At 39.1% G+C, this 57,671-nt stretch carries 44 protein-coding genes (2 of these 44 cut by a window edge); 3 read left to right on the top strand and 41 right to left on the bottom strand.

The features are described from left to right. The 11 genes from P2W72_RS14100 to P2W72_RS14050 form a co-directional block, all read right to left on the bottom strand. Positions 1–732 carry the 5' portion of an FtsX-like permease family protein gene (locus tag P2W72_RS14100; protein ID WP_276363788.1) on the bottom strand. Its footprint begins 486 nt before the window's first position, so the window shows 732 of its 1,218 coding nt (coding positions 1–732); it begins with the start codon at positions 730–732; its stop codon lies off the left edge, out of view. A 6-nt stretch (positions 733–738) separates the two neighbouring features. Further along, positions 739–1,956 carry an FtsX-like permease family protein gene (locus P2W72_RS14095; protein WP_276363785.1) on the bottom strand — a complete coding sequence of 406 codons (1,218 nt, stop codon included), beginning with the start codon at positions 1,954–1,956 and terminating at the stop codon, positions 739–741. Between the two features lies 1 nt (position 1,957). Beyond that, entirely contained in the window at positions 1,958–2,698 is a 741-nt protein-coding gene (locus P2W72_RS14090; RefSeq protein ID WP_276363782.1) for an outer membrane lipoprotein-sorting protein, read from the bottom strand. Between the two features lie 58 nt (positions 2,699–2,756). After that, the gene (locus tag P2W72_RS14085; RefSeq protein ID WP_276363779.1) at positions 2,757–3,743 is read right to left on the bottom strand and encodes an MCE family protein; all 987 of its coding nucleotides are present in this window, start codon (positions 3,741–3,743) and stop codon (positions 2,757–2,759) included. An 8-nt stretch (positions 3,744–3,751) separates the two neighbouring features. Next, the gene (locus P2W72_RS14080) at positions 3,752–4,468 is read right to left on the bottom strand and encodes an ATP-binding cassette domain-containing protein (RefSeq protein ID WP_276363775.1); all 717 of its coding nucleotides are present in this window, start codon (positions 4,466–4,468) and stop codon (positions 3,752–3,754) included. Positions 4,469–4,517: 49 nt separating this feature from the next. After that, positions 4,518–5,285 carry an ABC transporter permease gene (locus P2W72_RS14075; RefSeq protein WP_276363773.1) on the bottom strand — a complete coding sequence of 256 codons (768 nt, stop codon included), beginning with the start codon at positions 5,283–5,285 and terminating at the stop codon, positions 4,518–4,520. A 91-nt stretch (positions 5,286–5,376) separates the two neighbouring features. Then, on the bottom strand, positions 5,377–6,387 hold the full coding sequence (locus tag P2W72_RS14070) for a metal-dependent hydrolase (RefSeq protein WP_276363769.1): 1,011 nt from the start codon (positions 6,385–6,387) through the stop codon (positions 5,377–5,379). Between the two features lie 163 nt (positions 6,388–6,550). Further along, on the bottom strand, positions 6,551–7,900 hold the full coding sequence (locus P2W72_RS14065; protein ID WP_276363766.1) for a DegT/DnrJ/EryC1/StrS family aminotransferase: 1,350 nt from the start codon (positions 7,898–7,900) through the stop codon (positions 6,551–6,553). A gap of 160 nt (positions 7,901–8,060) precedes the next feature. Then, on the bottom strand, positions 8,061–9,440 hold the full coding sequence (locus P2W72_RS14060) for a hypothetical protein (RefSeq protein ID WP_276363763.1): 1,380 nt from the start codon (positions 9,438–9,440) through the stop codon (positions 8,061–8,063). A 69-nt stretch (positions 9,441–9,509) separates the two neighbouring features. After that, a complete protein-coding gene (locus P2W72_RS14055) occupies positions 9,510–10,547 on the bottom strand; it encodes a Gfo/Idh/MocA family oxidoreductase (protein ID WP_276363761.1) in 1,038 nt (345 codons plus the stop codon). A gap of 168 nt (positions 10,548–10,715) precedes the next feature. Next, positions 10,716–11,777, bottom strand: a complete 1,062-nt coding sequence (locus tag P2W72_RS14050; protein ID WP_276363758.1) for a LacI family DNA-binding transcriptional regulator — start codon at positions 11,775–11,777, stop codon at positions 10,716–10,718. 230 nt (positions 11,778–12,007) lie between these two features. Here P2W72_RS14050 and P2W72_RS14045 point away from each other — a divergent pair, with 230 nt between their 5' ends. After that, positions 12,008–13,570: a hypothetical protein gene (locus P2W72_RS14045; RefSeq protein ID WP_276363755.1), complete on the top strand. Its 1,563-nt coding sequence runs from the start codon at positions 12,008–12,010 to the stop codon at positions 13,568–13,570. A gap of 16 nt (positions 13,571–13,586) precedes the next feature. Further along, the gene (locus P2W72_RS14040) at positions 13,587–14,501 is read left to right on the top strand and encodes an isochorismatase family protein (protein ID WP_276363754.1); all 915 of its coding nucleotides are present in this window, start codon (positions 13,587–13,589) and stop codon (positions 14,499–14,501) included. A gap of 41 nt (positions 14,502–14,542) precedes the next feature. Here P2W72_RS14040 and P2W72_RS14035 read toward each other — a convergent pair whose 3' ends face one another. The 3 genes from P2W72_RS14035 to P2W72_RS14025 are packed head-to-tail and all read right to left on the bottom strand — an operon-like array spanning position 14,543 to position 17,310. Beyond that, positions 14,543–15,541 (bottom strand): hypothetical protein, encoded by a 999-nt coding sequence (locus tag P2W72_RS14035; RefSeq protein ID WP_276363751.1) that lies wholly within the window; start codon positions 15,539–15,541, stop codon positions 14,543–14,545. Between the two features lie 28 nt (positions 15,542–15,569). Beyond that, positions 15,570–16,376 (bottom strand): amidohydrolase, encoded by an 807-nt coding sequence (locus tag P2W72_RS14030; protein ID WP_276363749.1) that lies wholly within the window; start codon positions 16,374–16,376, stop codon positions 15,570–15,572. Continuing rightward, the gene (locus tag P2W72_RS14025) at positions 16,366–17,310 is read right to left on the bottom strand and encodes an amidohydrolase family protein (RefSeq protein WP_276363747.1); all 945 of its coding nucleotides are present in this window, start codon (positions 17,308–17,310) and stop codon (positions 16,366–16,368) included. The genes P2W72_RS14030 and P2W72_RS14025 overlap by 11 nt, the downstream gene beginning before the upstream one ends. Before the next feature lie 278 nt (positions 17,311–17,588). Here P2W72_RS14025 and P2W72_RS14020 point away from each other — a divergent pair, with 278 nt between their 5' ends. Continuing rightward, complete coding sequence (locus tag P2W72_RS14020) at positions 17,589–18,398, top strand: N-acetylmuramic acid 6-phosphate etherase (protein ID WP_276363744.1); 810 nt, start codon at positions 17,589–17,591, stop codon at positions 18,396–18,398. A 273-nt stretch (positions 18,399–18,671) separates the two neighbouring features. Here the strand turns inward: P2W72_RS14020 and P2W72_RS14015 are convergent, their stop codons facing one another. The 27 genes from P2W72_RS14015 to P2W72_RS13885 all read right to left on the bottom strand — a co-directional run. After that, positions 18,672–19,424, bottom strand: a complete 753-nt coding sequence (locus P2W72_RS14015; RefSeq protein WP_276363742.1) for a DeoR/GlpR family DNA-binding transcription regulator — start codon at positions 19,422–19,424, stop codon at positions 18,672–18,674. 156 nt (positions 19,425–19,580) lie between these two features. Beyond that, positions 19,581–20,930: an ATP-binding protein gene (locus P2W72_RS14010; RefSeq protein WP_276363740.1), complete on the bottom strand. Its 1,350-nt coding sequence runs from the start codon at positions 20,928–20,930 to the stop codon at positions 19,581–19,583. Between the two features lie 38 nt (positions 20,931–20,968). Next, positions 20,969–22,147, bottom strand: coding sequence for a DUF4157 domain-containing protein (locus P2W72_RS14005; RefSeq protein ID WP_276363737.1), 1,179 nt, complete (start codon positions 22,145–22,147; stop codon positions 20,969–20,971). A gap of 157 nt (positions 22,148–22,304) precedes the next feature. Continuing rightward, complete coding sequence (locus tag P2W72_RS14000) at positions 22,305–27,581, bottom strand: DUF4157 domain-containing protein (protein ID WP_276363734.1); 5,277 nt, start codon at positions 27,579–27,581, stop codon at positions 22,305–22,307. 68 nt (positions 27,582–27,649) lie between these two features. Continuing rightward, a complete protein-coding gene (locus P2W72_RS13995) occupies positions 27,650–29,089 on the bottom strand; it encodes a contractile injection system tape measure protein (RefSeq protein WP_276363731.1) in 1,440 nt (479 codons plus the stop codon). Position 29,090: 1 nt separating this feature from the next. Beyond that, entirely contained in the window at positions 29,091–32,720 is a 3,630-nt protein-coding gene (locus tag P2W72_RS13990) for a PKD domain-containing protein (protein ID WP_276363728.1), read from the bottom strand. A gap of 18 nt (positions 32,721–32,738) precedes the next feature. After that, positions 32,739–35,795: a hypothetical protein gene (locus P2W72_RS13985; protein WP_276363726.1), complete on the bottom strand. Its 3,057-nt coding sequence runs from the start codon at positions 35,793–35,795 to the stop codon at positions 32,739–32,741. Positions 35,796–35,839: 44 nt separating this feature from the next. Further along, positions 35,840–39,499 carry a hypothetical protein gene (locus P2W72_RS13980; RefSeq protein ID WP_276363723.1) on the bottom strand — a complete coding sequence of 1,220 codons (3,660 nt, stop codon included), beginning with the start codon at positions 39,497–39,499 and terminating at the stop codon, positions 35,840–35,842. A gap of 3 nt (positions 39,500–39,502) precedes the next feature. Further along, complete coding sequence (locus P2W72_RS13975) at positions 39,503–39,952, bottom strand: GPW/gp25 family protein (RefSeq protein WP_276363720.1); 450 nt, start codon at positions 39,950–39,952, stop codon at positions 39,503–39,505. Between the two features lie 9 nt (positions 39,953–39,961). Then, positions 39,962–40,252 carry a PAAR domain-containing protein gene (locus P2W72_RS13970; protein WP_276363717.1) on the bottom strand — a complete coding sequence of 97 codons (291 nt, stop codon included), beginning with the start codon at positions 40,250–40,252 and terminating at the stop codon, positions 39,962–39,964. Between the two features lie 6 nt (positions 40,253–40,258). Next, the gene (vgrG, locus tag P2W72_RS13965; RefSeq protein WP_276363714.1) at positions 40,259–42,007 is read right to left on the bottom strand and encodes a type VI secretion system tip protein VgrG; all 1,749 of its coding nucleotides are present in this window, start codon (positions 42,005–42,007) and stop codon (positions 40,259–40,261) included. 1 nt (position 42,008) lies between these two features. Further along, positions 42,009–42,698 carry a LysM peptidoglycan-binding domain-containing protein gene (locus tag P2W72_RS13960; RefSeq protein ID WP_276363713.1) on the bottom strand — a complete coding sequence of 230 codons (690 nt, stop codon included), beginning with the start codon at positions 42,696–42,698 and terminating at the stop codon, positions 42,009–42,011. Continuing rightward, positions 42,695–42,868, bottom strand: a complete 174-nt coding sequence (locus P2W72_RS13955; protein WP_276363712.1) for a DUF5908 family protein — start codon at positions 42,866–42,868, stop codon at positions 42,695–42,697. Before P2W72_RS13955 ends, P2W72_RS13960 begins: the two co-directional genes overlap by 4 nt. Before the next feature lies 1 nt (position 42,869). Beyond that, positions 42,870–43,325: a phage tail protein gene (locus P2W72_RS13950; protein WP_276363711.1), complete on the bottom strand. Its 456-nt coding sequence runs from the start codon at positions 43,323–43,325 to the stop codon at positions 42,870–42,872. Positions 43,326–43,362: 37 nt separating this feature from the next. After that, positions 43,363–43,791, bottom strand: coding sequence for a phage tail protein (locus P2W72_RS13945; protein WP_276363709.1), 429 nt, complete (start codon positions 43,789–43,791; stop codon positions 43,363–43,365). Positions 43,792–43,831: 40 nt separating this feature from the next. After that, complete coding sequence (locus tag P2W72_RS13940) at positions 43,832–45,274, bottom strand: phage tail sheath C-terminal domain-containing protein (RefSeq protein ID WP_276363706.1); 1,443 nt, start codon at positions 45,272–45,274, stop codon at positions 43,832–43,834. Between the two features lie 14 nt (positions 45,275–45,288). Continuing rightward, on the bottom strand, positions 45,289–46,467 hold the full coding sequence (locus tag P2W72_RS13935; RefSeq protein ID WP_276363703.1) for a hypothetical protein: 1,179 nt from the start codon (positions 46,465–46,467) through the stop codon (positions 45,289–45,291). Further along, on the bottom strand, positions 46,464–47,057 hold the full coding sequence (locus tag P2W72_RS13930) for a DUF4255 domain-containing protein (protein WP_276363700.1): 594 nt from the start codon (positions 47,055–47,057) through the stop codon (positions 46,464–46,466). Before P2W72_RS13930 ends, P2W72_RS13935 begins: the two co-directional genes overlap by 4 nt. A 299-nt stretch (positions 47,058–47,356) precedes the next feature. Then, the gene (locus P2W72_RS13925) at positions 47,357–48,724 is read right to left on the bottom strand and encodes an enolase C-terminal domain-like protein (RefSeq protein WP_276363697.1); all 1,368 of its coding nucleotides are present in this window, start codon (positions 48,722–48,724) and stop codon (positions 47,357–47,359) included. 52 nt (positions 48,725–48,776) lie between these two features. After that, positions 48,777–49,838 carry a dihydrodipicolinate synthase family protein gene (locus P2W72_RS13920; RefSeq protein ID WP_276363695.1) on the bottom strand — a complete coding sequence of 354 codons (1,062 nt, stop codon included), beginning with the start codon at positions 49,836–49,838 and terminating at the stop codon, positions 48,777–48,779. Positions 49,839–49,865: 27 nt separating this feature from the next. Beyond that, positions 49,866–50,882 carry an NAD(P)-dependent oxidoreductase gene (locus P2W72_RS13915; RefSeq protein ID WP_276363693.1) on the bottom strand — a complete coding sequence of 339 codons (1,017 nt, stop codon included), beginning with the start codon at positions 50,880–50,882 and terminating at the stop codon, positions 49,866–49,868. Between the two features lie 140 nt (positions 50,883–51,022). Further along, a complete protein-coding gene (locus tag P2W72_RS13910) occupies positions 51,023–52,429 on the bottom strand; it encodes a putative oxidoreductase C-terminal domain-containing protein (RefSeq protein WP_276363690.1) in 1,407 nt (468 codons plus the stop codon). Positions 52,430–52,453: 24 nt separating this feature from the next. Further along, positions 52,454–53,182, bottom strand: a complete 729-nt coding sequence (locus tag P2W72_RS13905) for a DUF1080 domain-containing protein (RefSeq protein WP_276363687.1) — start codon at positions 53,180–53,182, stop codon at positions 52,454–52,456. Between the two features lie 119 nt (positions 53,183–53,301). Beyond that, on the bottom strand, positions 53,302–54,675 hold the full coding sequence (locus tag P2W72_RS13900) for a neutral/alkaline non-lysosomal ceramidase N-terminal domain-containing protein (protein ID WP_276363684.1): 1,374 nt from the start codon (positions 54,673–54,675) through the stop codon (positions 53,302–53,304). Positions 54,676–54,715: 40 nt separating this feature from the next. Next, the gene (locus tag P2W72_RS13895) at positions 54,716–55,699 is read right to left on the bottom strand and encodes an amidohydrolase family protein (protein WP_276363682.1); all 984 of its coding nucleotides are present in this window, start codon (positions 55,697–55,699) and stop codon (positions 54,716–54,718) included. 7 nt (positions 55,700–55,706) lie between these two features. Continuing rightward, entirely contained in the window at positions 55,707–56,792 is a 1,086-nt protein-coding gene (locus tag P2W72_RS13890) for an alpha/beta fold hydrolase (protein ID WP_276363680.1), read from the bottom strand. Between the two features lie 90 nt (positions 56,793–56,882). Beyond that, positions 56,883–57,671, bottom strand: partial view of an alpha/beta fold hydrolase gene (locus P2W72_RS13885; RefSeq protein ID WP_276363678.1) — the 3' portion only. 330 nt of this gene lie beyond the right edge of the window; the window shows 789 of its 1,119 coding nt (coding positions 331–1,119); the start codon falls outside the window, past its right edge — the gene reads right to left on this strand; the stop codon is at positions 56,883–56,885.

Here is a 57,671-nt window from a genome sequence, read left to right as displayed (position 1 = left end):
CGACCTGAGACTACTAAAGATTTTCTTAAGCTTTTGGTTTACAGGTTTAACATCTTCATTATGATGCAACAGTATTACAATTTCGTGAAAATCGGGGTCTATATTCAGTAATCTGTTAAGATCATTTTTCATTATAAAAACATAGCTTTCATCCAACTGGGTATTTTCGCTCTTATAAATGGCCCGTATTTTAAATGCCCCGGCAATGATCTCGCCGGCAGGATCAGTAAAAGTTAATACCACCCTCGAACCTCTTCTTACCTTTAACTTACCTGCAAGTTTTCGACCAATCATTATCTGATTCCGTTTAAGAGTATCGAAATCATCACCTTCCTGAATCTTTGATTTGAGCTGTGAGATATTATTTTCAAGCCCGGGTACAACTCCATTAATCTGAACACCCGCAGTTCCGTTTGCTGTACTTAACATCCCCATACTTATACTTCTTGGGGCGACAAATTTCACCTCCGGAAGTTTTGAAATCTGATTTAAAATATCTTCACCTCTTTTAATTACAAATTCAGGCTCATAATCATTTTTAAACTTAGGATGATGCAGCTGAATATGTCCGACTTCAGATTCAATAACGCTGCGAATACGGCTATTCATCATTCCCTGATAAAGAGAAAGTACCAGAAGACCTGAAAATAGTCCAAGCGCTATAGATAGCATAATAGTAATACTTCTTACTTTATTTCTCCAGATGTTCCGCCACGCTATCGATAGTATCATATTCTTCTATCTTTTCATTGATTTAATCGGATCCAATCTTATTACCTTATAAACCGGATATAATGAAAGAACAAGTCCTATGACTAACACTACCAGAGCCTGATTAAGAAAAATTTCCGGATCTGATGAAGTCGGGAAAACAGGTTCAAAACCAAATCGTTGGTATGCTTCAGCTGCATCACCCGACAATTTAATAGGGTTTAACTTTAAATAGTAAACAAGCGGAATACTTGTCAGCAATCCGAAAATACACCCGGACAGCAGGGTAAATAAAGATTCTAATAACAATAATATAGCCAGTTGCATCTTTTTCATACCGATAGCTACCAGCATCCCCATTTCTATTTTTCTTTCTTCCAACATCATTAAAAGAGTTCCAAAAATTCCAAAGCAAATCAACAGATAAAGTATTCCCTGTATAAATTTCATATTTCGTGAATCAGACTCTATATGCTGTTTAATATCGGGTAGCATTTCCTCCCATGTCATTACTTCATAATTACTGCCAAGAGATTTTTTAACAGCAGCAGAAATAGTATTCAGCTGTTCAGTATCATTAACCAATAAAATATAAGAAGTGATCATTCCATAAGCCTGAAACAGATCCTGGGAAGCCTTTAGAGGCATAAACACCGTCCTGTCGTTCATTGCCGGTGTTCCGAACTTTAAGATACCTTTAACCGGATATTTCCCGGCTGCTGTAGCACCATGATAACCCTGCCCTAATAATACAATGGTGTCTGTAAGCCTGAGATTTAATCGTTCCGCAAGTCCTTCCGACAGTAAAACTGATTGATCATCGGCCTTAATAAAATCTCCTTCGTGTAATTTAGTTTTCAGATTGGTGACTTTACTTTCATTTTCCGGATCGATGCCAACAAGCAGACTCCCTTTAGTCTGATCATTTGAAGAAGCAAGAACAAAAGACTCCAATCGTCCTGTTAGCCCTCCTGTTTCATTCAGGCTAATAATTTTGGCTTCTGTCCGGATGGAAGACTCAAAACTATTATCAAGCACCTGTTCATCCCAATATCCGGTTTTATGCACCTGAACATAGCCGGTATAATAACTAACCATATTTTTGATCAGATTATCAAAAACACCATCCTGCAAACTATCAGCCAGAACCGAAAGGATCACTGCAAAATAAATAGAAGCCATCGTAATCATCGTACGGTTACGATTCCTCCAGATATTTTTCCATGCCATTCTGATCAGAAACATATTATTTCAGTCTTTTCATTTGCTCAATAGTGAACAGATTATCCGTAATTGACTGATTATAAACAATGTTTCGATAGATCATCTCTGTTTTATAACCTTTCTTATCCGCAGGTATCATATCATAGCGTACAGGTATCAAACGGTCGTGCATCATTTTTATATCATAACCATTCATTATACTGATCAGCTCATTATCTTCATCATAAAAACGGCTGTGAAGCTCCAGGTAATCTTTTTTATCAATACATACAATAACTTTGCTCCAAACAACTGCAGCATCCGGTTTAGGAATCATTTGTATAATATGACAGTTTCTTTCCCTGATTATAGTATCACCTATTATGGTATGATTATAATCGTCTACCACAGAAGATTCTTTAACAAGATCATCATTTGTAAAATCTGTCCCCATCCAGCTTTGAGTCATCATTGACGGAGGAAGTTTGATTGTACGTTCCAGAGCCGGAAGCCAGTTCCATACTTCTTTTTTCTTTTTCAGGAAAGAAATTCCCTTGTCTTTTGCCGGGCTTTGGATAAGAATCATAGCCAGATCCTTGCCTTTCATCCAGGTTTTACATTGCATTTCCCTTGACCATCCCGGACGAATAGTTTTTATGGTCATTTCAGCCATCATTGTATTACCGCGCATTTTATCGTTTGCACGTTTAACAATATCCCTGGCATCATTTACCTGTGTAAAAGATGCCAGTAATTGTAAAATGAAATACAAATAGATAGTCATTTATCTGATAATTGATTAAACATTTCCTAATTAATCAACTGCTTTTCTCTGAAAAGCATTAAGGGTTGGATGATGCCCTCTTTTTCTCCTGACGCTTAAAATATCCTCTCAGCAGAAAACTCTTCTTTAATGCCTCCATATTCTGATTAAAGCCATCGGTGCCCCTTTGAATATTATCCAGACTGGTATTCAGTTTATTTACAACAGAAGTATCCTTTAAAATAGTGCTGGCAGCTCCCTTACCTGAGTTCAAATCATTTTGAATACCCGAAATCAGGGTAGTCATCTGCAGACTAAGTTTATCAGCATTGGTACTAAGCTGCCTCATTTTTAAAACTGCCTGATTCAGATTATTTGCAAATGAAGTATCTCTAAGCAAGATTCCAGCAGATCCCTTACCTGATTTCAGGTCAGAAACAATAACATGCAGATCATCAGCCATCAAACCTGCCCTTGAAGTTGCTTTACGTATATTTGCAGCCGATTGACGCAGATCTTCAGGTAAGGATTCTTCAGACAGGATTGACCAAAGTGCAGTGCTGTTGTTAATTCGTTCTACAGTAACCTTTAAGCCTGATACTATTTCAGCCACATCATTATTAGTTTTTGACAAGGTTTTCAAAATAGATTCGGTATCAATAGGATTTTTTGAAACCAGTACATCACCCTCTTTTGCCAGATCATCATGAATCTCGCCCGGAATAATATTGACAACCTTATTGCCTACCAGACCGTCTGAACCAATTGATACTATGGCATCCTTTCTTATAATATCCTCCATTTTGGTATCGATCAGCATTGAAACCTCTATGCTTGTATCATTAACAATTTCAATAGTTTTCACGGTACCAGACTGTATGCCGGAATATCTGACATTATTACCCGGCACCAAACCCTGAACATTCTCAAACCTTGCTTTAAGTATATAATTCGAGCCAAAAAGGCTTCTGTTCCTTCCTATCATGTACAGGAGCAGAACTAAAAACAGTAAGCCGGCCATTACAAATGCTCCAAGTCTTACATTATTTACTAATCGTTTTGCCATAAACAGTTTTACTCAAAAAACATTTTAATCTTCGGATCTTCTGATTTAATCAGATTTTCATAGGTATCATTTGCATAACACCTGCCATCCATTAACATAACAACCCTGTCACTTGCCATACGAACACAATTCATATCGTGAGAAATGATTAAAGAGCTGGTATTATACTTCTCCTGAATCTCGATCATGAGTTCGATAATCTCTTTACTGGTAATAGTGTCAAGTCCGGTAGTAGGCTCATCATAAAGGATGATCTCTGGCTTTAGAATAAGTGTCCGGGCAAGAGCAACACGTTTTCTCATACCACCCGATAATTCAACCGGCATCATATCAATCGTATGCCTTAAGCCCACATCCTCCAATGCATCTTCAACCATTTTGTCAACTTCCTCCTGTGATACTTCGATCCAGTGACGTCTTAATGGAAATTCCAGATTTTCTCTGACAGTCATTGAATCATACAGGGCATTACTCTGAAAAAGAAATCCAATCTTAGCTCTAACCTGGTCAAGTTCATCATGATTAAGATCAGGAATGTTTTTCCCAAATATTTTGATACTGCCCTTGTCGGGTCTCAATAAACCAATAACACACTTGATAAGGACAGATTTACCAGAACCAGATTTTCCTAAAACTACTACGCTTTCACCTCTGATAAGTTCAAGATTAAAATTGATGAGTATATGCCGGTCACCAAATGATTTACATAAGTTATTAATTAACATAACTTTATCTAAACTACTATTAAGTACTTGTTTATCTGAAGTCATAGCCTTAATAATCAAAAATATTAGTAACCTGAACGGCTAGAAGATCAATAATAAATATCATCACCGAAGAAACAACAACAGCGGAATTAGCCGACAAACCTACCCCTTCAGTACCTCTGCTGCTGTTATAACCTTTGTAACATCCTATAATTCCTACAGCAAATCCAAAAAAGAAACTCTTTATAAAAGCAGGTAATACATCCCCAAATACAAGATTATCAAAAACCTGAGTCCAGAATAGATTGAAACTGGTATTTGTATGAATATTAACCCCCAGATAAGCCCCATAAAGGGATATTGCATCACCAAGCATTACGAGTACAGGCAGCATCAATGTACATGCCAACACTCTGGTAACCACAAGATATTTAAAAGGATTGGTTCCACTGACTTCCATAGCATCGATCTGCTCTGTAACCTTCATGGATCCAAGCTCGGCTCCAATGCTGCTGCCAATTTTACCTGCAAATATCAAGGCAGTAATTACCGGTCCAACCTCTCTGACCACTGCAATAGCTACAATTGCCGGCAATTGAGACTCGACACCATAATCGGCCATCGAAGGTCTTAATTGCATGGTCAACACAATTCCCATAATAAAGGCCGTCAGTCCGATCAGCGGCAAAGATTTATAACCAATAACATAACATTGCTTAATAAATTCAGCAAATTCAAAAGGAGGATTCAATCCATGCCTGAAAAAACGAAGGCTGAAACTGAATAATTCCCCATTTCCGTTTAAGAATGCGGTAAAGTCTGACCTTAAGGACATATTATTTATTGATTTTGCTTTAAAATACAAAACTAATTTATGTTCTGTACAAAAAGTCTGATCTCAGTCACTTATAAATTGATTTAGACCCTTAATTCCCTTTAATCCTGTCTATCAGGGCCCATGCTGTTTCCTTATTCCATCCGGCAAATCTCCCGCGTTGTACCACCAGATCATTATCGTCAGGATGTTGAATATAATAATGAAAAACAAACTTCCCTTTAGGATTATGCCAACCGATCATTTGTCCGAAACGAAGATCATTAAATACCAAAGTATCTCCATAATGTTCAACCGTATAGAAATCCTGCGAAAAACGAATCAGATCCTGAATATCACGATGATCCTTTACAGGAACAAGTAATGAATCATTTCGCGGGAAATAAGTTAGATCCATCGATCTATTACTGTCAAACAATGAACGAAAGCCAACATAATATCCTTTATCATCACCGGCTACTACATACCAGAGCCAGTTTTGCAATGGTGCCGGAGTTGTGAAATGCCGCGAATAAGATATCTTTCGTTCAGCCAGAATAGTCATAAAATCTCTTTCTATAATTGCCTTATTAACAAGGCAATACATCAGATACAGGGTACTTAAACCCAGTCCGGATAAATACCATTTCCTTTTCCTGTTATCCCTTCTTTTCATGATTAAAATTGCAGCAAATGCAATTACAGGCCAGATGGTAAAGAATGGATCAGCTACATAAATAGCATTAAAGGAAATTCGTTTATTACTAAAGGGCTCAAACCAGGCAACTCCATAATTATTAAAGGCATCAATAAAAATATGAATGAAAATCATTGCTCCGAAAAACATACACCATTTTAAAAGACTGATATTATGAGGTCTATGCCATTTCTCTGCAATAAGTCCAAGTATGAATGCTGCGATTACGCAAAAAAGAAAAGAATGAGTAAAGCCACGGTGGGCGAGTAAATTTTCAGCTGTATCCATCCAAAAAGATGTTACAAAGTCAATATCAGGAAGACTCTGAGACATTGCACCCCACAGCCATGCTTTTTTCCCGAGCTTTTTACCGGCAAAGGCTTCCCCCATACATGCACCTAAAGCAATATGAGTTAATGAATCCATAACCTGACTGAACTAATTATTAAACAGATCAAATATGTGTTGAGCCTGTTTAAATATAAGCATAGTTCGCCATATCTTAAGATGCAACTCTGTTTATAAAAAAAGGGAAACAGAATTGAATTTCTGTTTCCCTTTAAAAAACCTGATTATATACATTTATCAATCAAAGCCTGGCTCTGTTTTCGTATACTTTCATGATCGCATTTACTACATCATCCATGTCCTGTGTTGTACCTAACAAAGAAGCCACACCTTCAAGCACGACCATCTCTTCATTACAAACCAGATCACAATTAGGCATTTTCATTTCTTCTTTATAACGTTTTAGTCTCGAAGCTGAATACATAGCCTGATATTCCCTTAAACTGATGATCTCATCTACCCATGGCTCTACATGAAAACCTCTTGCAATATAAGGGCTCAAATTAATTCCTTCTGCTGCTACAGCTTTCAGAAATTTGCTTCTGTCAGCATTATTAAAATGCTCCTTCCTGTAACTCATAGCATATTTATAATATCCTGAACTTTCTGTTCCCGGATATTTTTTCTGAGGCATTAATCCCGGAAAATCTTTCAGCTTTGAATCCAGATATGCAGCATTTGCATTACGCCGTTCAAAACGTTCTTTAGCACCTGCAATCTGTCCCATTAGTACAGCACCCTCAAACTCATTCATCCTATATTTCGGACCGATAGTTACGTTGAAACCTTTACGGTTCGTACCATGATTCTGAACTGTAAAACATCTGTCCATCAATTCAGGGTCGTTTCCAATGATTGCACCACCTTCACCACATGAGATTTGCTTACTTGCCTGAAAACTGAAACATCCGAGATCGCCAATAGTGCCCAGCTGCTTGCCCTGATATCTTGCAAAATTTGCCTGACATGCATCCTCAATTACCTTAAGATTGTGTTTTTTGGCAATTGCCATAATACGCTCCATATTACATGGCATACCCATGATATGAACAGGTATAATTGCTTTAGTATTCTTATTAATTTTTTTCTCGACCTCATCAGGATCAAGCTGAAATGAATCTCTGTCAAGATCGGCAAGTACCGGAAGAGCACGACTGGTCAGAATTGCCGAAACAGTTCCAAAATCGCTGTATGGGGAGGTAATAACCTCATCACCGGGACCAAAATCCATTGCTTCCACAGAAGTGGCAAGTGCCTGGGTTCCTGATCCGGTTCCAATGCATAGCTGAGTACCCATTAAACGGGCATATTCTTTCTCAAAAGTAGCTACAGTACCGGTAGGCGACTGAATACGGCTCCATATACCACTCTTGGTGGTTTTGATGACCGATTCCATTAATTTTTCATCAGCAATCATTGCGGGCCATTTAGGCCATGCTTTTGTACGAACCGGTGTGCCTCCCAATATTGCCAGCTCCCCCGCATTACCTGTTTTGCCAATTGCCGGCATCACACTTGAAAATGCGGTGGCCACCGTAGTGGTTGTTACCGCAGAAATAAAACCTCTTCTGCTTAAGTCTTTGAATTTCATAGAATTTGTTTTTACCTAAATCAGGGTCTTTGTCATTATGAATAATCAACCATGTTAAAGCATTTCCGACTATTCCTGTAAAACTTTAACTAATATAAAAATATGCGTGTACGTAACCGAATTTATTTGAAAATCATTCTTAACTGAACAAGCTAAGTTCTTACCTATTGAGGATCAGCAGTTTTTTGATTGCATTCATCATTGTTGTTTCAGCATCTGCAGTAACACCTGATGCCTGTCCGGTTTCGTAACCACCCTGAGTGTATCCTATTGCAGTGCCGATATACCCAACAGCATAATCACCATAACCGGCAACAGCTACAAAAAGATCAGGGCGCTGAGCTTTTGCTGCCAGCTGATATTCAACAAATGGCTCCCCGGGTAAATGAACAATTCTGGCATTCCCGATATTTAAACAAGACATATCAATTGTTTTTCCGGCCTGTAACCTCTTTAACCAAACAAGTTTTGATAGATTATTGGAAATAAAAACCTGGTTGTCATTTTTCATTCTGGCTTCCAGATTTTCAATTCCCGCTGCTGGTTTAAAAACCATTGGCTCAACGTTCCATTGTACTGAGGAGGCATTTACAGGTTCAAGTTTCGTATTTTCCCAGGCACGCTTCATCCCATCAGCGAGCCTCGTGGCAAGTATCATTCTGTTCTCTTTTGCACCATCGTTGTATTTCCCGGCTGTAATATTACCTCCTGCCCCGTTGAAATGAATATGTAAGGCATCCGGAACAGCCAGTTGGCGCATAAAACGTGCAATACCCGGAAAATCAGGATTAGGCACCCCTGTTCTGTAATAACTCTGAGGATGCGAAGCGTAATAACTGAGCACAGCTACCGGCTTCTTATTATTCCAGAAGCTGATTAGAGACACCATTGGGTCAATTAAGCCTAATGGTTCAGCCCTTATCAAGGAATCTTTGGTAGCAGAACTTCGGGTATACTTAACTTTACCATCAGGCCCAAGAACCCTGCGATTTGAAGCCACTTCATAAACCTCTGCTTTACCGGTGCCAATATGTGTGAACGGAACAGCTTTAGGAATGGCCAGGGAGATAGCCGTGCCCAGCCTTTTTATCAGATCTCTTGCATAGGTGCCCTCAAAAGCCATCGGGCTTAAACCTTTGGATATTAATAGCTTTTCAGCACCAAAATCAGATGCAGGTGCGTCGTGCTGATGTATAGCATGAACCACAACTCTGGATGGAATAGTACCGGCGGCGGCAGCCATTACCTTTTTGAATTCATCCTGACTATCGTTTGCAATTCCGATCCAGTCTACTGAACAAATCACTATTGGCTGACCCGCTCCCAGAATAACTATACCTTTTGCCCTCAGACCTAAATCCCAGTCATTAATCATAGGATCATAAGTCAGTGTACTTCCAACCGGAGGTGTTGCATCCAGATCGAATGTGGCAAGCTTAAGTATATTTGCAGCGTTCTGCGCAGAACTTCCGATAGAAATACAAACAAAAACACCGGTAAATAACAGCAGTTTTATACTTTTTGAAATACTTTTTTTCATATGAAATTGATTAATGCAAATGAATATCTGTTTCTAATATATTCATACTGTTCAAAACAAGTTAAAGCCTTATTTTAATTTGGCTGATGCGCGCTGAAATATCGAGGCAATACTGACCGGCTTTCCGCCATTTTTTATACTTTCATCAGCCGCTTCCATGAATGCACAGATTTCCAGCGTCTCTTCCTTACTAACCGGCACTTTTCCGCTTTCAAAAAATTCTATAATTTTTACTAAAAGCGGATCATATCCACCATATGCACCAATTACTGCAGCTCCCTTCTCACCAAATGCTGTACCTCCATAATCCTGTCTTCCATTATAATGACCTCTGAAAGTACCAATTTTACCATCTTCCCAAATTCCGGTAGAAACATCACTGATCTCAGTCCTGATACGGCTTACCGTCTTACAACCTGTACCCAAAACTGTAAATAAGGTCTCTACCCCATGAATTCCATACCAGAACAGATCCGGATGAGTTTTTTCAATTTTAATAGGACTAAAGGTATCAGCACCCAAAACACGTCCGACTTTTCCATTTGCAATTTCCTGAGCACCAACAGTATATCTTAATGATGACGATGAGAAAACGGGTACATTTTTCTTTTCGGCAGCCTTAAAAATAGCAATTGCATCTGCAAGGGATGCGGCAATAGGTTTATCAATAAAGAATGGCTTTCCGGCTTTAATTACCTCTAATGCCTGTTCAAGATGCAGACGCCCGTCATTGGTTTCAAGCAATACGAAATCAACCCTGTTTAGCAATTCCTTTACAGAATCAACAATCTCCACTCCCAGTTTTTTAACATCTTCTATATATCCGGGAATCCTTTCCACACTGCTTGGAATATCATTACTGCCTTTAGGGTATGCAGCTACCACTTTATATCCTGCAAAATGAGCAGCTGCAGATGGATTATTAAGACTTTTCGTAAATGCAACACTATGTGAAGTATCCAGACCAATAATTCCAATACGTTTACTATTAAATTTCGTACTCATTGCATTTGCACTCAATGGATTAATTAAATCAGACAGACTAAATCCGATTCCGGCAATACCTGCCGCTTTTATAAACCTGCGACGGTTAAGGGAGTTTTTCATGATTATTATATGTAGCTTTTTATATACGTTAACGTACCCGAATATAGTAATCAATTATTTAAGTATGAACTTAACCCGGGGAATTATTGTAACAAGTCTATTCCATCAGAACGACATGCAAACTTTAAACAGAATCTTTAAAGAAAGGCAAGCAAAACCCTGAATATTTTAATTCCTGTAGAAAGAAGAATTCTCTTTCGTTAAAATATCAATAGGCATGAAATAGATCTTCTCTACAGGAGATGAAAAGGCCAGATGCTGATATAAAGACATGAGTCCTCTGTAAGCCTGTTGTTTAGGTTTCTGGCAAACCAGAAAATCAATTACTCCTTTATCCATGTACCCGATATTCTCTTTCAGAAAGTCATATCCGATCAGAATCAGATCTTTTCCCAGAGATTCTATAAAATGAGCAACAGTGGAGACTCTGGAATTGGTGACAAATACAACTTTTATATCATTATTCTCTTCAAAAACTTTAGACAATTGATGTTCTATTGATTTAAGATCGGTTTCTCTGATATCTATTTTGATGATATTATCAGGTTTGTGATGATCTTTAAAATAGGCTCTGAACCCTTCCTCTTTCTTTAAAAGGTGGTGATGATTATCAATTTCACGCGAAATATTTACAATCAGGGTTTTATCTTCAGGCCCGGTAAGATAACTTACCAAATGTGCTCCCAGATAGCCGCTGTGATAGAGATTGGGGCCAATATAACTTAAACTTCCCTGATTGGGTAAATCAGAATCTATTAAAACATAGGGTATTTTCAGTTCCCTGCATTTCTCAGTAAATACTACAGATTCTTCGATGAATGAGGGGGCGAGCAGTATTCCATCCGGTTTACTTTCAAGAATAATACGGGTTTGATCGACAAATGAATCAATAAGATTTTGATCGTAGAAATATTTATCAACTATAATACCCAATTGCTTAATCTCTGCATCAGCCTGTTCAATGCCCTGCAAAGGAGCCTCCCAGAAACTGGTTTCATTTGAACTTTCCGGAATAAGTGTTGCAATACGCAATGTTTTCCTTGAAGCTAAACGCTGAGCCAGCAGATTAGGTTTATAATTAAGCTCTTCTATGATCTTGCTGATCTTTTCCTTAGTTTGTTCAGATACACCCTTTCTGTTATGAAGTACTCTGTCGACGGTTGCAATAGAAACATTGGCTCTTCTGGCAATTTCCTTTACTCCCGTAAGCTCAGTAATTTGTTTTTTCATTCTTAAAACTTCTGATATTGATGGTGTGTATCTTATACACAATTATAGCTCATATCTCCCGCTTTTCATAATCAAAGTATTGGCCAAATAATTTATATGATTTGGTCAGAATTGATAAACCGGGTGTATTAATGGCATTATTTAATCAAATAAATGTTATTTAAATATATTCAATTAAATTCGTTTACGTACCCGTAATTATATTAATTTTAATTAAACTCATTTATACTATGAAAACCTATCAATATCTGCCATTATTTCTGCTGATACCTTTGGCACCCGGCACTTATGATACCGGTACAATTACAGGCCCGGCAAACAATAAAGAACAATCAAAAGCAGACCCTATTGATATTTCAAGATCACGTGCCGATTTTCTGATATCAAAACTTCCTCAAACTGATCCCTGGATTGAAAAACCTGATGGAAGTTCGCTGGCATGGGGTGAAGCCGCCACTCTCGAAACATTAGTAGATATGTATGAAGCTACTGATGATATAAAATATTTATTGGAAGTTGCCAGACGCGGAGACAGACTCTTAACACATCGTGACGACAGAAGAGGTGTTAGTGACGGATCAGGAAAAAGCAGACCGGCATGGAGTATGGGGCTGAAATATGTGGTAGCAAAAGGAGAATTGCAGGATGTCTCGGGCAAAGTGGCAATCACTATACGCTCCACTCCTTCTTCGAATAATAACCTGACATTGGTAGAGATTATTCCAGCATCAGGGAGCAATCGTTTCGATCTGAAAACCAGCAATACTTTTTTCAGGCGAAGTGAGATTTTCAAAGATCTGAGTACTGACCCAGCTGATGATCGGTTTATTGAAAAAATCGTAAATGATCCATTATCACCCTATGTTACACGCCCGGGAAATTTTTCGAATGAAAAATCAAATCTGATCAGAGTAAAAGTTACCGGTAAATCGGCACCGATTGCTCAAAATATTACTTTAAACTCTATTCCCTTAGCCTATACAGGGTATCTTGGCATTATTTACAATCCATTACTCCGGCTAGCTGAATATGCCAAAGAAAAATCTGAATTAAAGGAGCTTCGTCCTGCTGCTAACCGTTTTATAAAAGCTGCTGAAGAATCTTATAAAGACGCAAATGCCCGTTTATGGCGTAACGGCCCAAATAATGGTGAAGGATATTACCTTACCTGTGAGCGCGGAGAATCTTTCCCTGCCGACAATGTTGGCCAGCCAATCAATTTTCTGGGTATGCATACCAGTACCCAACTGGCTCTTTACAGATTAACCGGTAAAAAAGATTATCTGGAACGTTCGGAAAAAATGTCGGGACTACTGAAAAACCGTTTACAATATAATCAGGAGAATGAGGCCTATGTATGGACATACTGGTATGAGCCAATGACCACTATTGGCTGGAAGCCGGAAGACAAGCTTTCTTCAAATGTAATGATCTATAAAGGTTCACCCAATGTTGAAGACAGCTCACATGGTGTTTTAGACATTGCCATGGTTGTTTCTGCCTATCGTGCAGGAATTGTATTCAACAGGGAAGATCTTTTAAGATTTTCAAATACTCTCTTAAAGCATGTTGTTCTGCCTGACCGCAGCGGTATCAGAAGGGCTGTAGATGGAAAAGGTGGAGATCATGCTGCTTACTTTCCAATATTGCACGGATGGCTTATGCTTGCTGATACTAATCCCGAAGTTTATCATACTATCAGACAAACCTATTTGAATCGCGGAGAAGAGAATCTTGCATTTACGGCAGAATTACTGAGATGGGAGAAAAAACTGAAAGAAAAAAAGCAATAATATAGAGATCATTGATATGAAAAATAAAAGCAATTCAAGACGTGAATTTCTAAAAAAAACTAGTTTGGGAAGCTTAGGGACAGCATTGGGGATATCTGCTGCTTCAGTTCCTGCTTTTGCTGATCAGACTTTTGACACCTCAGCGCATTCAGTAAGTGCTGAAACACTTCATCTAAAACCGCGTTATCACAGGTGGCATGTGAATGCAGGTGATGAATGGCTGGAGAAAAATACCGGATATAATCAGCTCGACTGGAATATTCCGGTTTCTCAGTGTGCACTGGTGCTGCTTGATGTATGGAGCAGACATTACCTGAAAGAACCTAATGACAGAGCTGAGAAGATTATCAATGAGAAATATGCCCCTCTCCTGAAAAAATGCAGGGAATCAGGTATGGCTATTATCCACGCTCCCTCTCCTCAGGTAGCTGTTAAGCATCCAAACTGGATAAAACTTATCTCTGAGGAGGAATTATACCCCCGTCAGGATGTGTGGCCACCAAAAGAGTTCAGAGGATTAAGCGGCCCTTATAAAAACTACAGAAGACCTTTTGAGCCAAGGGAGATAGAAATTCAACAAATGGTAAACCCCCATCTCATCCATCCCGCTGCTATGCCCAAAGAAGGAGAAGCTGTAATAGCCACTGGAGAGGAAATGCATCGTTATTGTAAACAAAAAGGTATTCTCTTCTTATTTATGGCCGGTTTTAATACCAATGCCTGCATGATTACCAGAGATTATGGTGCCTTACAAATGAATTACAGGGGCTATCAGGTAAGCGTAATACGCGATTGTACTACGGGTATGGAAAACAAGCAAACTCAGGCTGAACTGCGGCAAACCAATGGTGCTTTATTGTTTTTTGAAATGTTCGGACAATACACCGTTACATCTGATGAAATTGTGAGCGGTTTTTCCGGTAAAGTCTGATAAAAACAAATCTCCGAACATATCCGGAGATTTGTTTTTTGTTATCTCCAGTCTTTTGGAAGCTTTAAAGACCATACATCATTCACCAATGGCGGGGTCATCCCTCCTGCAATCCATATCTTATCTTTAAAAACAAAAGCAGAGGCTTCATGGCGACCTTTCCAAACAGTTTTTGACTGGAATTTTTCCCAATTCTTACCGTCTTTAGAACTCCATACATCGTCATGATTTTTATAGGGATTGTTAGACCATCCTCCCATAACCCATATACGATCGCGATAAACAACAGAATTAAACCACAGACGCTGATGCCATGGAGCATTTGATGTTTCTTTAAGCCAGTGAACACCATCCTCAGAACTCCAGACATCATTTAGCGCCAAATACCCGGGGACATAATTTCCACCACCAAAAACATACATCCTGCCATTTAATACAGCTGCCTGATGATAAGCACGAGGCTGCCATCCGGCATCAGCTGTTGCCAATTGCCAGTCTTTTCCATTTGAAGAATACCAGACATCATTTTTAAGACTGTTTTTATCTCCGAAATAATAATTCTCCGTTCCTCCCAGCAGCCATATTTTACCTTTAAATTCCACAACGGCACTGGCAATGCGAGGGGTCCATGCTGCATTTTCTGTTTCAGATTCCCAATTTATGCCATCTTTTGATGACCATACTCTATTACTGGCCGAATGTCCCTTCAATCGGCCATTATACCAACCACCCATCATCCACATTCTGTTTCTGAAAACAACAGACATCGAAAGATCACTGTGGATCCATGGTGCTGAAGGATTGATAAGCTCCCAGTTTTTACCATCATCAGAGCTCCATACATCACGGGGTGGTGCTTCATTCGAATTAAACCATCCGCCAAAGATCCATAATCGGTTCTTATAAACTAATTCAGCCTGTGAATCGCGAGGTTGCCATGCAGCTGCAGGAGCTTCCATCATCCAGCTTATATTCTGCTGTGCATTTCCGCTGAGTACGGAAAACGCAGCCATTAAGGCCAGAGCAAGGTACTTTTTCATAATCAAACCTTTAAACTTTGAATATAGTTTATAAACGAAGCATCTTTCTTGCATTACCCGATCTCAGTAATTCTCTGGTCGTTTGATCAGCTTCATTGTCATAGAGCGACTCGATACGAAGTAAACCGGTTAGATAATCCAGTATCGGAGCGTGTGTGCCAAAAGCAAACTTATCAGCTCCGAAACGTTTCAGAAAAACAGGCATATTCACAATCATTCTTCCTGAAGTATCAATCAAAAGATCGGCCCTTTTTATCAGATCAGTTTCTTCTGAGCTAAGCTTAACCTCGTTGGCATAATTGAGAATCATATATTTCGCATCAGGTACTTCTTTAATAATGGGCAGAATATTTTTAAAATTCCATTCCCTGATCACATTATTTTTAACATAGGCAATATCCATCCATGACCGCTGTCTGCCATCAACCATTCTGTAATTAAATGAAACAGGTAGACCACAATCTCTGACTCTTTTAACCAATTCAATACACGCAGGATCAAGAATATCGTAATCGTGGTAGTTGGGGTATAGTCTGACGCCTTTAAAACCAAGTTTATTGATGCAAACATCAAGATCCGCTTTCCAGCCTGCATATATTGGATTAATTACTGCAAAAGGGATAAAACGATCAGAAAAATAACGTTTTGAACTAATTTCAGCTATAAGTTCCTCATTGGCTGATTGGGTATTTTTATAAAAAATACCATTCAGGTTACTGATCACAGAAACATCCACACCAAAGTCTTTCATTCTTCGGAGCAGAGCATCACAGGTATTATATTGTAACTGCTGGAATGGCCATTGCCCGACATAGGCATTAATATCAATCAACATGTCTTCCTGATTTTCTTAAAATATTATTATAATTATCAAAAAAGATCTTTCTTTTCTGGGTTTCTGTAAGTTTAGATGCCAGAATTTTTCCGACACTCTGATAATAGCAATTATCCGTTCCGAAAAAGATCCGGTCCTCCCCTAATTGACTAACAGCAAAGTCAATCATATGTTCAGCATTATTGCTGCCCGATGAATCAACATAAATATTGGAATAAGGAGCAAACATCTTACAGGCATATTCCCAGTCGCTCCCCATACCTATATGTGCATACTGAAACATAGCTTCAGGATAGCGCCGGGCAATCTCAACAAAATCCTCAGGAATGGAAGTCTGAGGCCTGATACCCGTATCATATTTCTTACGGTAACCACCCACACCCAGCTGGCAGTTTGCATGCATATGAATAATCATTTTAAGGTCGGTCATCTTTTCAATAATGGGATAAAACAAGGGATCGTTAATTTTAACCTGAGTATAAACTTTCAAACCAACCATCCCCAGATCAATACAACGTTTAATTTCCTCCAGAGATTCTTTCTGATGAATAACGTTAACCGTAAGCTGACCAATAAGCCTGTCGGGATATTGCTTCATGCAATCATACATCAGATCATTATAAGACCTGAAATCTTTAGGCATCCCCTCTCCATCATAAACCGGACGGGAGATATACATTTTATCTATTCCCAAACGATCTGCAAAGGCAATATTTCCATCCGGTCCGCCATCAAATAAATGAGCATGAACATGCGAGTCGAGCTTTCGGTATTTCTTTACTTCCTTCATCAGGTCATAACCTGCTGAAGGTATATCAAATTCTGACTGCAAATCAGGTGCAGGCATTGCCCCAACTTGGTCAGAAAGTAACAGTCCGGCAGCTGAAAAAGCTGTACCGGCAAGGAATTTTCTGCGATTAATAAAACTGCTCATAGAAATCTGATCAAAATATCTTTATGTAAGCAAGTTAATATTTTACGGTTACGTACACGAAAGAATAAAACAAAATTCTGATTTTTTATTTGCCCCGGCATATCAAAACCAGGAATCCGGCTCTGGTCTTCACTTTAAATGAATAAGCAGCTCTGAGATTATTAAGAAATTTTGGATTAAAATACTAAATACATGTTTATTATTTGCGTATTATTGATTAATTAAAACCGCATAAAATACGCAAAATAAAATATAAATACTTCAATAATAAATTGACTATGACCAGGATAACAGAGCAATCCTCAAAATACAGGCATTTAGAAAAAATGTCAACTGCAGAGCTAACTGCAAATTTGAATAATGAAGACAAGACAGTACCGTTAGCCATTGAAAAAGCATTGCCTCAGCTAAATCTTCTGATAGATACTATTGTATCCAAAATTGAAAACAAAGGAAGATTATTTTACCTGGGTGCCGGTAGTGGCGGACGTTTATCTGTTTTGGATGTGATTGAACTCCCAACAACTTTTGGAGTAGAACCAGGCATTTTCAATGTTATGCTTGCAGGTGGCAAAGAACATCTGATTGAGGCTCTGGAAGAGAAGGAAGACGATATAAATGCCGGCTGGGAAATGCTTCAAAAGAACAATGTATCTGTTAATGATATTGTTATAGGTATTTCTGCAAGTGGAACCACCCCTTTCGTTCTTTCTGCACTGAAAGAATGCAGAAAGAACAATATTAAAACTGCATGTATTGTAAGTAATCCCAAATCTCCTATTGCTGAACAGGCAGATCTGCCCGTTGAAGTAATTACCGGTCCTGAATTCGTAACCGGAAGTACACGTATGAAATGCGGAACTGCTCAAAAAATGATATTTGACATGATCAGTACCACAACCATGATTAAACTGGGACGTGTTTATGATAACCAAATGGTCAATGTAAAACTGATCAACGATAAGATTACTGACCGTGCAGTTAAAATGTTAATGCAAAATTCGAGTATCAACGATTATGATAAAGCAAGAGAACTATTGCTAAAGCATGGCAGTGTGAAGCTTACTATGGATTATTTATCTAAATAATTTAGTTTATATAAACCCGGTTATACAATGATAACCAATTAATTAAGATATTCATGTTCCTAAGTTTATCCAAAATTCTTACAAAGCCCATTACGATCATAGGAATTTTATTTTTTGTATTCGGCTTTGTAATCTGGTTAGGTTAAAGCAACTCCGGCTAAGGTTGAATATATGATCCTTCCTGGTGCAGATTATCACAGGCATTGATCAGAAAATAAATTGTTTATCTAACAAACAGGCCTCATGCTGATTGCATGGCCTTGTTTGTTTTTATCATATAAGCTTTAAACTTTCCACAGTCCGAAATGGACTTAACAATTCACTATCAGGAGATAATTCAGTAATCAGATAATCAACCTTATCGATCCCACATATTTTTATGGTCTGATTCGTATTCAGTTTTTCAGAAATGGCAAGTACTGCCACCTTTTTTGCTGAACGAATCAGGGCTTTCTTAGCCTGAACAACCTCCCAGTCTACATCACTTAAACCTTCATCCACAGAAAAGGCATTAGCTCCTAATAAACAAAGGTCGGCCCTTATATCAGCGAGTTGATTGATCGTACCCGAACCTACATGCAGGTTAGCATTTTTGTACAGGTTCCCCCCTATACTGATTACATTCAGATTTTCATGCCCGGAAAGGGTAATAGCCACCTGAGGACTAATTGTGAAAACAGTTGATTTAAGATAATCAGGAATCATTTTCGCAAGTTCAAGAATGGTAGTTCCACCCTCTGTTAAAATGATCATATTGCTTTTCAAGAGTTTTAATGTCTTTTCAGCTATCTTTTTCTTGGCCTCTAAAGCATAAACCTCATTCTGAACATTAAAAGGGGCCACAAAAGATAAACTGGCGGCACCGCCATGAACCTTTAGAATCCTTCCTTCATCTGCAAGTTCTTTCAGATCACGTCTGACAGTATCATCCGAAACATCCATTAAAATGCTCAGATCGGTTGAAAGAACTTTATTATGGAGATTCACCTCCCTCATGATCATTTTTTTTCGTTCTTCCTTCCTCATAAATATATTCCTATTTTAAAATCAATAAAAATTAAATGTAAACGTATAAACCCGGATCAATCTTTTATAGCTGATCAGCTCTTTAGGAAAATTAATATTTCAAGATTAAACTGACGGAGTATATAATAATCGATTCAGAAAAATATATTATTCCGATTAAATTGATTTTTCTTCCTTCAAAAATTCTTTTCGGACACCTTCAACCAGATCTTTATGATAAAGTGTATTATCATTTCTGGAATAACATTGAAGGACTGCAAAGTGTACTGCATTTAAAATTGAGGCCCCGCTAAGTTCGTATTTACCGGATAATTCTGACAAGTCAATTGAAGAATGCTTTTTTAATCCTGAAGGCATTGATTTTTGCCATAAAATATGCCGTTCAGTGGTATTCGGCATCGGAAAGTGTACCACAGAATGAAAACGGCGAATAAAGGCATCATCAAGATTATTCTTAAAATTTGATGCAAGGATCAACAGGCCGGTATAATCTTCCACACGCTGAAGCAAATAGCTGACTTCCTGGTTTGCATATTTATCATGCGCACTCTGCACATTTGTACGTTTACCAAAAAGCGCATCAGCCTCATCAAAAAACAATATCCAGTTTTTAGTTTCCGCCTTTTTGAAAACTCCTTCAAGATTTTTTTCGGTTTCGCCTATAAACTTACTTACAATTTGAGAAAGGTCTATCCTGTAAACATCCTTCTTAAACTGCTTGCCAAGTAAAGCGGCAGTTAAAGTTTTACCTGTTCCGGAGGGACCGTAAAATAAAACACGGTACCCCGGTTTTATCTTTCTTTTAAGGTTTTCATCATCATCCAGTTTATGATGATGTTCCAGCCAGTTACTGATATCATTAACCTGCTGTACTGTACGCGGATGCAGTACAACATCATCCCAAAGCATACTTGTGGTAATATGTTTGGCAGGAAAATCGAGTCCGAAACGTGGTGCACTTTCCCTGCCAAAAATCAATTTCTCTATCCAATCCTGCGCAAGGATTATACGGCCGCTCATTACAGGTTCGCCTTCTTTGACAGGTTCAAGCCACAAAATTCCTTCTTTAAAGAAAATATGCTGCTCACGGAACATATCCTGTACCTGCAAGCGCTTTTCGATATCAGTGCCCGAAAGTATAAACTGGATAGTCTCACCCGTAGGAAGCATGCCGCGATGGTTACTGGCTTTTACTCCGCCAAACTCCGGAAAGTCGCCCCCTGAAGGAAGATGCCCGAGGATGACAGATTCAAAAAAATTAGTTTGAATATGAGGAATAAGAGAAAGCATAATAACTATCCATTCTTCGTTATTAAGAGCAGGAAGGTTTACTTTAAGATCAGCAGGAATAAGTTCATTACCATTTTTTTCCAACCACTTATCCAGATCTGCAGGACTCTCATTAAAATGCGATTGGATTCGCCAGGCAAGCAGATCCCTGATATTGGTCAATGCATTCTCAACCGAAGATTGAGCCGGTCTGTTTTTATGAACTGGATATAGCACCGTTTTTATTTCTAAGTTAAAAAAAAAAATCTGCACAATCACTTTTTAGGCTTGTCTGTACAGCATAAATCTACAGGTACAGTAAATGGGTCGAGGGCTGCGCTTTTAGCCTCTGCAGAAGATTTCCTTCTCTGAAATTCCTGTTCTGCCAGATTCTCCTGATAAGATGTATAATCACTTTCACAACCAATGAAATTGATAGCAAGTGATGCGGTACCATCAAAAGTTTCGAAGGCTTTTACATGCTGTTTTTCATGTTTAAGTAAAGGACCATTTATTGCGGCATGTACTCTGTCCTGCTGACATGGACTAAGATTTCCGGGTACTGCCGGTAAACTAATTTTAGTACTTGCTTTAAACGGAACCTTTAAAGTACCGGTAATGTTTACACATTCATCCTCACAATCTGTGCATCCCTTGCTTTTCCTGGTTTTTTCGTTCACAACGCTTCCTGCCTTCTTTGCAAAACCGGCAGTTGTTTCAGCTTCCAGATCAACGGATCCGGCTGTACATGGTGCCCCGGATTCATCTTTCTCTTTCTTTGAGATGGATGCATTGCCCTGTTGTATGGTATGTACCAGTTCATGAGCCAGTAACCACTTTCCTTCCCGCGTAGCCGGGTTGTATTCACCCTTATTGAATACAATATGATTTTCAAAAGCATAGGCCTTCGCATTTACTTCTTTTGCAGAGGCTTCGGCTTCAGTACCGGTATGTATTTTCACTGCTGAGAAGTCGTGCCCGATACGACTCTGAAAGAAATGCTGAGTTTTTTTGGGCAGAACACTGCCCTTACTATTGAGAGTATTCAGATAAGCTGGTGTATTTGTTGCGGCAGCTTTACCATTCGCTTCTTTTAGTTGCAATTTTTCCTCTTCCTTCTCCTTTTCTTTCTTCTGAAGTTTCTTTTCCTCTTCTTCTTTTTTATCCCCGGATTTCAATTGGACTTTTTTCTTCTCTTCTTCCTCTTTTTTATCCGGGATGCGTTGAAGTTTCTTTTCTTCCTCTTCTTTCAGTGGCTTGCGCTGAAGAGATTTTTCTTCTTCTTCGCAAGTATCACATTTTCGTTGAACTGTTACCGGAACCTGTTGAAAGAAGGGTTCATGAGCCGGATCGCTAAAAAAGCTTTGGTCGGCTTTGTTTTCTTTTCTGAAAAAAACACCATCGGCAGAAGATCTTCTGCGGCGATAGATGATGCGGGTTGGTGAAGCTTTCATGATCTTTTATTAATTATATCATTCTGTTTAAACCATTTATATTTCTACAATAGATTTAGGATTATGTTTGATTTTTTATTAGAAATGTTTTTTACGATATATCCAAAGTCTATCAATTATCAATAATGTCATTATTTTCAGGTTGCACGGGGATTAACTAAACTTCTACATTGGGATCATTTTTAATGCTATTTACTGCTGTTTCGCCTATACCCGGAACTTTTAATAAATCATCAATCTGAGTGAATAAATTGGTTGAACGGTAAGCTAGTATGGCGTTAACTTTAGATTGCCCTATTGCAGGTAATCTTTCCAGGTCTCTTCTGCTACCGGTATTTAAGTTTATTTTCATTGAGGCAACAGATCCGCCAAAACCAGGTATACCAGATGTATCATGCTGAATATTACCACTGGCTGCAATGGCCCATCCAGGTTGTGTTGCCATTGGTACCCAGGCATTATTTTTAAACTCGAGTTCCTGTACAGTCATATCAATACTATCCGCAATTTGACCCTCTGGATAGGTAGAAGCTGATGGATCAAGATCAGCTTTATAATTTACCCTGACCCTGTAGGAAATCACTTTACCCTGAGATAAAACATTAGATTTGGCCTGATTTTCTGCTTTCAACTTCATTGCATTATTAGTTGCATGGGATATTGGAGTAAGGTTCCAGCGCTGATTACCTGGTCCATGGAGATTGTGATTTAACAGATGGCCTTCAACTAATTTTCCCGGATATCGTCTCAGCAATTCAGCACCCATATCAGAGTCCATAGTGGGCTGCGTACCAACCAATCCACCCGGATTTAAACTCAATGGATTAATGAACACGTGTCGCCCCATTAAAGCTGTGCCACTTCCTCTCGTCTCCTGTACAGCAGCTAAAGTAGAGGGAACAGGATTACCTGTAATGGTATTTAAAACAGCTATAATTCTATCAAATGCCGCTTTTATTTCTGTGCCGGCTGTAACCGTCTGATTCGCCCTTCGTGCATCAATATAAGTAGCCTCCGCTTGAATTTGAGCAACTTTCGGATCAGGTATGCTCTTTCCTAACCATGATTTCGAAGCGATAACAGACTGCAGGGTTTTTGGATCTTTACTGGCAAGAGTGATAGCAGCCGTTGGCGATTCCCCTTCAAAATACAGCTCATGCTCTTCTCCATCAGCAAGATGAAAGGTCTTCTTGAAGCCTAACCAACCCAGAACAGTATTCGCAGCAGATCTTCCCATTTCAAGTAATCTTCCTCCAACATCTACGGCTTTATTCACCAGCCAGGTTAATGCCTGATCCACCAAATTACGGGCGGTTTCAATCATCTCTCCTATTCTTCTTCCAATACCACTTAGTCCAACCTGGTTAGCTAAGAATCCAATAATAACCGGTATGCTTCTGGCTAATGTTCCTTCCAGATAATCGGCTGCACGTTTGGTATTTCCACTGGCTATTTCCACCACTCCTTCCACAAATGAATTGACGATCTCAAGCATCTCACGAAGGTATTTCATGAATGATTGTATCGCGCTGTATAAAGCGATCGCACTGTTTACTACAGCCATAATACCTGTCGGATCGAGCATTGATAACAGCTTGGTCACCATCTTGGTAACAATCTGTTCCATGATCCAGTTTTTGACTGCACCCAGAACAGTATCCCACAAATTGGTAAGCTGTTCTTTTATCTTATCCCAGATAGCAGCCATTCCTCTTTCCTGCACATCTTTGATGAATGTCCAGATCCCCTCAAGCGTATTGATCATACTCCGGATCCGGGCTACTCTTTCAGGACCTATACGCGGATGGGCAGCCAGTTTTTCCCATATTTTCTCCATCGTAATGTTGAGAACTTCAAGCACCCAGCCGATAATTCCGCGTAAACTAAAATCTTCAGGTGCTTTTACTCCTGAATCCTTTAATTCGCTGGTTAGCCAGCCCACCAGACCAGCCATCAGATGTTTTAAAATATTATCAAAGAACTGCATAAAGCCCTGCTTGATGGCTTTCAGCAAATTCTTAAGGAAGCCCACCGGATCTGCCTTGATCATATCAAATGCCTGCATGGCTTTGGTGATGATGTTACCTATCAGGGCAATAGGGAAGTTCATCACCTGCAGAATTACTTCAATGACAATCCTGACAATCTCGACTACAAAAGCAATCAGCCTGCCGATTGGCTCTCCAAACCGGGCTATAATCCGTTCAAAAGCTTGTATAGGTTGAGCAAGATCGTTTAAACTAAAGGAGTTCCACAAACTGGTAAAGAGCTGCACGATATAAACCGGAGTCATATTCAGTCGGGCAACTGCCGCTTCTATGCGTGCAGTGGTACGTTCTATCGCGCCGGATTCTTTGAGCTGATTGAACTGTTCCTCCCCACCCTCCATCAGACTCATAAATCCTCTGATGAGGTTTTCCATGGTACGCGGAACAATTTCATCAGTGAAAGGATCTTTTCCGATGATCACTGTAACAAGGGCAAAACCTCTGACTGTTCTTGCCCAGGTGGATAATCTTCGCATTAAGACCTCCTTGATAAAGCGGAGGATGACTATAGCAGTATCCCTTACAAAATCCCAAACCCTTTGTACCGGTGCAGCAAACTGATCATAAATCATATTGAAGGTATCAACAGGATGCATCAGGCTCTCTATTGAAACTCTGCTCCAAATAGTAGTAAATCCGGTTTTTATCTGATCGTAAGCATCACTGAATACACCTATACCCCGATCTATCCAGTCGGCTACCTTCTGGAAGGTTCCGGTTTCCTGCATTTGGGTACGCTGGGCAATTCCCTCTTCACCACCCAGTTCAAGCAATGCACTCAGGATAGTAGTACCATTTCGTTCTACGGGCTCGTCGGTTATCGGATCCTGACCAAGGACAACCCTTAAGAGCGGATAAGCTGTAGTATGATTTCTGACGAATTCTACAATTTGAGTTAGAAGGAATCGCTTAACGGTTTCAAGCAATTCGGTAGCGGCGGTAATAGCAAAATCAATAATACTCTGAATGGTTGAGTATATAATATTTCCGGCCTCTTCAAACAACTGGCGCGGAGATGCCAGTCTTTCTAAACTTAAACTCTCAATGAACTGACTAACACGGTTAATTACTCCCTGCACCAATCCATGGACGGTTGCAATCTGCTGATCAACCCATAAGGCCGCATCATTTAATGCACCAAGTTCATTCAGTTTCTGATGCAGCAATCTGCCGCCAGGCATAATATCGAATGCGGCTTCAATAAAGGTGTGACCATTCTGTTCGATCTCTTCACCGGTAATCGGATCTTCGCCTAAAATTACCCTGAGCGCACGATAACCGGGTATAGCCATAACAAAATCTCTGGCCTCGTTAAGGAACAAACGTTTCCCGGCTTCCAGAGTTTCGGCAACAAAAGATGTTACGGCAGAAAATGCATCATCAAACCATGAACATTGAACAGAGTCACTGCTTGTTCTTTGCAAAACCGGCGGGCCACGGTTATTTTCTGAGATTTCTTCCTGTTTTTGTACAAAAGATGTGCTATTTGAGGCGTTGTTTGCTAAAATAGAATACGCCGGGGTCGCAGATTCCTTAGACTGGATTGAACCCCCTGGCTTATTAAAAGGTAATTGATGTATTACAGAGGTCGTTTTTCTTTGCAAACTATGCTCAATCAGCCCTCCTGATATTTCATCCTCCTGTTCTCCTTCCTCTTTGGGCTGAATTTCATTTTCCCGGTTAAGATTGGCATTCTGCAATTGAACAAGATCGCCTTTGCCACTAACATTCCAATTGCTTAACTCAGGTTTGGTTTGAATAGCTGTATGATCGCCTGAAACTGTTATTTCATCCCGATCAGTATCTTCTTTTCTGTCGATATTGAACAACTCTTTCCTTAATTCTTTTATAGTTTTTGGTTTTTCTTCAACCTGGGTTCCTTCACCATCACCAAGAGCACCGGTTTTTAATTTTAAAGGATCGAAAAAGGCGGTCCAGCCGGACAAAGGATGATCACGGGTTTGTACCTGTGCCCCAAGGTTGTCCTCACCGGATGTATTTCCATTGACCGTTGTAACTGTACTGCCGGTTACTTTCTCAACAATTGCAAAATGAGAAAACTCATTTCGATAGGCAATATCACCGGTTTGAGGCATTTCTCCCGGTGTCCGGGATGCATCAGGTGTAACCATCCGGCCACCAAGCTCCCATTTCTTCATTGGGATTCCACCTTTGTTTAAGGCCCAGAATACGAATATGCCGCACCAGCTTGGCATGGCATCGCGCATCACTCTGTCATCTGTGCTTGGCCTTGGCTGATTAGGACGCATACCCATCGCCTGCCGCTTTTTCTTGATATCCATCTCACTCACTGCACCGCTTACAGCAGTTCCGCCGCTTCCACTTATAATCTTATCCTCACCAAAAGTTGTTTTGAAATATTCTAATAATCGTTCCCATCCTTCACGATAGCCATCAGGTCCTTCCCTGTTGGCATTGACCTTACCTTCTTCTCCCTTAGCTTTTGCAAGGGCATTATTTAATTGAGGAACAGAAGAACCTGTATTGGGACTTCGCTGGATAATTGCTTTCCTTGCGACTACGGCCGATGTTTGATTCGTTTTACTGGCACCCTGCTGGATGGTATGAGTAAGCTCGTGGGCAAGCAATAACCCACCCTCAGCGGTACTCGGAGAATATTTACCGCTGTTAAAATAGATATCATTGCCATGCGTAAAAGCATGGGCATGGATACTGCTGCTCAGCATTTCTGCCCTGCTGCCTGTATGTATACGAACATCATCAAAATTGGCATTGAAGCGACTCCCCATAAAACTTCTTGTTTCAGGTGACATTGCGCTTCCGTCTCCATTGGAGCTGCTTAATGTATGTTCAAAGGATGATGAAGTTTGCGGGGGACCTCTCCCGCTGCACTGTATTACATTTGACTGAAATAAGGAAATAGATTTTCTATTAATCGAATATTGTTCTCCGGATCCCTCGTTAGTGGTATCATTAAACTCAAAATTCTCGTCATAACTCTTTCTGTAAATACTGTTATAGAATTTTGCCTGAAGATTTTCTTCCTCCTCTTTGCACTGGACTGCACTTATTTGAGGGATCTGCAGTTTGGGATGGATTACTTCCTCTTGCTCATCATCTTCCTTTAGCTGTAATTTTTCTTCCCCTGTGTCCCCGGCAATCTGAGTGGCTGGTTCCGGCATCCGCATGACGGTATCGGCTACCTGATCGGCCTCTTTTTCGTAGGGATCATCAGGCTGACTGATATTTAATTTAGCCTGTACAGACGGCCCAAAAAACGCATCCGATTTTTTTTCTCCAAAAAAACTTGCTTCATCAGCCTTCCGAAAAAAAGTGGTACTGGTATCTGCCTGTTTCCGGGCAATACTTGTGCTTTTTGTCGTACTTTCTGGGGCTGCGAACACCTTGCTGATCTGTTTTAATTATGCCTTAATTATATTCTATAAAACCCTTATTTATTATCCCAATATTTCTATGTCCATTCTACATTTAGCATGCACTTCATCCAGGGCAGTTTTATCAGACTGATATTCCATGGAATATGGGGTATCAGCATATCATAAGCTTCCTGCTTAACCTTCAGGTTCCAGTTATTATTTTTAAAATTCAATTTGCCTTCCCTTTGTAAAAATGAAGCCCTTAATCCATCTGCAGAAGTGCTTTTTAATGCCGCCCAATGTTCCACAACTGATTCCAGCAGGTCTTTTACTTTACGCTTTTCCTTTCTGCTTAACCTATATTTTGAAATCGGATCACTTATTTCTATTCCGCATAGTATTTTAGCTAACACTGCTTCAAATTCTTCATATTCATCCCGGCCATTGACAATATATTGCATCACTGCGATTGCCTTATTACTGTCTAAAACTCCTGCTTTTGAAATTAGTCGGATATCATTAAAAAACATAGGTAAAAAGGCCGAAACAATGACTAAACCGGCATTATTAATATAAATTTCATCCTTTTCTGTTGGGCTATCTTGTTTGAAGCCGCGTTCGGCAGGCTGATTTTTTTCAAGTTTTGTATTATCAGCTGATCTTGTTTCTTTTGTGCGAATCTCCAAAGGATTATTCACAGATTTTCGCATTGCCTTAACCATAAAACCTCTTAATGCAGGCGTATTAATCTTATCAATAATAATTAAGGAAAGCAGCTCAGGGTATTTTAATTCAATATCATTCGTCAGGATACCTGAAAACAAATCAATAAGAGTTTTGCCATTTCCGGCTTCGGAAATTGAGTATAATAAAAGGTTTTTATAAAGCTGTCCCAAAATGTGCTTTTCTTTGGCGTCCTTAAAAGTGCTCAGGATAATTTCATAATCAGCCCTGAGACTGCCCGTGTTAACTTCTGTTAAACTCTTAATCAATTTCCAAAACTGCTCCTGGTTAAGAATCTCCAATAACCGCGTTCTGACCCCACTTTCTTTAAGTGGCGGGTAAAGTATCGTCCAGTTAGCGGGTCCATTTCCCTCAGAAATAAGCTTATTTAATTGTGCCTGCCAATCAGATGATGTTTTAACAGTGCTCCACCAGGGTAAAAATCCTTTGCGGAGATAAAAAATCAATAAATTAAGCAATCTGTCTGCTTTTGACCAATTTAAATCAGTATTTGATGCATCCGAATAACTTATTTTTTCATCCAGTTGCTTTTCAATTTCAGCTAATATCTTCTCCGCAAACAAATTTTGAAAATCCTCCATACTATTATATTCAACCTCCGCAAACAACAGATCAATGCAGATTACATCCTCCATTGAACCATATTTAAGCATTAAGTTTTCCAGTCCGGTCTTCAATTTAAGCCGGCAAAGGCTTTCAACTTCGTTTTGAAACTCAAAACCATTAACAGGTGCATTGACAATTACATCAATGATCTGCTTCCGGATAATATTTCCATTAGTTGAAGTCACTTTACAAATTGATTGATTTTATCAGCTCAAGTAATTTTTGAATTATTTCAAAATAAACAGGCTTACTGCTCTCTTCTTTATTGTCTTTGATCCTTGTCAACTCAGCAGACAGGTCTTCTGTAAGAGTCTTTATCAGCTCTTTCAAAGGATCAGAAAGGTCAGGAAGTGATTTGATCATTTCGATCTGACTGATGATTAAATCAAATGTACCTGCCATGGAAACCTTAGCTGAATTCACATCTTCTTTCTGAATACAGGAAATATACATGGTAAGGTTTTCGAGGATCCTGTATAAGTTTGCAGCAATTAACTGCAAATCACTGTTCAGTACCAGTTCAATCAGTTTTTCCAGCCATTCGTTAATTCTGGCATTTATTTCCTGAACAGCTAAAAATTCAATCTGTTTATCGGTTTCTTCGGTAGAAATCTGTTCAAATTCTTTAAAAAATGCAGCAATATCCTGATAAGAAGGATAAGCATTAACAAAAACTCTAAAAAGCTGAAGATCAAGGGACTCTAATTTCTTAAATGCTTCAATTATCTGGCTCACAGTTAAGCAGGTTTTAACTACCGGAACTTTTATGTCTATCGGTTTGCTAACCGTATTTGAACATATTCCATTGCTTACTTTCAATTTAACAGTGAAGGTTCCATTAGTAGTATAAGTGTGCTTCGGACTGTTCTCATCAGATGTTCCACCATCCCCAAAATCCCATTCAAACTTGTCGGCAAATTGAGATTTATTGATAAAGCTTATCTCATTTACATTAATGCCTCCTTTAAAGTCAAATGCAGCAATTGGTTTCTTAAAAACTAAAACATCAACTGAAACGGTTTCTCCATCTTTTGTATAAATAATTTTTATACTTTTCTGAGTACCGGTCTGAAGATCAACGATTGATGGCTGAAAAGTAACCGTATTATCGGCGGCTGTAACTATACCCTCTCCGCTTAAGTTTCCACCTTCAGGCGAAACAAACACTGCATAGGCCTGTTTATCATCAGAACAGAATTCTTTAATTTTTATATCAATGCTAGGCTTCTCTGCTGGCGGTTTACTTTCATTTATAATAAAGTTAATTGGCTGACAATCAGAATAACACAGGTAAGGCAGATAAAAATCAGCTATTACAGTTCCATGATCTATTTCGCCAATTAAGTTCTCTAAGTTCTGGTTAATATCCTTTTCGTTAAACAATTCACGAAGCACTTCTACATCGTTTTTGGAAAATAGATCGTCATCATCTTCGGGGTCAATTGCTGTATACCTGTTCGAAGCTTCTTCACCCGACTTTGAATTGGTTGAATCTGACGACTCTACGTACCTCTTTTCCATTGAATTGGTGATTTCTTTTTTCTCCGGTTCAATTACCTCTTCATGATAAACTAATATAAAAGTGCCCCCTACGCTTACACCGGCTTTATGCTGTATTCCAGGATGCTTTCTGATAAAAAATGCAAATTTCTGCTGTAAAAGGACAGAGAACAAGCGGATTAAATAATCACGGTATAATGATAAAAACTGAACTTGTTTACAGTTGTAAATCAGTACATCCAGATGGTCAATTATATCTTCAGTTAAGATGCCGATATTTGTTGCCTTAGCTTTGCTAATTAAATTTTTCAAATATTCAGCAACCCTGATGAGGTCCGTCTGCCGTCTGATAAAAATCCTTATATCAAAATTACCAAGATTCGAAGAAATACTTTCTGAAAGCTTTTCGATATAGTACAATAAGGCATAAGCGGCAGTATTTTGTTCGCCATCTTTAAGGTCAGTTTGATTATTCAGCAAAACATTTGAGCCGATGTAATCATCATCTTTAATTTCGTTATAATATATTTCAAACTCATGCCCAAGCGAATTTGCTTTAAATCTGAACCTCCTATCGCATTTTTTTAACAGAGGTACCTGAGGTATAACAGATGAAGGGGCAGGTAAAGTTGTATTTCCCCCAGGCATATTATAAAAGTATTTCATTTCACCGCACAAGGTGCAGGTAAAGCCTGTAGCCAGTGTATCATATATGGATTCGAGATCTTTAAACTGGCATTTTATTTTTTCAGAACCCAAATCGTTTAATAAATCACCTTTTGCCCCGGCCGATAATTCTTTGATCTGTGTGCGTAAGGATTTAACATCTCCGCTTAAGGCGATAACCTCAAATGGCAAACGTTTTTCATTTTTAATGGAAATAATACTTCTCAGGGCTTCCTTATAATTCATGCCTACATGTCCCTCTATTCTGAGAAAATTATTAGGTTCTAAATCATAATTAAGAGGATTCATAATATCATCATCGCTGGTATTATAATCCTGAACATTGTATGATAAAATTCGTTTTTCCCTGCCCAGACTTGTTTTTTCATAATTCCAAAAGCGGAATAATTTAAGATCACCAACAACCGGATTGTAATAAAAAGGTATTGATTTTTCAGAAAGAGGTATAGCACCAAATTTAGTGGGGGTAATCCTGACCCGTTTTGCATTCTGATATTTCTCCTTAAAATCACCCGCTGTAACCGGTGGAAGAGAGAACTTTTCTATCAGCAATGCCATACGTGTAAATAAGGACCTTAATTCCCTTGTCAGGTATAAATTTGAATTCAAAACAGGTGATGGAATAAAATAATCTCTATACTCACCTGTAGATTTTAAAGTATCCACACTGGCTAATCCAAGCATTAGATGTCTGGGAAACAAATTGCTATCAGGGCAACACATGCTGATGGCCCGGGTTGCAACATGACGAAACTCTTCATAGGCCAGCAAAAGGTCTGAGAAAAGGTCATAATAATATTGAATATTAATTAGCTGTTTGCCGCTTATGCTTTTATCATTAATAAAATTAAAGCTGCCCGACAGATTATTAAAGGGATTAGCCGGATAAATATCCAGCACCAAAGGCGCAATTGTGTTGTAGGCTTCTGTTAAAACCGATTCTGTTTTGGTAAGAAAGGTAGTATTTAAAACCTTTTGGTACACTTCAAATATTGCTGATGTATCAGCCAGTAAAGTCGCCGGCACATCAAACCTTGGCATTCTCAGTTCATCAAGATTCCGGATTTTGTTATTTGAAGTTCCATTATTACCACTCTGCAGGGACTTGGCATCGTTTATATCAATCAGCAGAGGCTTGAAACTTACTGTTACATTAATACCTTTATCATCACAGGAATTAGGATTACAATTCTTGGCACCTTCTTCAAGAATTTCGACGAATAGCAGAACAATTTTATTTTTCAGGAAATCAGCGTCAAGACTAGTCGCATCCTCTACTGAGTCCTGTTTCAGTTCATCAATATGAAAACGGGGCTGTCTTCCGCTATCAACAAACCTGTTGTAAAGTCTGTCCTGCACAGCATTAAAATCCTTATATTTTGTATAATTAATCCCCTCAACAGAAATTAAATACCCTTCGGATGTTACACCGCAACCTTTGGTGATGTATATTGACTTCCCGTCGGCAGAAGGCTGAAGCTCCAAACCACATACTATACCAATACCAATCAAGTTGGTTCTGCTAAGCCTGCCCTGCTCCTCAAGATATTCGAACAGCTGGTTCAAATGTTCCGAGCTAAGCAGCTGATCTGGAACAAATTCCGGGTAATTGAGTTTTGAAGCTAACATAACAAAGGTTTTAAATTTCTATATTATTGTTTGATCCAGATACACCCTGTTTTCGTCGTTGCCATCTGCACAATCATGCAAAGAAGCTTTAGGGTAAACTGATTTAAGCTTTATAAATTCATTCAGGAGAAGAGTCAGTTTGGTATGTAAGGCTAATGTATCCTGTTCATTCTTTGCAAGTTCATTTAACCAGGCACAATACAATTGTTCAAATTTTTCCAGCTGCAGGTTACTTACCCAGCAAATTTTAAGTGCCAGATGTGCGGGAATTTCCATCCGGATTGTATCTTCAGCAAAGCGGCGGAATGCGATACCCGAATTTGCCAGACCAGCTTCCCCGTTCATAACGATAGTCATCCTGAATGAGTATGGATCCTCCTGACCGCATAAATCACAGTTCCCCGGGATACAGATACCCAAAAAAGGATCACCATTCACAACTTCAGTGCCGGGCATATTTCGGGGACGTAATAGAAGATGTTCTACAATAAATATTTTATTGGAAAGCTGTAACTGCTTAACATATTTTATTATTTCATCACGGGCCTCTTTTGCCGCTGCCTCTGTGAGAAAACTTTGTTTACGTGTGGCTATGGTCTCTCCGGTCCCGTCTTTTAAATTAAGAATCCATTTCTTCTCCTTCTTTATCTCAAAGCTGCCTTCATTTGTGATATACTTCAGTACCTCATCTATTTCTTTTTGTGCTTTTGCTTCAGCAAGAGTTAAATCGGGGTCTGTATATCTGGTACTGCTGCTGATATAAATATTCCCGTCATCATCAACCAAACGCCACCTTTGTTCGAATGAAACATTGTCTATATCCTTTTCTTCATACAACTCGAAATAGTCTCTGGCCTTTTTAAGACCTAAGAGGCGCTCAATCCGCATTTTTAAACCGGCAATATTTTCATTATCACATACGTGTCCGGCATCTTTATAGTTAAATGCCCTGGCCCTGTTAGCACTCATGAAAGGCAGATCTTTGAGAAAGCTGATCTTGTTGTTTATAAGAATTTCATCTGCCAGTTTTTTATTCCCTTCATAAGAATAAAGCATTAATGCATAATCGGTAAAACGCTCGGCAAAACGGGCCATCAGACTATCCAGAAAGCGATTTCTGCGGTCGAGAAAAACTGTTTTAGACTCTGTTAAATCATCCAGAGTTGTTTGATCTAATATTGCACCATTCACCAGAGCATACAAATCGCTAATACCATTGATATCATCATTGTCAAGAAGCCGGCTGAAATATGTTTTTAAAACAGTTTTATCCAGTGAAAATAAGTCCTTTACATGACTTAATTGTTCCAGGTAATTAACCAGAACCTGTTCGAATACAAGCAGAAAGGCCTTCAGTTGCTTTGCCTGTGCACGTCTTTTATCCGGGGCATTCAAAGGCAAACCCTCATCGCCCAGTCCGTAGGTTAAAGGCAAACCATATTGTACCGGCTGATAGCTATTCAGCTGGTAATATGTTCCTTCAGGAACAGGCAGATCATTATCAGTTACTGAGAACTGAAGATGTACATTCATCCCTCTGATAACCTGAAGTGAATCAGATAGTTCCAGTTTGTCGGGAAGAAAAGGAAGACCATTTTTAAATAACAAAAATTTGGAGCCTTCAATATACAAGCGGGGCTGATGATTCAATGTAACCGGCATCGTCCAGGATTCGCTCTGAATACGATTGCCTTCTTTATCATACTTTACAATAACCAGGTTCCTGATAGCGATTACTCCCGGGATATCAGCTAACAGATTGATTATATCTGAGGTATATAGTTCCTCTTTAAGCCGGGTCTGGTCCAGCTCATTATTATTAATAAATCCGCTGTTTAATTTCGGCCCTTCAAATATTTCCTCAACAGCTATGCCTGTCTGAAGCAGTTCTTTCAGGGAGTAAAAGCGGATATCAGGACTAAAATATTGACTTATCAGGTAATAGGCCCGGGCCATCACCTGTTCGATATCTGCATCAGAACTTAGATCCATGTCAGCGCAGATTGCCATGTCTTCAACTTCTATACCTTTTACAGAACAAAAATCTTCACAGAGATTACGATGCTGATGCAGTAATGACCTTGTTTCCGCTATGACTTCATCAGCCTTCTTAATTTTTTCAAGGTATTTGGGTATAATTCCTGATGCCGAAGAATCTTCAATAGCTAATTCAAGATCGCTCAATTGTATAATTTTTCTATCGGATTCGCTGCCGAACGAAACTGTAAATGGAGTATCCGGAAGGGTTAATGTTTCTGTGACTGTTAAATCAGCCTTATCGGCAGCATAAATGATATCAATTGTCGCATAAAGCGGTTTACGCAAGGCTCTGGCCAGCTCATTTTGAGGAATATTGGAGTTATCGCCTTTATTGCCAGAAATAAACTTGACTATAATGCCTGTAATTACAGTATCAGTGTTCCTGAATGATTTGTAAACGGACTTATTTGCCTCTAAATCATGCCAGGCCGGCAAACGCATTTCGATTGCAGCAGTTGAATATTCCAGGTTAAGCGAATCAGTAATAAAACTGAAATTATACTTTATCTTACCACTGTTAAGATCTCCCACACCTTCTTCTTCCTCAAATTCAATCAGAACATCATAAAAGCCATTAATTATTATCTGATGTTCAGTTGGAGGCGAATATTGCAATATACTTTTGGCACAATTGGCGTAAATCAGGAGATCATCACAAGAGATCTCCTTACAGAAGAGCCATGCATTTTTTATCCCGTCGATATCAATCAGTAACTTGCGATAATCCTGAATTGTCCAGGGATTGACCGTAAGAATTTCCCTGGCGGTAAAAAAGGCCTGCTTATTATGATCAGCTTTTACACCTGGTGCCTCAGCAAGAATATCTTTAATATCAAAAGATGTCCGATAGCCAAGGTCGGTAATTGCATAACAAAGTAACTCGAGAAGAGTGATACCCGGATCGTGTATATTGTAATCAGTCCATAAGCTGCTGCTCAAAGCTTCAATATATTCCATTCCTTTTGAACGCAGGAAGTTAAAGTCTTCACTGTTGTTAAGAACCGGATTTTTCAATATGGTAATATTTTCAGCCATAGTTTCTTTTCGGTATTTCGTATATCATTAAATTCCCCCGGCACTTACATTAATACACAAGCTACTCCTACCTCACAAATAGTATGTTTTGATGATGGTGCCGATACTAAAACAGATTTGGCAGTTGAGGCCTCAATAGTATCAGTATCAGAACTCTCGGTAAGACTTTCATCAGTCCGATGATACATCTTCACATCAGTTATAAAATCTACATAGCTGCGCTCCTCTATGAAATTTATGAGAACAGATTTATGTACCTTACCTCCCAAGACAATATCTGTTGCCTTACCATACGCCCAGGGTGTAAGAAACTCAGTTATTTCTTTCTGCAATAATTCGCGGTAATAATTAAACTCGAGCCCGCTGATCAACTTTAATTTGAATTCCAGTCTCACTTCTTCAAACTGAGGATGTCTGACATCCAGTTTTATGTGGCAGGAAATCTTCTTTTTTAAAAATGCTTCTATTTGTTCCAGAACATTCTGATTTGTATAAGGGCGCAGCGGATTTGCATCATTGCGGTTTATTAAATCAGGAATCGTAATTATTGTTACATGCCCGGGTGCAAGTTCATTATAATCATTGCCTGAATATTTAGTATGATTCAGGCACTTAACCTTATGTATCGAAGGGAAAGCTTCAAGTATCAGGTGTTCATAGTCCCAAATCGTTATGGCTCTGGACTTATGACGCAAACGCTCACTTACCCTGATAAAATACTGTTCAGAGGTTTCGGCAGAACGACCTCCAAAAGAAGGATATGGCTGTTTAATTTTTTTAATTGCTGAGGAAGCCTCTTTCAATTTTGAAATACTGCCGGCCGGCAAAGCAGTCTGCTGAAAGTCAGAAGCATTATTATTTGATACAAAAGTAACCACTGCCGCCTGTGCATCTACAGATAGTATCTTACAAACTGCTTCTGCCTGCTCTTCTACAGCCGCCCGCAGCCAGATATAACCTGGTTCCAACAGGGTATTGTCTGTACCAGCGTCAGCAGGAATAACAAAAGAGATGATACCTGATTGAACGATTTGACCAGTATTATCTGTTACCGATTGATCATCGAATTTTTTCCAGGTATTATTGCTTAAATAGCTCCAGGTAATATGTTTCTCGGGCTTGTCGAGCAAAGGATTACTGGTTCCTTCCAATACCTGAAACAATAGAGCTGCACTCTGTCCTGCCTGTAAATTTTCTATCCCGATGTACAGTTCTCCGGCATTTTCATTACTGCCTTTAAAATCCGGCAATAAAGAAACTTCAGCACCATCATTCAGAACGGCGTGCTGTTCCGCTTCCCCAAAAGGATACAGATGAAAGAATTGTAATTGACGATCAGCATAATCATCCGCATCACTGATATCGGTAGTAACAAGCGCCTTATAATGAAGTGATATTCTTTCAAGCATAGGGGTATAAGGTTCTGTTGGTTCAGTAAGACCGGCAGGAGTTGGCTTGGCCTTATCAATCAGATAGAGAGTCAATTGCTTTTGATAAGCTGCATGACCAAACCCTTCCTTCAACTTAAGTTTCAGAAAACCCTTATTCGAAGCGATATTATACCGGTTGTAATTTTCAGAATATTCTGCAATAACATTATCTGACAACTGGTAAAAGGAAGATGGGAAGCTTATGTTTGGGCTTGGTGATGATAAATTCGAGTCGCTAAGTATGCTTAGTTCTATATCAGGATCCTTCCAGATTCCTTTTTCAAGAGAAAATAAACTTACCCTGGGGCTGTTATCTGTTGCAGCAGCAGCCGTCTCATAATCAATAGCTCTGGTAGTTGAAGGCAGATCTTTCCAGCCTACACTAAAATAAAGTTTTGCTTTTTTCTTAAACAGTTCATTGTTCCCAATAATGAGGGAAGCTCCTGCCTTTGGAGCCGGGCCAAAAGGAAGAAAAGGTTTTGAAGGATCCAGCTCACCAAAATCATTTGATAAAAGCAGATCTTTTAATCCGCCATTTATAATTAAATCATTATCATCAAGCCCAACCTTAACCTCAATTTCAATATTGCTGACATTAATATCTTTAAGCAGATCGTACTTATAAATCACATCAGCTGAATTAGTCAGGTAAACCTTTAGCATCGGAACATTACAGTTAAACAAGCCCCCGTGAACAGATGCATTATAATTTGTTATCGCGGCAACATCTCCCGGAATTTTAAGTGTTAAAATACTTGCATTTATGGGCCCGGTGATTGTACCTGCGCTCCAGGTATGAGCGCTTACTTTATACCATCCTTTTTCTGTTGTTAAAAAGCATTCAACAGATCCTAAAGCAGTGAGCTGACCTGCCGTAAATGCCGGTGCAAATTTGATGTTAACTATCCGCTCCCCCTCAGTTAAATATAAGTTTGAGGATGCAACAGAGAATCCAATCTGTGCCATGGGCATCCTGATATTTGTTACTATACCCTCAACAGCATCCTTATTTATATAGGGATGCCACTCCTTAAATTCAGTTTCGATTTCAGCGCCAAGGCCATCAGCAGAATTGATAACCGGCGAAGCGAATATTCTGCCGGCATTATTAATTGAAGAATAATTATCGGTAGCATTAGCCCTGTAAACAGACATAAGTTTAACAACCTTCGATTTGTTAAATACTACATCATTTTCCATTGCATAAAACACCTCTTTACCCAGACTATCTTTCCCTGCTTTTAATAAAGTGCCTTTCTTTAGCAAATGGGTATCTGCCTGTTTAGCAAGCTCTAACAGAATATGTGCTTTATTAGGGGTTTCAGGCTGTGATTTAAGCCTTAAAACATCTTTATAGTAAAAGTCTAAATGAGACTGAGTTAATGTATTTATATGTTCTTTTGAATATCGGAAAAGTTGTAAAAAACTCAGGAATAGTGTATAATCAGGGGTATGATTATTTACTGTAGTTAAACTTTGCATCAATGCAGTTTCAGACTCTTTAATGATCCTGGCATAGGACATTAGAAATTGGTCGAATATTCCTCTGAATAAATTATGATTGGCTGCATGACCTATCTTTCTGATTGGATCTGAGGCCGGATCACCATAAATGCTTTTATCCTCCGGAATACCGGTATAAAAATCTGTCCAGTTAGCCTCATTTTTAAACCACATAGAGGATAATCCTTCTGCCAGAATTGCAGAAATCTTTTCAACCGGAATACCAATGACCTTCCAGCCGGGCTGATCTTTATCCTTAACCAAGTTCAATTTTTTTCCGCCTTTATAATATGCAAGCAGCTTTTGCAGTGCTGGTTGTAATTTGACATGAACCAGGTTCCGGATATTAATTTTCAGTTGATTATCATCGGCCAGTTTTGAAGTATAGAAATCTAATGCTTTAGATAAAGTAAGTACACCCGCAATTAAAGCGCTTAAGTTTTCTTTTTTAGGGTTTACCTGCTGTTCATTAGTTTTTAAAATATCAAACCTGGTTTTTATTTCGAGCTTATACTCCTCAATGTCTTGTATAGCTATTGAACCTAATACTGCAGATACATCACTTTCGAAAAATGGCTGCCAATTATTAGTAACCTTATTTTCCAGATTATAATAATTAAGGTAGGCAGAGAACCTGCTGGCAAAGACAATCCAATCGGCATAGTCGCGCTCATCAATACTCACATATCCCCTTTTCATCTCGTTGAGCAGACGCTGCTCCTGGCTTGTTCCGCCATGATTTAAAGGGTTTTTGTTAGTTATACAAGCCATGACTTAAAATGCTACAGGATTATTGGTACTAATAAATTGTAATTCAGTTCCTTCGTTACGGTAATAAGGGTATACAAAATTGAACCGCGAATTTGTTGCCCTTACCACATATTCAATTTCCAAAACAATAATTCCCTCAGATTCATTATCGGTATTCAGTTCTATCTTCTTAGCATCAATACGAGGTTCAAAATAGAGTATAGCAGTTTTGATTTTATCTATGATGATAGTTTTTGTGGCAGTATCCAATGATTCAAAGATCAGTTCATCCATATTACAACCATACTTGGGCTGCATTATGCGTTCACCAACCTTCGTGGTAAGTAATATTTCAAGGCTCTTATAAATATCATCTACCTTTTCTGTCATTTCCACTGACTGAGATGTAATATTAAATTCCGGCGGAAAACTCCAGCCCCGCCCCAGGAAATCATTTGTTTTTACCTCTGCCATAACAAAAATTTAACCACCAATTATTACCGTTGGACAGCCTGCTACTATTGAACCGCCATGTGTTGCCGAATCTCCCATCCTTGCTGCAGGCTTTCCACAAATCATAACTGTAGATGAACCGGCAGCTATAGTATCCGGCGGACCGGTACAGGTAAGCATATCACCCACACAAGCGGCAGGCATACCACCAATCAAAACTGTTGCCGCACCCGGTGGTAATACCGGCCCTCCTACATGAGGAACCGTTCCGGTCACCATCGGACAAACATGCATATCACCAACTCTTGCTGCTGCGGGCATTTATTCTTAATTAATTTTCACAATCGATCCTTTAACCGTTGTATTTCCTCCTGAAGATATTTCTGCTGTTGAACTACCTTCAGCTTTAACTCCTCCGCTTCCTTTTAAATTTATGTTTACCCCTTCTGCTTTTATATCTGTTGCCGCTTTCAGCACAATATCTTTGATACTTTCTATTTTAAACCCATCCTGATCCATGCTGAATTTATTTCCATGCTGATCTTCCATTTTTATGGCTTTATCTTCTTCGGAAAGAAGAAATTTATTCCCTGAAGGAGTTTCAATGCAGACCGTCTTTTTTTCATCATTAAATATTACTTTCATACCACTTCGGGATACATAACCTTTCTCATGATTATCATCACTGGTCTCTAATGGTGCGGCATTTTTACTGCTGTTGCACATACCCAATATCACAGCATGCCGCGGGTCGTTATTTATAAACCCAACAATAACTTCATCTCCTATTTCAGGCCTGAAGAAAGTTCCTCTGTTACTACCTGCATCCAGAGTGCTTATTCTGCTCCAAATCCCCTCATCCTCTGAATTAATATGAGGCAGACGAACCATAATGCGATCCTCAGCATCGGGATCGCCCTCCAGTTTTGTTACTATACCAATCTGCAAACCCTGAATGGCAGGCAACAGCGCACCGGCTAATGGCTGTTGTACCGGATAAGTTTGTACAAACCATTCGGGATTGATGCCAAATTGCAGGGTAGTTTGCCAATTGCCCTTAGCTACCTGATGCCGAACCCCCGTTACAAACAATTTTCCCTCGAAACGCTCACCAACCCCCTTTAACTCAAACATCTTTCCAGGTTTAACTGCTGCGGTTCCGTCGGTAGTAACACGACCCCTTATTTTTGCCAGCTTATGTTTGAGCATTTTAGCATTGGCCCATTGCTGAAGTTCCTGTTCGCTCAATTTACCACTGTGCTGTAATTGAAAACTTTCCTCCCCCGATATATCCGCAAGTGTATCAGCTGTAATATTTCCGGTATCCGGCACACCGGGATCCTCTGCTTCAACACCGGTAAGCATTTCCTGATCTGTTGAATTCCACGCACTTGCCTTTACTGATTTAAACTGAAGTCTGGCATCAATTTCAGCATCAAGATCATGCACTGTTGCTCCATATTGCACTGTCAAAACCGGTTCAGATGAAAAATCAGGTTTAGCAATACTTAACTTACCATCGTCAGCAATACACAATAATCCATTTGCATCAATTCTGCATAACATCATGTCCCAATCTGTTGTATTGTACTGCACAATTTCTTTGTGTGAAATGAGTGTTGTTTCTACATCCTTTTCTATTCCATGTAAGTTTATCAGCTCCTCTATAACTTCGCTATCTTTTACATCTTTGAAATACTTACTTTTAGCGGCTATGGTCATTTTAACAGCCTCATCTTTACATTCAACCATTAATACCGAAGCTGTTTTTCTGAGTTTAATACCGTGTTTAATAACAATACCCTTAAAAATTGTTTCTTCATCACTCCGGTAACCTGCTTTTATCTCTAACCTTTTACCAGGTTCAAAATCATCTTTATTACTAATATCAAACGATCCCCTGGAGGGTTCGCCATCCAGTATTATGAGGGTGGCAGAGGGAATCCGGTTAATCTCTTTGCTCACTATTATGGATAATACATGATAGGTTTTTGACACTTCAGTCCCTTCTGAAAGTATTGTGTATGTACAAACACTTTTAGGCTCATCAGAAGCGATCGTTCTTTCATTAGGCATATTAATTCTGAGTTTTTACCATTGGGGGAAAAAACAATTCTGTACCCTGTATCAAATGCCTGAAATTGTAAAGCTTATTAACACAGGCTACCTGCAGATAGTATTTCGAATCCCCATAAATATTATAACACATCAATGGTAAAGTATCGCCCATTTTTACTGTACGATAATGTGTCAAATCAGCTGATTGAGGATTTTCTGTTGCCACCCGCAAGGTCTCCTCAACACTACCTTTAAAACCGGCTTTGCAAATAGCCCTGATGGGACTGCCATCCGGATTAAATAACTTATAGGTAATGCTTAAGGAATTACAGCGCCCTTTGAAAATAAAATTTCCCCAAACCAGTTTGAAATGCTTCGGCTCATGCGACGCGCTATCATATTCAAGCAGCATTTGCTTAAATGCCTCTACCTCCTCATGTATGCTTGCTTTTTTTTCTCCGTTGATAATACCTGTACAATCAAATAGAAACTCGAAGGCCATTTCTTCAGGCTTTTTTACATTAAACCGCTGTGTTGCTGCACTTGTCCCTGTTCCCTGGCCTTCTGTAAACTCAACTTTATAATCCAGCACGTAGGTTTCCGGATTTACCATGGCAGTAAACGTATCGCCTATCTTATGGCTATCAGCATAATCAGGATTATTATAAGCCAGTATTTTTATTTTTTCGAGCTTTCCCTGTGCCATCATCTTTCATTTTTGTTGTTAAAAATTTCGATTACCTGCTCAATGCATTGCTGAATTAAAGCCTCATTATCCGGCTTGTCAGCCTGGCTCAGGGCAACAGCGGCCGAATCACTTTCTGGCTGCGGCTGGTTAACAGTAACCCGTATGTTCAGTTCTTTTATCTCAAGTGACATATCAGTTCAGTGTGAAATAGTTATAACTCAGATCAAGCGTTTCAATTACTATCGAATTATCCTGCGAATTAAAATCGGAAACCGACCATTTCTTTGGCCATGCATTATATACATTCCATGTTTTTAAGGGCTGATGCTCTTCATTAAGCAAACTGATATTAATTTGTACAGGTTTAAAATCCCTGTTTTGCAGAGCATCCAAACACCATTTAATTACTTTAGAATCTGTAAGCATACCACGCTTTAAAGAAAGATCCGGATACTTGGTTCTTAAAGGCAACTTATGTTCAAACCTGTTCTCTCCTCCCTCTTTATAAGATTCGGTATCATATTCTAAACTAAGGCCTGCAACAGATTGAAAGCGCACGTCGTTATCGTTGCCTATACCTACAAATTCTACCTTAAAATGAAAACCCACCGGAGGATAATATCCGCCGGCTGTTGGTACTTTAGCCATGGTGAATGAGTATGTTATTAAAAACCAAAAACTTGCACTAATTCATGATATCAAGGCCTTCATGAGCCAGCTCAATGGTCTCAATAGCTACTTCATTACCATCTGCTTTCAAATCGCTGGCTTGTACCTTAATCGGAAAAGCATTCATTACTTTCCAGCTGATAACGGGTTCATGATTTTCATTTAAAAGAGAAATGGTTAAGTCCCTGCGTTCTATGGTATTCAGATTTACCGTTTTTATCCAGGTATAAAACTCTTTATCACCAGCAACGGTTCCGCGTTTGAGCGTAATGTTACTTGATTTTTGCATTCCGGGCATTTTTATTTTTGAATACTGAGGACTGGACCCCTCCCGGTATTCTATGGGTTCAATTTGTATATCTAATCCTGTTACTTCAGAAAAACCGATACGTTTACCACCCCATTGAACAAGGAAGTGGAACTTGGGAAGAGGATATGTTGCCATAATGTGCTTTTTAAACAGATTAAATTATTTATAATTAAAATCAACTTTCTGCCATTTTATGACTGAAACGCAGAATTATAAATTCTGCTGGTCTTACAACTGCCAAACCTATTTCAACAATCATTCTGCCTTCCAGAATATCTAAAGCAGACATTGTTTTGTTTAGGCCAACAGAAACATAAAATGCATGTTCAGGTTTGGCACCCTGCAATGCACCTTGTCTCCATAATGTAACCAGGAAGTTCTCCAGCATACCCTGAACTTTAACCCAGGTATTCGAGTCATTGGGCTCGAAAACAAAACCTCCGGAAGCATTTTTACAGCTCTCTTCGACCATGTTAAAGAAGCGACGAACCGGAATATATCTCCACTCATTATCGTTACCGGCTAAGGTTCTGGCCCCCCATATTAAAATTCCCCTTCCGGTAAAGGCCCGTATTACATTTATTGATTTACCTGCAACTGAATCAATGTTTAAACTTCCCTGCGCCTCCTCAGTAATCTGCTTTGTTAGGCCTGAAACCATATTAAGGCTAACATTAGCGGGAGCTTTCCAAACACCTCTGGTGCTGTCAACCAAGGCGTAAACACCCACCACTGTACTGCATGGTGATAAAACAACCCTCTGTTTATCCATTTCGAGTTTTACGAGAGATTGTAATTCTGTTGGCAAGGTATTATACGGAGCTGCAGGGAGATTTTTATCATCTGCATCAGTTAAATCACCATCGTCATTTTTATCGCTTTTCCATATAACTGTTAGTGTATCAAGACTATACAGATAATTTAGGGAAGTACGCAAAAATGGATGATATGCTGCACCATATTTGAGATCAGTAGTTCCTATTCCGGAAACAGCACGCAAAGTTTCCGGATCATCTCCATGACAATCCATGACAACAAAACGATCCTGCAATTTACCAGCCTCCATCAATGCGGAATCATACACATCATAGGCATCACTGGCTCCTGAAATATTTACGGCCTGAGGAAATACGATCAGTGTAGGCTCATCATACCGACTGGACATTTTAAGCCCGGCAATTAAATTTGTTTTCGAAATTGTAGCTGCAGTGGTATTTCCAACACTGATAATGTAACATGGCCCTCCGCCATTAGCAAAATACATTTGCATCTGGTAATACATCGTATGTATGGATGGCGCTGGTACTGATGCTGTAACTACACGCTTTTTTAAAACCGGTGGAGTCCCTGCTGTATAGGATTCTTCAATCTTTACACTGAATGTTTCATTAACACCTGTACCAAAGTAAGTTTCATACTCCAGCAATGATGTGATTCGCTTTGCTTCCGACACTGTTATTGCATCAATAACAGCTGTGGAAAGTGGCGTTCCCTCTATGCCACTTCGGACTGTGTAGCCTATGAAAACAGGAATAGCTGTTTCTACCTGCGCCACAGATGGTGGGAGCTTCGGTATTTCCTCAATATAAACACCGGGTGATCTGTAAGATGTTGCCATGTTCTTATTTTTAGTTAATAATTTAAATGCACTTCTGCACTGTAATAAGCATCTCCATCGATTTCAATTGTTCCAAGCCGATCCGTGCCCGGATTAGCTATCGCTGATATGTTACCAAGTGCAGTAGATTCCAGAGATAATGTTTTCAGGGGCTTTTGACTAATAGGTACCGGCTTTGCAGATACAAATTCATTACCCGCCTGAGGAATGAATGATAATTTATGTGGCGGGGGGCGACTGTCGCTAACTGATACAACATCATTGCTTCGTGCAATATATTTCCAGATAAGCAACCTGTTAGGAAAACGGATAGTAAACAAGGAGCCATTAGCCGTACCTGATCCGTTAAATAAAGCGAAGGCATTGGAAGCAGGCAGAAAATTAAAGATTTCTATGATGCCAAATATATTATTGTAAACGGCATCACTGTCTGTATATACATACCGGCTTTCGCCATTAATTTCTATTCTATAATAACCCTTTGGCAGCTTCTCAAGGCGAACAGGTACCGAGGTTTGAAAACTTGAAAAACTAAGATTTACAGTATTGGTCACCTGAATATCATAGGCCCCGGTGTTAGGGTTCAGCCCGTATATATTAACTGTAAAATCGGTATCACTAATGGTATTAAATAAATATACGAATGGGGTAACTTCAACAAGATCATTAGAATTTACATATTGTATTTTCCCTCTGTTCATCCAGTAATCCTTATTAGTCAATGGACGCTTGGAGGAATTACTGCTGGGTTTTATCGCTTCAAAAACAGTATCAGACACGTTAGAGGCAAGTGTCCCTATCGGATAATCGTTTGTGTTATTATAAACCGGAATTTTTGAATTGAGATAAAGGTCGGATCCAACCTTTGACTGATTTGCATTACTGAAATAATATTTCCGGGGTTCAGAGGGATGATAATCCAGGTTAGTAAAATTATTGAAATACGGATTGGTCAGCTTCATAAAAAAAGTCAATTTCCCGCTTTTACTGAAATCACTCAGTGGTTTATCACTTTCATCTACTCTAAGCAGTACAATCAGCTTATTACCGACCATTTTAAATAACATTCCCTGCCCTTTTAAAACAGAAGCAGTTTCTCCTGAGGGGCTTATCTCAAAATCATTACACCGGGTATCGGTATAATAGTCATGCCTGACCTCAATGCTAAAAAGTATTTTATACCGCAGGTTCATGATACCACGAGTTTAGATTTAGCCTGATTATTAATTTCAGTAATCAGTCCGCCACCCGAAACCACAGCATCTTCATTAATGGTAATTTGCCTTACTTTATATAAAACTGAAGGAATATACTTCCCGCCCATCGTGCTCCACAGATGGTTAATCTGTTCGAAATTGAGCGTATACAGATCCACAATAAGCTTTTCTATTTTTTCATCTAATGCCGGATGACTGATTGGGGTAAATACATTCTGATATTGAAAAAACTGGATAATGTAAGCCAGCCATTTTAAAGAATCGGTGTATTCGGTACGATTTACTGCAAATAAGATGTAGAGGTTAATGTAAGTCGGCGGATTTTTATACGTTATTCCTGAATCCGTTTTAACATAATTTTCTTGTTGCCTGGCAACACGGTCTTCCTCAACATTGACTAAAGAAAGGATAGCTCTGTTTGCAAGTGAATTAACACCCGGGACATCATTATCCATTGCTCTGGATATATTACCCAGAATAAGTCTTGGATCGGTATTTATACCAAGCTTTAAAGAGAGGTAGGAATTCACCTCATCTGAAATGAACTTTAACGTTTCGTTTATCATGCCAATTAGTTAAGCCTTAGATAAACGGTACAGTTCTTAATATCTCTATCCCTGAAAGAAAGATCTACTTACATTCACTTATTAAGGTGCACCTGTTTAGATAAATTGAGAGAGAAAATTTAATTATCGTTGAGAGCGATAATCCAGCTAATTGTTGAGAGAGTAAATTCAGCTAACCGTTGAGAGAGTATAATTCAGATTCTTATACCAATTTAGAATTTTTTATTTAAAATCAAAAGAAATATTATTTTTCATTTCTTATTTTTAAAATGATGACTGTTTTAATAAATGTGTTTTTATCACATAAATAACCCATCATAATGAGCAGATGACTCATAAATCCCTCCGCTTCTCTTATAAAAGTCATCAGAAAGCTCAAATACACCATTCTTTCGATCAGTCCATGATGCACCGGCCGCAGGATTATAACTCAACATATTAGTCCAGTTAACATAATTCATGTCGCCATTCGTTTCCATTAATCCCATATTGATAACAGGGAATGGTACAAGATGAGCTGCTAAATTCTTATGCCAATCAACCAGGATAGGATTCACTGTGAGGTCTGCACACATACATGGCACATTACGCTCAGCTGCCAATGAAGCAATTTTAACTGAGAGGCTCAGGGTTTTAGCTATGCCCTTTAGTACCATTACATTATAGCCCTGATCCAGCCTCCTGATGGCAGATTCTTCATCATGAACACTCTCATCCGCTCCAATTCTTATCCCTACATCACCAAGGTATTCTTCATTTTGCTCCTCAAGAGGCTCTTCAATGAGCAGGATCTGATCATATGCTCCTATCTTACGGGCATGATCAAGGTATCTGAGCAATGTTTCTTTCTTCTGATACCTCGCATTGGAGTCCATCGTATAAATCAATTTACCATCACCGGTCTGATCTGTACGAAGATCTTTTAAGGTCTGATGGATGAGGCTTAAACGAGTCATATCAGCCTCAAGCATCTCTGATTGAGTACCGGGTGCACCGGTTTTTATTTTAAAAACAAAATAACCTTGTTTTGCCGCATGAATCATCTCCTGAACAGGCATACCGTATGGAATCTGAAACATAATGGCAATCTTATCATTACGGTGAGATAAAGCCTTCTGATATTCCTTTGGAATCATGCTTTCAAAACTGTTCACTTTGTTTTCGGCAGCATAAACCAGCCAGGCAGCATTATCAATACTGACCAAAGCATTATATATAAAATTAATGTTCAGATCGCGTTTACCGGTTATTTGCTTCCCCTGCACAATAAGCTCAGGGAGTATATTATCAACCAGATCGACCGGGTTCTGAAAAGGAGTCTGCCTGACAATGTCTGATATTCTGTTTACCAGAGAGTACATAATTGCATTCCCTTCTGCTTCAGAATGACTGGCAAAAAGATCTGCATCACCATAAAGTACACTTTGAGTGGATATGCCGGTTTTACTGATACCTGAAGAAGACTGTAATCTTGATACTACCTGCCAAAGTTCAGTAAGATATCCTCCTTTGAAACCAAATGGACGAATCAGTTTTTCACGTTCAAATGCAGAATCAGTCTTAACAATTCTAATCATTTTAGACATGCCGGATGAAGCCGCACGTAAACCAACTGAGCTGTATGCAGCCATCAAGCCTGCTGCTTTCACAAATTTTCTTCTGTCCATAAAATAAAATTCCCGGATAATCAGATTAACCGGGAATATCTTAGTTTGATTTTTATGCCTGCAGTAACTGCTTTACAAAATCGTCATCAATTAAATGAGGATAAGCTTTGCATACTCTATCGATCTCCTCCATCTGTCCTTGTGAAAGTTCTTCATGAGGATTTAAACACCAGCGCCCCTCAAGTAGTCCCTGCCTGCGTAATACTTCATGAATTCCGGGAATACAACCGTGGAAATTATGTGCCGGATCAAAGATCGCAGCATTCATATCAGTAACCTCTATACCTTTGGTTAATAAATCGGCTATATCTTTATTGCCATTAACCTTACATTCCTTAATCTCTTCCAATAGCTCTACCGCTTTTCTGGTCCAAACAGCCCAATGCCCCAGCAAACCACCTACAAACTCCTTTTCGACCTTTTTACCATTAATATCAAAGCTATATTTGGTCAAAAGATCAGGAATGATATTATCGTCATTTCCTGTATAAAGATCGATCTCGTTACATCTTGAAGATGCACAAACCGCCCTTACCACATCGAGAGTTTGATACCGATTAAAAGCAGCAACTTTAATTGCCTCAATATTTTTTATTTCTGCAAATTCCTGCCAGAAATCATATGTAAAAATTCTGCCTCCGACAGAAGGTTGAAGATAAAATCCAATAACAGGCATTACCGCTGCTACATCCCTAACTCTTTGCAGGATATCCTTTTCAGTCCATCCCTGCAATCCACCCATGCTTAATAAGCCAAGATCATATCCATATTTTAAGGCGGTTTCAGCTTCCTTCACAGCCTGAGCAGTTGGGCCGCAGAGACCGGAAACCTTAATAAAGGGACGTCCTCCGGCATTTGCTGTATCCAGCTCTTCAGAAACAACTCTTAAAACAGTTTCAAATAAATTTACTTCAGGATCCCTGATTTCGAACTGTGTTGAATGCACTGCCACTGCAAGTCCTCCTGCACCTGTAGCCAGATAATATCTCGCCAAACCTCTCTGACGGGCCTCGTCAAACTGTCTGGAAGAGTTTAATGCTAATGGAATTGCAGGAATAACTGTTCCACTATGCAGTATATTCTTAAGAACCGGATCCAATGTTTTTGATGACATATATTAATCGATTAAGCTTCAATAAAATTAGAACTGACCTTTTCTCTCCTGAAAATGTGTTGGTTTATTAATCGTTTTTCCGCCACCCTGTAGCCATGAATTAGTCATTTCAATCATCTCACGGACACTTACCCGCGGATATCCAAACAATTTATGTGCCTTTGAAGCATTGTTCAAAAGAGCATTAGGTTGAGCTTCATTAACGAATAAGGGTTCTTTATTCATTAGAATTCCGAATTGTTCTGCCAGCCACTTCACCGATAAAGTTTCAGGTCCGGTAACATTCAGAATGTTAGCAGGAACCTGGCAATGAAGTAATGAGCGGATTGCTATTTCATTGGCATCACCCTGCCAGATTACATTCACATTTCCGGTAGTCAGATCAATTGGTCTACCCTCATTCACAGATTTTGCAATTTCAAGAAGCACTCCATAACGAAGATCTATGGCATAGTTTAAACGATAGATCAGAGTCGGAATTTGATACCTCTCTGAGAAGTACTGAAAAATACGTTCTCTTCCCAAACATGATTGTCCGTATTCACCTACCGGCGCAGGAGTATGTTCTTCAGAAAGGCCACCCGAACCAATTGGAGTAAATGGATAAACATTACCGGTAGAAAATGCTACAATTCGTGAATTCTTATACCTTTCAGCTACACGTCCGGGTAAATATGAATTCATAGCCCAGGTAAAAGATTCTTTACCTGTTGTACCAAATTTGGTTCCGGCCAGATATAAAATATTCGGTGCATCAGGCAATGCTGCAAGATCTTTTTCGTTCAGCAAATCTGCTGAAATAGTTTCAATACCATCTGCTTCAAGCTCTTCGCGTGTTCCGGCTTCAGAGAAACGTGAAACTCCGATAATTCTTTTATTGATTCCAGCACGTTCTATCGCTCTGCGGGCAAGTTTAGCCATACCCGGCCCCATTTTACCACCTACACCCAATAGAATTATATCTCCTTCGATCCTGGTGATATCATTTATCAATGCATCCGTTGGCTTCAATAACTCTTGTTCTAGTGCTTCTAATTCAGTCATTTTTGTATATTATTAAAAAAATCATTAAAAATCGTTGCCGGAATTAATTAAACAACCTGCACCGAAAGTTGAAAATTACAAAACTATTCTATGTATAAAGTAGACTATCTTAACAAAATTGTTCAATCAATTGGCATCTGTTATTTGCCTTTTGCTATTTCTGCAGCTTTAGTAGTTGTATAGTACTTTGCCAGCATATTTGGTATTTCCCAATCAGGCAATTTGCCTCCCTTGATATAGTTCAGATAGTTTTTCACTACTTCTGCGAAATGCTCTTCATGTGGCACCTTGTATTTTTCAGGAATAATTACTTCCCATAAATTTCCTGACTTCTTAAATGAAACACCCGGCCATTTCGCCTGCAAGGCATCAATTGCAGATTTTACCTTAGTTTCTGCATCAGCTTCTTTACCCGGAACTTCCAGATATACTACCGGCTTGTAATTCTGCTCTTTACCCTGCTTAATCAGGATATTGGCCTTAGTTCCACGCATTCTGGCAAAGTGGGTATCACCCGTACCTGCCGGAGCTTCATAATTCCACTGAATACCAACCCTTGCGTGCACCCCTTTAATGCTATAATTCATTTCGCCATTCGACATCACGTTAAGCTTGCCGTCTTTGATGTATTTAGTCAAATAATCAGGGAATTTATCCTTCAAAGTTGATTTCTGAAACTGTTCAAGGCTTAGTTGAGTTGACCACTCTCTGGCAGAGATCATATTGATGTCTTTTTTATAATCAAGTGTAATATCCGGGAAGCATCCCCACTGTATCAGGTCTACCATATGGGTTGTAATATCAACCAAACCACGCCCCTCCTGCTCAACATCAAAAAACCAGGCGGGTCTTACAAGTGGCTTGCCGGATACATTCTTGTAAAAATGATGAACGCTGCGTTGTTCAACTGCCGGATTATCCGGAGTACCTTTCTCTAAAGCTCCAAAGAATGTAGTATCCTGACTTAATGCCCTTTGCAATACATAGTAAACATTAAAACGCTCTGTCATGATATCATATAAAAGAACATTCTTATCCTTAGCTGCAGAAAATGCTTTTTCAAGCGATTTGAACCCTTCCTGATTTATAGCTAATGGCTTATCAGCCAGAACATTCAAACCCGAATCAATTGACCGGCTGATATAATTTGTTTTGAGCTTATTGTTTCCTGAAATAATTACCACATTCCCGGCCTTATCACTGAACATTTTTTCCAGATAATCTGCACCACGGTAAATTTCGTGTTTCCAGGCAGTAGGATTTTCATTTCTGGTATTATAACTCTCAACCAGCTTCATATGATTATCTAGTTCAGTACCATCAGGTGCATAAACATGAACTACAGAATCGATTTCATTGTACATTGACTTCTGTAATAGAGCTGCATGAAAATGTCCCGGATCGAGAGTTATGATCCGTATTTTTTCATCTTTCTTTTCTGTAGATGCCTGCTTATTGCCACAGCTGTTCACTGATAACAAGAAAGATGCCAGACCAAGGCTCATAAAGAAACTCCTGCCATTTGAAAATAGTTGTTGGGTATTCATAGAATCAATTTGTTATACTTAAATTTATAATTCGCGAATTAGAATATTCCTAAAATAGGCCTTATTACCATGATCCTGTAAACCTATCCTGCCATCTTTAGATAAGCCATAATCAGGATAATCTTTCCACTTTCCTTCGTTTTTAAGCTTATGCCAATCTTCACTCCAGGCTCTGAACTTTATAATTCTGATACCGTTCAGCCAGTATTCCACTTTACCCTTATTAAATATGATACGGCTGGTATTCCATTCACCTACCGGCATTAGCTTCTTCTTATCTGATGGGATATACATTCCATAATCAGCCCCGGCTTTCTGAGATTCTTCAAGTTTAGCAGGGAAATTAATATCATCAATAATCTGATATTCAGGCGAGGTCTCAATTGCCCTTTTATATTTGGGAGCTTCAACAATATGATAAAAAACACCACTATTACTCCCTTTATCTACCTTCCATTCCCATTTCAGTTCGAAATTTTCAAATGAGCGGTCAGAGATAATATCTCCCGAACCACTTGGACCTTTAGCACCTAAACAAACCAGCGATCCATCTTCCACTTTCCAGCTTCTGATCTCAACACCTTTCCGGTTAAAAAGATGCCAGCCATTCAGACTCTTGCCATCAAACAAACTGATCCATTCGCCTTTAGGCGGCTTATTGGATTTTAAATCAGGCTCCAATCCAGAACCTTCAGATGCAGATACCTTTATTCCGGCCAGGAGTAAAAATATCAAAGACAAAAACCTAATCATTTTGATTGCGTTAACGTACACGTAAATATATAAGATTAAAAATAAAACGACAGAATCTAGTTTTAAATAAAAAATAAAGCAGCTGTATCAGAATAAACAGCTGCTTTATTTTTGTGAAATTATTTTTTTATCAAGCCTGTTTTCTCAGAAAGCTTAATCACTTCATTAAGAATACGGGTTTCAACCCCTACCTGCCATTTTGCGGGTAAACCATATACGGTATGTGCTTCGCCTTCATATCCACCCTGCTTTAACACCAGTGAAGAAGGAACATAATTCATAACATCATTTGAATATCCGTAAACAAATGTATTCTCGCCGAGCATTTGTTTTACTTTAATTCCATACTCCATTAATAACTCCCCTCCTAAACTTACCAGGGGAAGATTACCTATCGACCAAACCTGAACAGGAAAAGGATAGGAATCAATTAACTTCTCTCCTGCCTTTAATTTATTTAAATGACGTTCTGCCCATCTTTTTTGATATGGAACGGTTGATTTACTTATAAACTTAGTCAGGTCATCAGCTGTTGGAGTTTTATCCAAAGGCAATACTACTTCAGAATAGCTGGTTACCAGGTTAGAAGGTATTTTATTCATTTCTTCTTCAAGAACACGATCTACTGCTGCTGCAAGTTCTCTGCCATATTGTTTTGCAAGAGGAACAGTATGACGTGGCAGCGGATTCTGATCAGCACCAGAACTCTGGAAGAATAATGCTACTGTACCCGGATGATCCTGCTCAAGTTCGACCTGAGCGTATCCAGGGTAATCACCTGACCATTCATAACCACTCAATACAGTTGGATGACAGGCATATCCGAAAGAAATTGCTTTAAGATCACCCTTAGCATTAACAACTTTAATAACAGGTACTGCATAATCATTAGGCCCCTGAAGTTCTGTTAACTGAGTCAGTAAATTTGCTGGATTATTACGGCGATTTACCTGAAATCTTACCACACCGTTCTGAGAGAACAACTCGGCAGGTTCCAGATTTTTCAATGCATCACCAACCACTTTTACTACCTGATCCTCAAGAATTGCTGTATAACTAATAATACTTTTCCTTTGTTTATCATCCAGCAGATAGACATCAGTAAGTGCATCACCAATCACCGGACCAGAATGGGTATGAGAACTGTTCAGAAGAATCTGATCGCGACCTAAACCAAAACTGGTTTTAATACGGTCTCTGATCTTGTCTGACACAATCTTTGGAAATCCAAGCAGGTCGCTACTAACCATTACGGCTTTTTTGCCTTTGGCATCTTCAATTGCCAGTGCCTTTACCCAGATATCATGTAATTTCCCTTCAGAATCATGAGTTCTTGAAGCAAACCCGGCCATTGGCATTGGATCAGCAGGTGTAATGTTAACTTTCGCTACTCCGGCTTTCCACTTGTAATTGACTGATGAATTCTGAGCTTTAGAGCCGGATGTAATAAATAATAATACTGCAGTGGTTAGACTGATTATTGAAATTTTCATTCTGTGTTTAATTTATTTTCTATAAGTATTGGTTGATAAATTAAAGTTTAAATAAACTTTTTGCATTCCCGTAAAGTACTTTGCGCTCAATTGCTTTTGAAGATGATATTCTCTTGATGGCTGTAATGATATTCGCTCCAAGGCATGTTTTTCCTGAACCGATTTTATCTGAACAATCGCTTCCAAAAAGTAGTTTATCCTGATGGCGTTCAATAAATTTTGAGGCCTGTTCTTCGTCTCTGGTCAATGAACCCAATCCAGATCCTGCAGAAAAATCACCATATAGATTTGGGTATTCGCTCAATAGTCTGTCAGTTAACCCTCCCGTTGTAACCCTGGTTTTGGGATACAAAATATTTTGATCTGTATGTGCTTTATCAATATTGGCCCACCAGGTTTGCGCATGCCCGATAAAATTCACTTTTGGATATTTCTTAAGCATAGCATGAAACCGATCAAAGCCCCTGTTGTATATGTTATATTGCCAGTGCATCAGAACCGGAACATTGTAAGACTGAGCGAGCTCATAAATAGCTTGCATTGCTGCAGAATCGCAATCCAGACCGAATTTTAATTCGCCGATAACCGGAGCTCCCTTTTTCAGATATTTCTCAATCTCCTCAATTGCACCTGGCATATCCGGAACTTCATTTGCACCCGATACAAATTCTCCGGGATGCTTTTGGGCAAATTCATAACACACTTCATTACCAGTTGCACCAGCCTGAAGTCCGTTACTGTAGCCGTAATAGGTTGATCCATAAGCCAAAGGACGACCGGAAGGAAGCAATATAGTTGTAGTTACTCCCATTGCTCTTTGGTGAGCAAGAACCAAATCGTTACTTCTGCCGCTATAATCAGTATGCTGATGAATATCTATGATCGGTTCTGCCTGATTTCTCAAATCATCATTTTTGGTCATTGCAAGCAATGATGGCATCATACCCATAGATAATACAGTTCCCAAACCTGCAACTGAATTCTTTATCAGAAATTCTCGTCTTGAATAATTTTTAATGCTCATAATTAAATTATTTAACTATTGTGTTCTCAGGTTTATGACTGAGTATTTTATCTATGAATGCATAAGCCTCTTTTCGGCTTTCTACAGGAAAGTCATGCTCTGCATCAGGATACCTGACCTGTAATTGATCAGAGGCCCCGAGTGACTTATAAACAGGTCCGACCAGTGCTATTCCGGCTTTAACTCCTTTATAATCAAAGTTCGAATCATGGATTGGTGAAACTGAGAAAAATGCTCTTGGAGCGATTGCTGCAATAGCTTTGTCAAAATTGAAAGGAATACGATCCCCATCAAGATCAAACTTTGACTTCATGAATGGCATATATCTGGTCTGAGCCCATGGACCAAGCCGTCCACCGTATCTCTTTTCAGCAGCTTCTCCAATGCTGTAGTATTCAAATTGTGTCCATCCGCAACTGCTTACAGCTACTTTAATTCTGGAATCAAATGCTGCAACAAAAATTGAATTATGACCACCCAGAGAGTGTCCGATTACTCCTATACGTTCAGGATCTACATAGGATTTACTTTGCAGCAGATCAATGCAACGCATATGATTAAAAATACCCTTCATCGTACCAGAGTCATATCTGTCTGTTTCAAAATTATAATCAGCCGTTTCCCCAAAGCTTGGAAAATCAGGTGCAATTACCACGTATCCCCGCTCTGCAAGCTCTCTGGCATGTGCTCTGTTAGGTTTATTTGCTTGTCCGTCGACCGCTTTTCTGCCCAGATTATCTGTTTCGTGCAGAACCAGCATAGCCGGAAGCTTCTTTCCTCCGGCTGAACTATGAGGTACATAAAGATATACAGGCAAAGTTTCATTTGCGGCTACGGTAAATAAAATATTATAGCGGGTAAAGGTTTTTTCTTTAAGGCTATCTAAAATATTGATATCAGATATACGAATACGGTCTCTTGAGGGTAATTTACCCATTACTTCTTCCATATTCCTGAGAATAGCTTTTCTGTGCTTTTCGTGTGTTCCTGAATGATTGCCGTAAAGTGCTTTTTGACCTGCATTATTATCCTGAGCGAACCCGATTACAGGAATCAGTAAGCAAAGAATTATGACTTTCCTGAAATTTAGCATTAAATAATCCATTAAAATATCTTCTGGTAAGTTGAATAAAATCAATAATTAAAATAGGGTAAATCTGTCTTTAATAACTCCCCTAAAAGATCACTTCAGCTCTGTACTTCCGGGTGTAAATTGCAAAATCTTATCAATAAATACATAGGCTTCTTTTCTGCTTTCAACCGGAAAATCATGTTCGGCATCAGGATATCTGATCTGTATCATTTCTTCTGCCCCAAGTTGTTCATAGGCCTTTTTTGCAATTGCTATACCCTTTTTTACCCCAGCCAGATTGAAATTGCTGTCATTCAGGGGAGACACTGAGAAGAAAGCCCGGGGTGCAATAGCAGAAATAACATCACTAAAGTTAAATGGAAGTTTTGCAGCATCAAGATTATACTTCGTTCTGACCAGAGGCATATACCTGTCCTGAGCCCATGGCCCCAATTTCCCACCATACCTTTTGCTTCCGGCCTCCCCGATATCATAATTTTCAAACTGAGTCCATCCGCAGCTTGATACCGTTACTTTCAGCCGATCATCGAATGCCGCAACAAACATAGAGTTATGTCCTCCTAATGAATGACCTATTACTCCAATCCTATCCGGATCAACATCTGCCCTGCTCTGAAGCAGATCAACGCAACGCATATGATTAAAAATTGCCAGCATTGTACCAGATTGGTAACGGTCAGTTTCAAAATTATAATCTTTTAATTCACCAAAACCTGGATAATCCGGTGCAATTACAACATAACCTCGTTGGGCAAGCTCACGTGCATGTGCACGGTTCGGCCGGGTCCCCTGACCGTCAACAACACCTTTGCCCAATTCATGGGTTCCATGTAAAACCAGCATTGCGGGAAGTCTTTTGATCGTTCCTCTTTGATTAGG

This window comes from Daejeonella sp. H1SJ63 (assembly GCF_029360775.1).
In the GTDB taxonomy this organism is placed as follows: domain Bacteria; phylum Bacteroidota; class Bacteroidia; order Sphingobacteriales; family Sphingobacteriaceae; genus Daejeonella.
This window is presented reverse-complemented; position numbering and strand designations above follow the sequence as displayed.

What these genes read in the sequence shown, in the direction of transcription:
- P2W72_RS14095 (WP_276363785.1), bottom strand. Translation starts at nt 1,956, where the DNA reads ATGTTTCTGATCAGAATGGCATGGAAAAATATCTGGAGGAATCGTAAC.
- P2W72_RS14090 (WP_276363782.1), bottom strand. Translation starts at nt 2,698, where the DNA reads ATGACTATCTATTTGTATTTCATTTTACAATTACTGGCATCTTTTACA.
- P2W72_RS14085 (WP_276363779.1), bottom strand. Translation starts at nt 3,743, where the DNA reads ATGGCAAAACGATTAGTAAATAATGTAAGACTTGGAGCATTTGTAATG.
- P2W72_RS14080 (WP_276363775.1), bottom strand. Translation starts at nt 4,468, where the DNA reads ATGTTAATTAATAACTTATGTAAATCATTTGGTGACCGGCATATACTC.
- P2W72_RS14075 (WP_276363773.1), bottom strand. Translation starts at nt 5,285, where the DNA reads ATGTCCTTAAGGTCAGACTTTACCGCATTCTTAAACGGAAATGGGGAA.
- P2W72_RS14070 (WP_276363769.1), bottom strand. Translation starts at nt 6,387, where the DNA reads ATGGATTCATTAACTCATATTGCTTTAGGTGCATGTATGGGGGAAGCC.
- P2W72_RS14065 (WP_276363766.1), bottom strand. Translation starts at nt 7,900, where the DNA reads ATGAAATTCAAAGACTTAAGCAGAAGAGGTTTTATTTCTGCGGTAACA.
- P2W72_RS14060 (WP_276363763.1), bottom strand. Translation starts at nt 9,440, where the DNA reads ATGAAAAAAAGTATTTCAAAAAGTATAAAACTGCTGTTATTTACCGGT.
- P2W72_RS14055 (WP_276363761.1), bottom strand. Translation starts at nt 10,547, where the DNA reads ATGAAAAACTCCCTTAACCGTCGCAGGTTTATAAAAGCGGCAGGTATT.
- P2W72_RS14050 (WP_276363758.1), bottom strand. Translation starts at nt 11,777, where the DNA reads ATGAAAAAACAAATTACTGAGCTTACGGGAGTAAAGGAAATTGCCAGA.
- P2W72_RS14045 (WP_276363755.1), top strand. Translation starts at nt 12,008, where the DNA reads ATGAAAACCTATCAATATCTGCCATTATTTCTGCTGATACCTTTGGCA.
- P2W72_RS14040 (WP_276363754.1), top strand. Translation starts at nt 13,587, where the DNA reads ATGAAAAATAAAAGCAATTCAAGACGTGAATTTCTAAAAAAAACTAGT.
- P2W72_RS14035 (WP_276363751.1), bottom strand. Translation starts at nt 15,541, where the DNA reads ATGAAAAAGTACCTTGCTCTGGCCTTAATGGCTGCGTTTTCCGTACTC.
- P2W72_RS14030 (WP_276363749.1), bottom strand. Translation starts at nt 16,376, where the DNA reads ATGTTGATTGATATTAATGCCTATGTCGGGCAATGGCCATTCCAGCAG.
- P2W72_RS14025 (WP_276363747.1), bottom strand. Translation starts at nt 17,310, where the DNA reads ATGAGCAGTTTTATTAATCGCAGAAAATTCCTTGCCGGTACAGCTTTT.
- P2W72_RS14020 (WP_276363744.1), top strand. Translation starts at nt 17,589, where the DNA reads ATGACCAGGATAACAGAGCAATCCTCAAAATACAGGCATTTAGAAAAA.
- P2W72_RS14015 (WP_276363742.1), bottom strand. Translation starts at nt 19,424, where the DNA reads ATGAGGAAGGAAGAACGAAAAAAAATGATCATGAGGGAGGTGAATCTC.
- P2W72_RS14005 (WP_276363737.1), bottom strand. Translation starts at nt 22,147, where the DNA reads ATGAAAGCTTCACCAACCCGCATCATCTATCGCCGCAGAAGATCTTCT.
- P2W72_RS13990 (WP_276363728.1), bottom strand. Translation starts at nt 32,720, where the DNA reads ATGTTAGCTTCAAAACTCAATTACCCGGAATTTGTTCCAGATCAGCTG.
- P2W72_RS13985 (WP_276363726.1), bottom strand. Translation starts at nt 35,795, where the DNA reads ATGGCTGAAAATATTACCATATTGAAAAATCCGGTTCTTAACAACAGT.
- P2W72_RS13980 (WP_276363723.1), bottom strand. Translation starts at nt 39,499, where the DNA reads ATGGCTTGTATAACTAACAAAAACCCTTTAAATCATGGCGGAACAAGC.
- P2W72_RS13975 (WP_276363720.1), bottom strand. Translation starts at nt 39,952, where the DNA reads ATGGCAGAGGTAAAAACAAATGATTTCCTGGGGCGGGGCTGGAGTTTT.
- P2W72_RS13970 (WP_276363717.1), bottom strand. Translation starts at nt 40,252, where the DNA reads ATGCCCGCAGCAGCAAGAGTTGGTGATATGCATGTTTGTCCGATGGTG.
- vgrG (WP_276363714.1), bottom strand. Translation starts at nt 42,007, where the DNA reads ATGCCTAATGAAAGAACGATCGCTTCTGATGAGCCTAAAAGTGTTTGT.
- P2W72_RS13960 (WP_276363713.1), bottom strand. Translation starts at nt 42,698, where the DNA reads ATGATGGCACAGGGAAAGCTCGAAAAAATAAAAATACTGGCTTATAAT.
- P2W72_RS13955 (WP_276363712.1), bottom strand. Translation starts at nt 42,868, where the DNA reads ATGTCACTTGAGATAAAAGAACTGAACATACGGGTTACTGTTAACCAG.
- P2W72_RS13950 (WP_276363711.1), bottom strand. Translation starts at nt 43,325, where the DNA reads ATGGCTAAAGTACCAACAGCCGGCGGATATTATCCTCCGGTGGGTTTT.
- P2W72_RS13945 (WP_276363709.1), bottom strand. Translation starts at nt 43,791, where the DNA reads ATGGCAACATATCCTCTTCCCAAGTTCCACTTCCTTGTTCAATGGGGT.
- P2W72_RS13940 (WP_276363706.1), bottom strand. Translation starts at nt 45,274, where the DNA reads ATGGCAACATCTTACAGATCACCCGGTGTTTATATTGAGGAAATACCG.
- P2W72_RS13935 (WP_276363703.1), bottom strand. Translation starts at nt 46,467, where the DNA reads ATGAACCTGCGGTATAAAATACTTTTTAGCATTGAGGTCAGGCATGAC.
- P2W72_RS13930 (WP_276363700.1), bottom strand. Translation starts at nt 47,057, where the DNA reads ATGATAAACGAAACGTTAAAGTTCATTTCAGATGAGGTGAATTCCTAC.
- P2W72_RS13925 (WP_276363697.1), bottom strand. Translation starts at nt 48,724, where the DNA reads ATGGACAGAAGAAAATTTGTGAAAGCAGCAGGCTTGATGGCTGCATAC.
- P2W72_RS13920 (WP_276363695.1), bottom strand. Translation starts at nt 49,838, where the DNA reads ATGTCATCAAAAACATTGGATCCGGTTCTTAAGAATATACTGCATAGT.
- P2W72_RS13915 (WP_276363693.1), bottom strand. Translation starts at nt 50,882, where the DNA reads ATGACTGAATTAGAAGCACTAGAACAAGAGTTATTGAAGCCAACGGAT.
- P2W72_RS13910 (WP_276363690.1), bottom strand. Translation starts at nt 52,429, where the DNA reads ATGAATACCCAACAACTATTTTCAAATGGCAGGAGTTTCTTTATGAGC.
- P2W72_RS13905 (WP_276363687.1), bottom strand. Translation starts at nt 53,182, where the DNA reads ATGATTAGGTTTTTGTCTTTGATATTTTTACTCCTGGCCGGAATAAAG.
- P2W72_RS13900 (WP_276363684.1), bottom strand. Translation starts at nt 54,675, where the DNA reads ATGAAAATTTCAATAATCAGTCTAACCACTGCAGTATTATTATTTATT.
- P2W72_RS13895 (WP_276363682.1), bottom strand. Translation starts at nt 55,699, where the DNA reads ATGAGCATTAAAAATTATTCAAGACGAGAATTTCTGATAAAGAATTCA.
- P2W72_RS13890 (WP_276363680.1), bottom strand. Translation starts at nt 56,792, where the DNA reads ATGCTAAATTTCAGGAAAGTCATAATTCTTTGCTTACTGATTCCTGTA.